This is a genomic window from Bradyrhizobium sp. Leo78, assembly GCF_059512425.1.
Map to the genome: position 1 here is coordinate 1 of NZ_JCAMOT010000014.1, position 56,665 is coordinate 56,665.

General features: G+C 63.2%; 50 protein-coding genes (1 of these 50 cut by a window edge). 18 read left to right on the forward strand and 32 right to left on the reverse strand.

The genetic code is table 11. The features are described 5' to 3' along the window. The first annotated feature begins 417 nt into the window (after window positions 1–417). The 5 genes from AC5ZG1_RS18995 (at window position 418) to AC5ZG1_RS19015 (ending at window position 4,252) form a co-directional block, all read left to right on the forward strand. The gene (locus AC5ZG1_RS18995; protein ID WP_456642377.1) at window positions 418–1,047 is read left to right on the forward strand and encodes an HAD-IA family hydrolase; all 630 of its coding nucleotides are present in this window, start codon (window positions 418–420) and stop codon (window positions 1,045–1,047) included. A gap of 9 nt (window positions 1,048–1,056) precedes the next feature. Next, window positions 1,057–2,268, forward strand: coding sequence for a molybdopterin molybdotransferase MoeA (locus AC5ZG1_RS19000; protein ID WP_456642376.1), 1,212 nt, complete (start codon window positions 1,057–1,059; stop codon window positions 2,266–2,268). A gap of 201 nt (window positions 2,269–2,469) precedes the next feature. Then, window positions 2,470–3,171 (forward strand): transcriptional repressor LexA, encoded by a 702-nt coding sequence (lexA, locus tag AC5ZG1_RS19005; RefSeq protein WP_028162734.1) that lies wholly within the window; start codon window positions 2,470–2,472, stop codon window positions 3,169–3,171. Window positions 3,172–3,464: 293 nt separating this feature from the next. Next, window positions 3,465–3,890, forward strand: coding sequence for a hypothetical protein (locus AC5ZG1_RS19010; protein WP_456642375.1), 426 nt, complete (start codon window positions 3,465–3,467; stop codon window positions 3,888–3,890). Window positions 3,891–4,030: 140 nt separating this feature from the next. Then, complete coding sequence (locus AC5ZG1_RS19015; protein ID WP_496133742.1) at window positions 4,031–4,252, forward strand: hypothetical protein; 222 nt, start codon at window positions 4,031–4,033, stop codon at window positions 4,250–4,252. A 9-nt stretch (window positions 4,253–4,261) separates the two neighbouring features. On the opposite strand, the gene AC5ZG1_RS19020 is transcribed toward AC5ZG1_RS19015, so the two are convergent. Further along, complete coding sequence (locus AC5ZG1_RS19020) at window positions 4,262–6,550, reverse strand: ComEC/Rec2 family competence protein (protein ID WP_496133743.1); 2,289 nt, start codon at window positions 6,548–6,550, stop codon at window positions 4,262–4,264. 400 nt (window positions 6,551–6,950) lie between these two features. Between AC5ZG1_RS19020 and AC5ZG1_RS19025 the strand changes: the two genes are divergently transcribed. Continuing rightward, window positions 6,951–8,279: an MFS transporter gene (locus AC5ZG1_RS19025; protein WP_496133744.1), complete on the forward strand. Its 1,329-nt coding sequence runs from the start codon at window positions 6,951–6,953 to the stop codon at window positions 8,277–8,279. A 154-nt stretch (window positions 8,280–8,433) separates the two neighbouring features. Here AC5ZG1_RS19025 and AC5ZG1_RS19030 read toward each other — a convergent pair whose 3' ends face one another. Then, window positions 8,434–8,796 (reverse strand): SPW repeat domain-containing protein, encoded by a 363-nt coding sequence (locus AC5ZG1_RS19030; RefSeq protein WP_063623362.1) that lies wholly within the window; start codon window positions 8,794–8,796, stop codon window positions 8,434–8,436. Window positions 8,797–9,047: 251 nt separating this feature from the next. On the opposite strand from AC5ZG1_RS19030, the gene AC5ZG1_RS19035 reads away from it, so the two are divergent. Then, window positions 9,048–9,230, forward strand: a complete 183-nt coding sequence (locus AC5ZG1_RS19035; RefSeq protein WP_028162740.1) for a hypothetical protein — start codon at window positions 9,048–9,050, stop codon at window positions 9,228–9,230. A 115-nt stretch (window positions 9,231–9,345) separates the two neighbouring features. Then, a complete protein-coding gene (gene glnA, locus AC5ZG1_RS19040) occupies window positions 9,346–10,776 on the forward strand; it encodes a type I glutamate--ammonia ligase (RefSeq protein ID WP_028162741.1) in 1,431 nt (476 codons plus the stop codon). A 23-nt stretch (window positions 10,777–10,799) separates the two neighbouring features. Here the strand turns inward: glnA and AC5ZG1_RS19045 are convergent, their stop codons facing one another. Further along, window positions 10,800–11,192 carry a YybH family protein gene (locus AC5ZG1_RS19045; protein ID WP_496133745.1) on the reverse strand — a complete coding sequence of 131 codons (393 nt, stop codon included), beginning with the start codon at window positions 11,190–11,192 and terminating at the stop codon, window positions 10,800–10,802. Window positions 11,193–11,203: 11 nt separating this feature from the next. Further along, complete coding sequence (locus AC5ZG1_RS19050; RefSeq protein ID WP_496133746.1) at window positions 11,204–12,901, reverse strand: glutamine--tRNA ligase/YqeY domain fusion protein; 1,698 nt, start codon at window positions 12,899–12,901, stop codon at window positions 11,204–11,206. Between the two features lie 264 nt (window positions 12,902–13,165). Between AC5ZG1_RS19050 and gltX the strand changes: the two genes are divergently transcribed. Further along, the gene (gene gltX, locus AC5ZG1_RS19055) at window positions 13,166–14,590 is read left to right on the forward strand and encodes a glutamate--tRNA ligase (protein ID WP_496133747.1); all 1,425 of its coding nucleotides are present in this window, start codon (window positions 13,166–13,168) and stop codon (window positions 14,588–14,590) included. Window positions 14,591–14,753: 163 nt separating this feature from the next. Then, window positions 14,754–16,058: a citrate synthase gene (gene gltA / locus AC5ZG1_RS19060; RefSeq protein WP_496133748.1), complete on the forward strand. Its 1,305-nt coding sequence runs from the start codon at window positions 14,754–14,756 to the stop codon at window positions 16,056–16,058. A gap of 95 nt (window positions 16,059–16,153) precedes the next feature. On the opposite strand, the gene AC5ZG1_RS19065 is transcribed toward gltA, so the two are convergent. The 16 genes from AC5ZG1_RS19065 to dnaE all read right to left on the reverse strand — a co-directional run bounded on the left by AC5ZG1_RS19065 (window position 16,154) and on the right by dnaE (window position 36,522). Next, complete coding sequence (locus AC5ZG1_RS19065) at window positions 16,154–17,488, reverse strand: carbohydrate porin (protein ID WP_496133749.1); 1,335 nt, start codon at window positions 17,486–17,488, stop codon at window positions 16,154–16,156. Between the two features lie 335 nt (window positions 17,489–17,823). Next, the gene (gene lpxB / locus AC5ZG1_RS19070) at window positions 17,824–19,011 is read right to left on the reverse strand and encodes a lipid-A-disaccharide synthase (protein ID WP_496133750.1); all 1,188 of its coding nucleotides are present in this window, start codon (window positions 19,009–19,011) and stop codon (window positions 17,824–17,826) included. Next, the gene (locus tag AC5ZG1_RS19075) at window positions 19,011–19,868 is read right to left on the reverse strand and encodes an LpxI family protein (RefSeq protein WP_208822698.1); all 858 of its coding nucleotides are present in this window, start codon (window positions 19,866–19,868) and stop codon (window positions 19,011–19,013) included. Before AC5ZG1_RS19075 ends, lpxB begins: the two co-directional genes overlap by 1 nt. 19 nt (window positions 19,869–19,887) lie before the next feature. Beyond that, window positions 19,888–20,685, reverse strand: a complete 798-nt coding sequence (lpxA, locus tag AC5ZG1_RS19080; protein ID WP_208822696.1) for an acyl-ACP--UDP-N-acetylglucosamine O-acyltransferase — start codon at window positions 20,683–20,685, stop codon at window positions 19,888–19,890. Window positions 20,686–20,841: 156 nt separating this feature from the next. Next, on the reverse strand, window positions 20,842–21,300 hold the full coding sequence (gene fabZ / locus AC5ZG1_RS19085; RefSeq protein ID WP_028162751.1) for a 3-hydroxyacyl-ACP dehydratase FabZ: 459 nt from the start codon (window positions 21,298–21,300) through the stop codon (window positions 20,842–20,844). Beyond that, complete coding sequence (gene lpxD / locus AC5ZG1_RS19090; protein WP_028162752.1) at window positions 21,300–22,367, reverse strand: UDP-3-O-(3-hydroxymyristoyl)glucosamine N-acyltransferase; 1,068 nt, start codon at window positions 22,365–22,367, stop codon at window positions 21,300–21,302. Before lpxD ends, fabZ begins: the two co-directional genes overlap by 1 nt. Before the next feature lie 32 nt (window positions 22,368–22,399). Next, window positions 22,400–24,979, reverse strand: a complete 2,580-nt coding sequence (bamA, locus tag AC5ZG1_RS19095; RefSeq protein ID WP_130229731.1) for an outer membrane protein assembly factor BamA — start codon at window positions 24,977–24,979, stop codon at window positions 22,400–22,402. 175 nt (window positions 24,980–25,154) lie between these two features. Beyond that, window positions 25,155–26,306, reverse strand: coding sequence for an RIP metalloprotease RseP (rseP, locus tag AC5ZG1_RS19100; RefSeq protein ID WP_130229730.1), 1,152 nt, complete (start codon window positions 26,304–26,306; stop codon window positions 25,155–25,157). 42 nt (window positions 26,307–26,348) lie between these two features. Further along, window positions 26,349–27,572, reverse strand: coding sequence for a 1-deoxy-D-xylulose-5-phosphate reductoisomerase (dxr, locus tag AC5ZG1_RS19105; RefSeq protein WP_028162755.1), 1,224 nt, complete (start codon window positions 27,570–27,572; stop codon window positions 26,349–26,351). 4 nt (window positions 27,573–27,576) lie between these two features. After that, window positions 27,577–28,425: a phosphatidate cytidylyltransferase gene (locus AC5ZG1_RS19110; protein ID WP_496133751.1), complete on the reverse strand. Its 849-nt coding sequence runs from the start codon at window positions 28,423–28,425 to the stop codon at window positions 27,577–27,579. Then, complete coding sequence (locus AC5ZG1_RS19115) at window positions 28,422–29,180, reverse strand: isoprenyl transferase (RefSeq protein ID WP_028162757.1); 759 nt, start codon at window positions 29,178–29,180, stop codon at window positions 28,422–28,424. The genes AC5ZG1_RS19110 and AC5ZG1_RS19115 overlap by 4 nt, the downstream gene beginning before the upstream one ends. Before the next feature lie 14 nt (window positions 29,181–29,194). Beyond that, the gene (frr, locus tag AC5ZG1_RS19120) at window positions 29,195–29,758 is read right to left on the reverse strand and encodes a ribosome recycling factor (protein WP_130229726.1); all 564 of its coding nucleotides are present in this window, start codon (window positions 29,756–29,758) and stop codon (window positions 29,195–29,197) included. A gap of 152 nt (window positions 29,759–29,910) precedes the next feature. Next, window positions 29,911–30,627, reverse strand: a complete 717-nt coding sequence (gene pyrH, locus AC5ZG1_RS19125) for a UMP kinase (RefSeq protein WP_028162759.1) — start codon at window positions 30,625–30,627, stop codon at window positions 29,911–29,913. 66 nt (window positions 30,628–30,693) lie between these two features. After that, entirely contained in the window at window positions 30,694–31,617 is a 924-nt protein-coding gene (gene tsf / locus AC5ZG1_RS19130) for a translation elongation factor Ts (protein ID WP_456642364.1), read from the reverse strand. A 126-nt stretch (window positions 31,618–31,743) separates the two neighbouring features. Continuing rightward, window positions 31,744–32,742, reverse strand: a complete 999-nt coding sequence (locus tag AC5ZG1_RS19135; protein ID WP_028162761.1) for a 30S ribosomal protein S2 — start codon at window positions 32,740–32,742, stop codon at window positions 31,744–31,746. Between the two features lie 333 nt (window positions 32,743–33,075). Further along, window positions 33,076–36,522 carry a DNA polymerase III subunit alpha gene (dnaE, locus tag AC5ZG1_RS19140; RefSeq protein ID WP_028162762.1) on the reverse strand — a complete coding sequence of 1,149 codons (3,447 nt, stop codon included), beginning with the start codon at window positions 36,520–36,522 and terminating at the stop codon, window positions 33,076–33,078. A gap of 403 nt (window positions 36,523–36,925) precedes the next feature. Here dnaE and AC5ZG1_RS19145 point away from each other — a divergent pair, with 403 nt between their 5' ends. Further along, the gene (locus tag AC5ZG1_RS19145; protein WP_496133752.1) at window positions 36,926–37,261 is read left to right on the forward strand and encodes a hypothetical protein; all 336 of its coding nucleotides are present in this window, start codon (window positions 36,926–36,928) and stop codon (window positions 37,259–37,261) included. 25 nt (window positions 37,262–37,286) lie between these two features. On the opposite strand, the gene AC5ZG1_RS19150 is transcribed toward AC5ZG1_RS19145, so the two are convergent. Next, window positions 37,287–38,033, reverse strand: coding sequence for an outer membrane protein (locus AC5ZG1_RS19150; protein ID WP_496133753.1), 747 nt, complete (start codon window positions 38,031–38,033; stop codon window positions 37,287–37,289). Between the two features lie 305 nt (window positions 38,034–38,338). Between AC5ZG1_RS19150 and AC5ZG1_RS19155 the strand changes: the two genes are divergently transcribed. Next, the gene (locus AC5ZG1_RS19155) at window positions 38,339–38,635 is read left to right on the forward strand and encodes a DUF3551 domain-containing protein (protein ID WP_130226896.1); all 297 of its coding nucleotides are present in this window, start codon (window positions 38,339–38,341) and stop codon (window positions 38,633–38,635) included. Window positions 38,636–38,774: 139 nt separating this feature from the next. Beyond that, the gene (locus AC5ZG1_RS19160; RefSeq protein ID WP_496133754.1) at window positions 38,775–39,068 is read left to right on the forward strand and encodes a DUF3551 domain-containing protein; all 294 of its coding nucleotides are present in this window, start codon (window positions 38,775–38,777) and stop codon (window positions 39,066–39,068) included. Window positions 39,069–39,133: 65 nt separating this feature from the next. On the opposite strand, the gene AC5ZG1_RS19165 is transcribed toward AC5ZG1_RS19160, so the two are convergent. The 8 genes from AC5ZG1_RS19165 to AC5ZG1_RS19200 form a co-directional block, all read right to left on the reverse strand. Beyond that, entirely contained in the window at window positions 39,134–39,832 is a 699-nt protein-coding gene (locus AC5ZG1_RS19165) for an ABC transporter ATP-binding protein (protein ID WP_028162765.1), read from the reverse strand. An 8-nt stretch (window positions 39,833–39,840) separates the two neighbouring features. Further along, complete coding sequence (locus tag AC5ZG1_RS19170) at window positions 39,841–41,121, reverse strand: lipoprotein-releasing ABC transporter permease subunit (protein ID WP_130226894.1); 1,281 nt, start codon at window positions 41,119–41,121, stop codon at window positions 39,841–39,843. A 74-nt stretch (window positions 41,122–41,195) separates the two neighbouring features. Further along, the gene (proS, locus tag AC5ZG1_RS19175; RefSeq protein ID WP_208822672.1) at window positions 41,196–42,515 is read right to left on the reverse strand and encodes a proline--tRNA ligase; all 1,320 of its coding nucleotides are present in this window, start codon (window positions 42,513–42,515) and stop codon (window positions 41,196–41,198) included. A 210-nt stretch (window positions 42,516–42,725) separates the two neighbouring features. Further along, on the reverse strand, window positions 42,726–43,253 hold the full coding sequence (locus AC5ZG1_RS19180; protein WP_456642359.1) for a copper chaperone PCu(A)C: 528 nt from the start codon (window positions 43,251–43,253) through the stop codon (window positions 42,726–42,728). Window positions 43,254–43,284: 31 nt separating this feature from the next. Continuing rightward, window positions 43,285–43,788, reverse strand: coding sequence for a TlpA family protein disulfide reductase (locus AC5ZG1_RS19185; protein WP_028162769.1), 504 nt, complete (start codon window positions 43,786–43,788; stop codon window positions 43,285–43,287). Further along, window positions 43,785–44,975, reverse strand: a complete 1,191-nt coding sequence (locus tag AC5ZG1_RS19190) for a sialidase family protein (RefSeq protein ID WP_496133821.1) — start codon at window positions 44,973–44,975, stop codon at window positions 43,785–43,787. Before AC5ZG1_RS19190 ends, AC5ZG1_RS19185 begins: the two co-directional genes overlap by 4 nt. 47 nt (window positions 44,976–45,022) lie before the next feature. Beyond that, window positions 45,023–47,416 (reverse strand): TonB-dependent receptor family protein, encoded by a 2,394-nt coding sequence (locus AC5ZG1_RS19195; protein WP_496133755.1) that lies wholly within the window; start codon window positions 47,414–47,416, stop codon window positions 45,023–45,025. An 87-nt stretch (window positions 47,417–47,503) separates the two neighbouring features. Then, window positions 47,504–47,872, reverse strand: a complete 369-nt coding sequence (locus AC5ZG1_RS19200; protein ID WP_496133756.1) for a DUF2946 domain-containing protein — start codon at window positions 47,870–47,872, stop codon at window positions 47,504–47,506. A 451-nt stretch (window positions 47,873–48,323) separates the two neighbouring features. Here AC5ZG1_RS19200 and AC5ZG1_RS19205 point away from each other — a divergent pair, with 451 nt between their 5' ends. From AC5ZG1_RS19205 to AC5ZG1_RS19220, 4 genes are all read left to right on the forward strand, one after another. Further along, window positions 48,324–48,734 (forward strand): globin, encoded by a 411-nt coding sequence (locus AC5ZG1_RS19205; RefSeq protein ID WP_496133757.1) that lies wholly within the window; start codon window positions 48,324–48,326, stop codon window positions 48,732–48,734. A 210-nt stretch (window positions 48,735–48,944) separates the two neighbouring features. Beyond that, a complete protein-coding gene (locus AC5ZG1_RS19210; RefSeq protein WP_028162774.1) occupies window positions 48,945–49,967 on the forward strand; it encodes a sugar ABC transporter substrate-binding protein in 1,023 nt (340 codons plus the stop codon). Window positions 49,968–49,976: 9 nt separating this feature from the next. Then, on the forward strand, window positions 49,977–51,479 hold the full coding sequence (locus tag AC5ZG1_RS19215; protein ID WP_130226887.1) for a sugar ABC transporter ATP-binding protein: 1,503 nt from the start codon (window positions 49,977–49,979) through the stop codon (window positions 51,477–51,479). A gap of 11 nt (window positions 51,480–51,490) precedes the next feature. Further along, the gene (locus tag AC5ZG1_RS19220; protein ID WP_496133758.1) at window positions 51,491–52,525 is read left to right on the forward strand and encodes an ABC transporter permease; all 1,035 of its coding nucleotides are present in this window, start codon (window positions 51,491–51,493) and stop codon (window positions 52,523–52,525) included. An 8-nt stretch (window positions 52,526–52,533) separates the two neighbouring features. Here the strand turns inward: AC5ZG1_RS19220 and AC5ZG1_RS19225 are convergent, their stop codons facing one another. The 3 genes from AC5ZG1_RS19225 to AC5ZG1_RS19235 form a co-directional block, all read right to left on the reverse strand. Further along, window positions 52,534–53,496 carry a GntR family transcriptional regulator gene (locus AC5ZG1_RS19225; protein ID WP_496133759.1) on the reverse strand — a complete coding sequence of 321 codons (963 nt, stop codon included), beginning with the start codon at window positions 53,494–53,496 and terminating at the stop codon, window positions 52,534–52,536. Window positions 53,497–53,619: 123 nt separating this feature from the next. Beyond that, window positions 53,620–54,645 (reverse strand): alpha/beta fold hydrolase, encoded by a 1,026-nt coding sequence (locus AC5ZG1_RS19230; RefSeq protein WP_456642353.1) that lies wholly within the window; start codon window positions 54,643–54,645, stop codon window positions 53,620–53,622. Between the two features lie 17 nt (window positions 54,646–54,662). Continuing rightward, window positions 54,663–55,487: a phytanoyl-CoA dioxygenase family protein gene (locus tag AC5ZG1_RS19235; protein WP_028162779.1), complete on the reverse strand. Its 825-nt coding sequence runs from the start codon at window positions 55,485–55,487 to the stop codon at window positions 54,663–54,665. 178 nt (window positions 55,488–55,665) lie between these two features. Here AC5ZG1_RS19235 and AC5ZG1_RS19240 point away from each other — a divergent pair, with 178 nt between their 5' ends. After that, window positions 55,666–56,665, forward strand: partial view of an ABC transporter substrate-binding protein gene (locus AC5ZG1_RS19240; RefSeq protein ID WP_496133760.1) — the 5' portion only. It continues 239 nt past the right edge of the window; only the first 1,000 of its 1,239 coding nucleotides appear in the window; its start codon is at window positions 55,666–55,668; the stop codon falls past the right edge of the window.

Below are 56,665 nucleotides of genomic sequence, written 5' to 3' on the forward strand. Positions count from 1 at the left end.
CGTGCTTTTTGTTGCACGGGACCCATGGGTGCAACCGGCACCCGGCTTTCCCTGCGCCCTCTGTTCGATGAGAGGGCCGAGAGTAACGCAAAGCTCGGGCGAACAACGCCGCGAGAATGCGGACTCACATCCTCATGCTGTTTGAAAGTTGAATCAGAACCCATCCCCGTCATTGCGAGCGCAGCGAAGCAATCCATCGCGCCACTTGCGGAGAAATGGATTGCTTCGCTGCGCTCGCAATGACGGTGGAGAGAGCGTTTCCCAGGACTACGGTCGTAGGATGGGTAGAGCGAAGCGAAACCCATCATTCGCGCCGCTTGCTCCATCGGGATGGGTTTCGCTTCGCTCTACCCATCCTGCAGGCCCGCGAACGAAGACATTGCCGCCCCCTTGGGATTTTCGTACACAACCGTCGCCATGACCCAACCGTCCCTTTCCCCCGGCTCCGCCGATGTCCTGTTGTTCGACCTCGGCCGCGTCGTGCTCGATATCGATTTCGGCAAGGTGATGACCACCTGGGCCGGCCATGCCGGCTGCGAGCCCGGCGAGCTCGCCACCCGCTTTGTCATGGACGAGAGTTACAGACATCACGAGGTTGGCAAGATCGATGACGCCGCCTTCTTCGCAGGCCTGCGGCAGTCGCTCGGCATCAGCATCTCCGACGCCCAGTTCCTGGAAGGCTGGAACGCGATCTTCGCCGGCGAGATGCCGGGAATCGCCGAGCACCTGGCGCGCGCCAAGACGCGCCTGCCGCTTTATGCGTTCTCGAACACCAATCCGCCTCATATCGAGCATTTCTCGACAGCCTATTCGGACGTGCTCGGCCACTTCCGTCAGATCTTCTTCTCCTCGACGATCGGGCTACGGAAACCTGACGCGGACGCCTATGATTACGTGATAAAGGCGATCGGCGTGCCGGCTTCGCGCATCGTGTTCTTCGACGATTCCGCCGAGAACATTCGCGGCGCACGGGCGATAGGTCTCACGGCCATTCACGTCACATCGCCGGATGATGTGACGAACGCGCTTGTCGCGCTCGGAATTTAGGAGTTGCCCGTGGCACTGATGCCGGTCGCCGATGCGCTTGCCGCGGTCCTCGCCGGCGCGGAACCATTGCCGGAAGAGATGGTCGCGCTCGATGCCGCCTATCACCGCACGCTTGCCCGTGACGTCGCGGCAAAACGTACTCAGCCGCCACTCGCGATGTCGGCGATGGATGGCTATGCGGTGCGATCCGCCGACGCCGCCGACTTGAGCGCGCGGCTGAAGGTGATCGGCGAAGTCGCCGCGGGCCGGCCGTTCGGTCGGGAACTTGGTCCGCGGGAAGCGGCACGGATCTTCACCGGAGGCGTCATTCCCGCCGGCGCCGATGCGGTCGTGATCCAGGAGGACGCCCAGGTCGATGGCGATCACATCACCATCACCGAGGCCGCTGTCGCCGGGCGGCATATCCGGCCCGCCGGCGTCGATTTCCGCGAGGGTGACGTGCTGCTCAGGCGCGGAAGCCGGCTGACCGACCGCGCGCTGTCGCTGGCGGCGTCGATGAACTATCCGGAACTCCCCGTGCGGCGCCGACCCAAGGTCGCCGTGCTCGCGACCGGCGACGAACTCGTGATGCCGGGCACCTCTCCGGGTCCAGGCCAGATCGTCTATTCCAACGGCTATGCGCTGCGGGCGATGGCGCGTGCGGAAGGCGCTGAAGCGATCGATCTGGGGGTCGCCGCCGACACGGTTGCCGCCACCACTGACGGCATCCGCCGCGCGCATGCCGCGGGCGCCGACATCCTCATCACCACCGGCGGCGCCTCGGTCGGCGACCATGACCTCGTGAAGCCGTCGCTTGAGGCCGAGGGCGTGACCATGGCGTTCTGGAAGATCGCGATGCGGCCGGGCAAGCCGATGATGCATGGCCGGCTCGGCGCGATGCGAGTGATCGGCCTGCCCGGCAATCCGGTGTCGTCCTATGTCTGCGCCTATCTGTTCCTGGTGCCGTTGATTCGGGCCCTGCTCGGCCGCTCGGCGATTCATCACGTGACGGAAAGCGCCCTGCTCGGCCGCGATCTCGCCGCCAACGATCAGCGCGAAGATTATCTTCGTGCGCTACTCGAAGAGCGCGACGACGGCACGCTGATCGCAACGCCGGTCACCAAGCAAGACAGTTCGCTGCTTGGGAATCTCACTGCGGCGCAGGCACTTGTGATCCGTCCGCCATTCGCGCCAGCCGCAGCAAAAGGCGCGCCTTGCGACATCCTCCGATTGCCTGAATGACGCGGCGACCAGCATCTACCGGAGCATCTCTGATCGCGTTCACCAGAAATTAAGTGGTTGCGGAACACATATCGAACATATAGTGTCCGTTCATGATTTGTTTCGAAACTCGCTGTCTACGAATGGGAGTGCGTGACTCCCGAGATCAGCTCTTCTCAAGTCTCGGATCGAACGACGCTACCAACCGGGGGAATGCTCGCGATGCTTACGCGCAAACAGTATGAACTTCTGCGTTTCATCAACGAACGGCTGAAAGAGGCCGGCGTGCCTCCTTCCTTCGACGAGATGAAGGACGCGCTCGACCTGCGCTCGAAGTCCGGCATCCACCGCCTGATCACGGCGCTGGAGGAACGGGGCTTCATCCGCCGCCTGCCGAACCGCGCCCGCGCGATCGAGGTGATCAAACTGCCTGAGCTCTCCGCTGCCGGCAACGGCCGCCGCGGCTTCACGCCGAGCGTCATCGAGGGCACGCTCGGCAAGCGCACGACCAGCGCGGCCGTGGCCGAAGACGATGGCAACCGTCCCGTCGCCGTTCCCGTGATGGGCCGGATCGCGGCGGGTACGCCGATCGAGGCGCTGCAGACCCGCAGCCACACCATCAGCGTGCCGCCCGACATGCTCGGCTCCGGCGAGCATTATGCGCTCGAGGTGCGCGGCGATTCCATGGTCGAGGCCGGCATCCTCGACGGCGACATGGCGCTGATCCAGCGTAACGACACCGCCAACACCGGCGACATCGTGGTGGCGCTGATCGATGAGGAGGAAGCGACGCTGAAGCGCTTCCGTCGCCGCGGCGCGTCAATCGCGCTTGAGCCTGCCAATGCGGCCTACGAAGTCCGCATCCTGCCGCCGAACCGGGTGCGGATCCAGGGCAAGCTGATCGGGCTTTATCGCAAGTACTGAGCCGACGAGGACGCAGCAGCTCGTCTGGTACTTTGGTGGGTGATCTGCCCTCAAGGACACTGACAAGAACGATTTAGAGTGATTAGAATAAGAGCCCCGGTAAGTTCGCCGGGGCACTCTCGATGCAAGGAGATGTGCGGCAGCGCCTCCTATCGTGTTTGTGAACGGCTAGAGGGCGCGGGCCGTACAAATGCCAAGAACGGAGCAGAGGCTTATAAGTTATCGTCCACTCTGATAGAGGCCTGCGCCTCTTCCCAGGCACGGGTCGGCTATCTCGAATGAGGAGCAATCCGATGTGTGACTATAGCCTGCATGCCGTGGCGACGCGTCCCGCCCAAGTTGGAGAGACGCTTATCACCACCACCTTCCGCGGCACTTCGACCCGCGGCTTCGCTTCGGAAAGCGATCCGACGGTCGCAGTCTGCATGCTTCCCGGAACCGAACTCGCGTTCGCCGATAACGTCCGCTACGACAATCGCTGGATCTGGACCAAGACGACCGGCTTCCGTGTCGGCAAGTTCAACCAGATCGATGCGCATATTCGGGATCGTCATCACGACGCGATCGAATTCCCCGATGGCAGCCATGTGCTGGTGACCCAGCTCTGCGAAGGGCAGCGGGCGACCGTGCTGCAATTGCCAGTGACGCATCATGTTGCAGAGCCGGCACCGAAGGCGGTCGACCAGCGCCCCGCGCCGAACCCGCTGTTCATCGGCTGAGAGCTTCGGGCAGCGTGCGCCGCCGGTCTCGGCCGGCGGGACGTTGCCGCGGGTGAAAAACAAAGTATTTCGAGCGGCCCCGGAGGCCATCCGGGGGCGCATGCGGTTTTTTGTTGAACTACTCGCAAGGGGCATGATCGGTGGTCACCAAGATCACATGGCAAAAAGCCGGACGGGTGGCCCAGCCCGGCCGATACATGTTCAGGTTCGGCTGGCTCACCGTCGCAGCGGAAGATCTCGCGATCTGGGAGCGATTTCCGGATGCGAGCTTCACGCTCGTGCAAGTGCCGTCGCATTCGGGCGGTCCGGACGAATTTCGGCTCGGCGCCTTCGAGCTGCCGGCCAGCGCCGGTGGAGATTGACGGGGGCGCTCAGTCTTCCGGCTGCAGGTCGGACTCGGACGGGGTCGCATCGATGGCGCGCGGCGCGGGTGCCCCTTGGATCCGGATCGTGGTCTCGGGTTCGCCTTCGCCTGACACCGCAGGCGACCACGGCCGGTCGAGGCCGGCGGGCTTGACCGCATCGATGACGAAGTCGTTCCGGTTCCGCCGCAGCGCCAGCCCGCCCTGCCGCCGCAGCCGCTCGGCATCGATGACCGCCGCCGCACAGCCTTGTGGCACCGGCCGTGCGGTCACGATCAGCACCGCCCGTTCGCAATCGTCCGCGAGCGCCTCGGATCGCCGCGTGAGCGCAACGAACGCGCCACCGGCCACAGAGGTCACGCAGCCGCTCTCATCGCAGGACACGCCCTCCGTGAGCGACGGGTCGCTTGCAGTGCGGGCATCGGCATCCGCGGCAAGCCACTCCTTGGCGAGAAACGCGTCCTTCGCGGTCCGCATCAGGTGCAACCGCCCGTCACCGCCGCGGACGGCGACATTGCGGCCGTCGCCGGAAATCAGGATGTCGGGTTGCGGCGCCCTCACCGCCCAGACCACCGCAATGAGAAGCACCGCCGCGCCGGCGAAGCGCAGCGGCGTGCGCAACAGCCCGAGCAGGATGACGCCCAGGCTCGCGGCGATCAGCGGGCCGATCCCGAACGCACTGACGTGGCCGACTGCGCCCGGCAGCGCGGCGACCCATTGCGCAACCACGATCATCCAGTCGATGCCGCTGCCCATGATCGCCCAGAACACGCCGTCGAAACCGAACGGCATCGCCAGCAAGCCGAGGAGCCCGGCCGGCATCACCAGCGCCGACACCACCGGCATCGCCGCCAGATTGGCAAGCACGCCGAAGGGCGCCACCCGATGGAAGTGAAAGGCGGCATAGGGCGTGGTCGCCAGCCCCGCTACCAGCGAGGCCAGCAGCAGCATCGCAATCTCGCGCCCGCCCCACAGCGCGATCCGCGCGGTCGCGGAATGATCGGGCGCGGCAAACAGATGCGGCATGCCAATCTGCACCAGCGCCACCAGCCCGAGGGTGGCCGCAAACGACATTTGAAAGCTCGGATGAACCAGCGCTTCCGGTGCGATCGCGAGCACGATCATGGCCGCGACGGCGAGCGTCCGGAACGTCACCGCGCGGCGGTCGACCATGACGGCGATCAGCACCACTGCCGTCATGAAGAACGATCTCTGGGTCGCGACCTCCGCTCCCGACAGCAGCAGATAGAAGGCGGCAGCGACCAGCGCCGCGGCGGCGGACCATTTCTTGATCGGAAAGCCTACAGTGAGCACCGGGAACAGTGCGAGCAAGGCGCGGACTGCGAAGAAGACCACGCCCGCGACCACCGCCATGTGATAGCCCGAGATCGAGAGCACGTGGCCGAGCCCCGAGATGAACATCGCATCATTCACCGGCTCGGAGATCGCATCGCGCCGGCCGGTCAGGAGTGCGGTCGCGATCGCGCGATTGTCGCCTTCGAGCACGTTGCGGATCCGCGCATCGATCGCATCGCGCATGCCTTGCATGAACGCCGCATAGCGCAGCGCAAATCCGCGGCCTTCCGGCGACGCCGTCGTCTTGATCGCGCCGAGTACGAAACCGGAGGCGCCGATGCCCTGGAAATAGAGATCGCGGCTGAAATCGTAGCTGCCGGGCCGTAAGGGAGCGAGCGGCGGCTGCAGCCGTGCCTTCAATTCGACGAAGCTGCCGACGTCAGGGGCAGTGCCCTTCTTCACCGACAGCCTGACACGCTCGAGCTTCGGCGCGCCGCGCTGGCTTTCGATGCTCGCGACGCGCAGCACGAAACGGTCGGTACGCTCGCGGATGTCACGTGTCTCGACAAATCCGGTGAGCGACACCGAAAACATCGGCCGCGCCAGCACGCCATGTGCGACCCGCGCGGTGCGCCAGGTGGCAACCGCAAAACCCGCCGCAACGGCGGCAATGATGACGGCGGCAGCGAACGCCTGCCGCCGCCTGAGCAGGAACGCGACAGCGCATAGCGCGATGGCGACGATGGCCGCGACCGACAGCACTGGCTCATGGTCGGCGGCGAAGTAAAGCGCGATGCCGCAGCCGAACGCGACCGGCACCCAGGGCAGAAGCCGTCCGGCGCCCGCTTCCGCCCGGACCCACTGGCGCAACGTCTCGACGATTGGCGGCCAGGCGCCGACGCCGATCGGGGCATAACCACCCGCCGGCGCCACCGCCTCGCGGGGCGGCCAGGTGCCGGCATAGCCGCGCCTGCCGCCCGGCGTCCTGCCCTCGTCCGACATCCTGCGCCCTGGAGTATTCCTGCTTCAACAAAGCTACCGGAACCGGGTATCCGCGGGATAGCGGAACAGATGCGGAATACGGAGGAAAGAACGCCCTGCCGGCGCGTTTCCGATCTTAGCGCTCCAAGCCCGATTGAGCCGAAAGTCTCATAAGGCCACAGTCCCATTGAGGATTAGACTACTCTCACGCCTCCACCCGGACAGATGGGAAAGAGGCAGTGGTGGCTCGCGGTTCGAAGACCGCTGGAGCCCTTCTCAGGTGGTTCAAGGCTTCCCTGAGACCGGCGTTGCGGACGCAACTCGCAAATCAGGCCTGTAGCGTCACGCATCACGCGCACTCCGCGAGCGAACAGAGCGCTGAAAAACGCGAGGAGAAGCCTTTGAACCGAAGGAGCAGCACATGGCAATTCAAGTACCGAGCGATTTTCGCCGGGTGATCGTTGCCGCGTCGGTCGGAAACATCATCGAATGGTATGACTTCTATATCTTTGGCAGCCTGGCCGCCGTTCTGTCGGTCAAGTTCTTCGAACAATCCCACCCCGTCGCAGCCCTGCTGAGCACGATCGCCCTGTTCACTGCAGGATTCCTGATCCGTCCGCTCGGAGCATTCCTCTTCGGATGGATGGGCGACCGGGTCGGCCGCAAGTACACGTTCCTCATCACGCTCACCGGAATGGGACTGGGAACGGGCGCGATCGGCCTGATCCCGACTTACCAGTCGATCGGTCTCACCGCCGCGTTCGTGCTGTTCGGGCTGCGCATGATCCAGGGCCTGTGCCTGGGTGGCGAGTATGGCGGCGCCATCACCTATGTGGCCGAGCATGTGCCCGACGACAGACGCGGCTACTACACAGGCTGGCTCCAGACCTCGCCGACGCTCGGGATCGTGGTGTCGCTGGCCGTGATCATTCTGACCCGGATCTATTTTGGCGATCAGGCCTTCAACGAATGGGGATGGCGCGTTCCGTTCCTGCTGTCATTCCTGCTGGTGGCCATCGCCATCTACATCCGCCTCCAGCTCCAGGAGACGCCGATCTTCCAGGAGATCAAGGCCCGCGGGCAGATGACCAGGAATCCCTGGAAGGAGGCGTTCCTTAGCTCGAACATCAAATACATCGGAATCGCCATCATCGTCCTGATCGGACAGGGCGTGGTGTGGTACAGCGGTCAGTTCTGGGCGCTGTACTTCCTGCAGCAGGTCTCCAAGGTGGACGCGCTGACCTCGTCGTACATCGTCGGGGCTGCGCTGCTACTTGCGACGCCGAGCCTGATCTTCTTTGGCTGGCTGTCGGACCTGATCGGCCGCAAACCGGTGATCCTGGGAGGCATGCTGCTTGCCGCGATCACCTATTATCCGCTGTATCTGTGGCTCGGAACGGTCACGCACCCCGGAAACATCAACTATCCGATCGCAATCTTCATCATCTTCATCCTCGTCTGTTACGTCGGGATGGTGTACGGGCCGGTCGGCGCGTTCCTTGCGGAGTTCTTCCCCAGCAGAATCCGGTACACGTCGGTGTCGGTGCCGTATCACATCGGCAATGGCTGGGGCGGCGGCTTGGTGCCGTTCATCACCTCGGCGGCTTTCGCCGCCACTGGCAGCGTCGGCTACGCGCTGATCTATCCGATCCTAGTTCCTGCGATCTGCTTCGTGCTCGCCGTTTTCCTGATGCCGGAAACGAACAAGACCAGCATCTGGGAGCAGGTCGAACCGAGAACCGCATCGTGACGCCCAATAGCCCTTGCCCCGGGGGCTACCAAGCCCTGTGGCGGGGGAATCCAACATCCGGCAGGAGCGGGTCGACACCTCTGCCGCAACAATCCCCTCGCGCCGGCCGCTACCGCGTAGCGGTCGGACCGATGGCTCGGCCAAACCCGCCTTCTCAGCCGGCGCGGTGATGCCAGCGATCGTGCCACCAGGCGGTGAAATCACGATCCGTCAGCAGCTCCCAGCCGGCCAAGAGGATCACCAGCATGCCCGACAGCACGCTGCTTACCGTCGCCGAGACCTGCTCGTAGCCGACCGTCCACGGTGCCAAGAGCAGAGCCAGTCCGAGCAGCATCTCTCCCCATTCCTCCAGATAGGACGGAATGACAAATGCCTCGACGGCAAACAGGATGACAGCCAACCCAAGCGCGATGGTGATCCAGACGGCCGCTCCGCCGAAGCCCAGGGCAAACGGCGACCCGACCAGCCACACACCCACCAACAAGCTGGCAACGTCCTGCCAGTGTTGAATGCGCATGACGCTCACCTCCCCTCTCCCATGCATATGGTCACGCGGCGCGGCGCCGGAAAGACATCCCGCCTGACCTGCGTTGTGTTGCGGCTCTCCGTGTTCCGGAGCCGCTTCCCGCCGCCCATCACCCGGAAAGCACGCTTGCAAGTGCGCCGCAGCAGGATGCAAACTGCTGCGCTCAATCAGGTGTCAACGTCTACGGCTCTCGGCCCGACCGGAATTCAAGGTTGCGTCCAGAACGAGAGGAGCATGACGCCATGCGAGAAATCGAAATCCACGATTATGCGCGGCAGCTCTTGGAAGCACATGGTGCCAAGGCCATTGCGGAAGCTGCGCAGAATGCCATCGAGCTCGAGGCAAAGGGCGAGGTCGAACTCGCCAAGACCTGGCGGCATATCGAAGACGCCATGAAGCTGATGCGCGGGCCGCACCAAAGCTGACGCTCCGGTGCGGCAACCGCGAACGTGGCGCAGGATTCGTCGCAAGCCGCTTTAACGCGCGGCGGAGCGACAACATGACCTCTAGTGACCGGCTCTCCATGACAGGAGCGAAGCCATGTTTCCCAGATGTACGACAGCCGAAGATCTCGTGAAGGCGATCACCGATGAGAAGGTGCAGATGATCGACCTGCGCTTCACCGACCTGCCGGGGGTGTGGCAGCATTTTTCCGTCCCGCCGAGCGCGGCGAGTATCGATGCTCTCAGCGAGGGCATTGGCTTCGACGGCTCATCGATCCGCGGCTTTCAGGAAATCCAGGAAAGCGACATGCTTGTCGTCGCAGATCCGACCACGGCTTTCCTCGACCCGTATTCGCTGGCATCGACCCTGGTCCTGATCTGCAACATCCGCGACCCCGTGACCGGTCAATCCTATAGCCGCGATGCTCGCTACATCGCGCAGAAGGCCGAGACCCATCTGAAGGGCACCGGGCGCGCCGATACGAGCTACTTCGGTCCGGAGGCGGAGTTCTTCGTGTTCGACGACGTCCGCTACGGACAGGGCATCAATTACGCCTTCCACGAAATCGATTCCGGTGAAGGCAGTTGGAACACGGGCAAGGAGGAAGTGCCGAATCTGGGCCACAAGCCGCGCCCGAAAGAAGGATACTTTCCCGTTCCCCCCACCGACAGCATGCAGGATCTCCGCGCCGAAATGGTGCTGACGATGGAAGAACTCGGCATCCAGATCGAAGCCCATCACCATGAAGTCGCGACCGGCGGCCAGAACGAGATCGACATGCGCTTCACCACGCTCACGCGCATGGCGGACAATCTGATGATCTACAAATACGTGGTGAAGAACACCGCGAAGCAGCATGGCATGACCGCGACGTTCATGCCCAAACCGCTGTTCGAGGACAACGCTTCAGGGATGCACGTTCACCAGTCGCTATGGAAGGGCGAGACCAATCTGTTCTACGACAGGGGCGACTATGCCGAGCTGAGCCAGCTTGCCCGCTACTATATCGGCGGTCTCCTGACCCACGCCTGGGCGCTGTGCGGGCTTTGCGCGCCCACCACGAACTCCTATCGGCGCCTGGTGCCGGGCTATGAGGCCCCGATCAACCTGGTCTACTCCCAGCGCAACCGCTCGGCCTGCTGCCGCATTCCGATGTATTCGCCGAACCCGAAGGCCAAGCGCGTCGAGTTCCGCTCGCCGGATCCTTCGTGCAATCCCTATCTGGCTTTCTCCGCGATGCTGATGGCCGGCCTCGACGGCATCAACAACCGGATCGACCCGGGCAGCCCGATCGACAAGAATCTTTACGACCTGCCGCCCGCCGAGGCGAAGGATGTGAAGTCGACGCCCGGATCGCTGGACCAGGCACTCGACGCGCTCGAGCGCGATCACGCCTTCCTGCTCCGTGGCGACGTCTTTACCGCCGACGTGATCGAAACCTGGCTCGACTACAAGCGGAAGAAAGAGGTCGATCCAATCCGGCTACGCCCGCATCCGTACGAGTTCCACCTCTATTACGACATCTAGCGACGACCGCCCGGGTGACCCGCCTATTGGTCAATCAGCGGCGTCTTCGATGAAACGTGATGGCTGGCGATTTTCCAGTCGCCGTCTTCACGAACGATGACCCAGGTGATCTTGACTGAGAACGTCGGATCACTCTCGCCCAGAAAGAATGACGCGGTGCCAGCCATGTTGATGAGATCAGGGCTGACCTGCGCGGCGCGCACATCGGAAAACTGAACGGTCGGCGAGCGCCATTGCGGCAGGCCGTTGAAGTAGGCCGCAACCCCTTCCCTGCCGCGATAGAGCGTCGGATTGGAGCCGAAGAAGAACGCGCGCTCCGAATAGAGCGAAGCGAGTGCTGCGGCATCCAGCCTGCTGAAGCCGGCGGACCATTTTGCCATGATGGCGGAGACGATCTCCTCGGCTTCGCCCTGCATCTCGCCCGCCCCTAGCTTTTGCCGCCGACTTCCTTGGCGAAGGTATCGCGGAGTCCAATGGTGCGGTTGAACACCATCTTGTCCGACGTCGAGTCGGCATCGCGCACGAAATAGCCCTGGCGCTCGAACTGCATTACCTCGTTCGAATTGCTCTCGGCGATCGCCGGCTCGATGCGCGCGTCCGTCAGCACTTCCAGCGACTGCGGATTGAGGTCGGCGGCGAAGTTGCCGGCGTCCGGACTGGGCGTCGCGAAGAGCTGGTTGTAGATGCGGATCTCGGCCGGTTTCGACTGCGCCGCCGGCAGCCAGTGCATGGTCGCCTTCACCTTGCGGCCGTCGGGCGCATTGCCGCCCTTGGTCGCGGGATCATAGGTGCAGCGCAGCTCGACGACCTCGCCGGCGTCGTTCTTGATGACGCCGGTGCACTTGATGAAATAGGCGTAGCGTAGCCGCACTTCGGTGCCCGGCGAGAGGCGGAAGAATTTCTTCGGCGGGTTCTCCATGAAGTCGTCGCGCTCGATATAGAGCTCGCGGCCGAAGGCGATCTTGCGGGTGCCGGCCGTGGGATCGTCGGGGTGGTTGATCGCCTCGATCTCCTCGACCTGCCCTTCCGGATAGTTCTCGATCACCACCTTGAGCGGCCGCAGCACCGCCATGCGTCGGAGCGCGGTGCGGTTCAGCTCCTCGCGGATGCAGAACTCCAGCATGCCGACGTCGACGACGCTGTTGGACTTGGCCACGCCGATCCGCTTGATAAACTCGCGGATCGCCGCTGGCGGCACGCCGCGCCGCTTCAAGCCTGCAATCGTGGGCATGCGGGGATCGTCCCAGCCGGCGACATGTCCCTCGCGCACGAGCTGGGTCAGCACGCGCTTGGAGAGCAGCGTATAGGTCAGGTTCAGGCGCGCAAATTCGTACTGCCTGGGCTTGGACGGCACCGGCAGCTTGTCGAGCAGCCATTCATAGAGCGGGCGATGATCCTCGAATTCGAGCGTGCAGATCGAGTGCGTGACGCCCTCGATCGCGTCCGACTGCCCGTGGGCATAGTCATAGCTCGGATAGATCGACCATGTGTCGCCGGTGCGCGGATGGTGTGCGTGCAGAATCCGGTACAGCACCGGGTCGCGCATGTTGATGTTGCCCGAGGTCATGTCGATCTTGGCCCGCAGCACGCGCGCGCCGTTCGGGAACTCGCCGGCCTTCATGCGGCGGAACAGGTCGAGGTTCTCCTCTACCGAGCGGTCGCGATAGGGCGAGTTCTTGCCGGGCTCGGTCAGCGTTCCGCGCGCGAGGCGGATCTCCTCCTGGCTCTGGTCGTCGACATAGGCGTCGCCCTGCTTGATCAGGCTTTCGGCCCATTCGTAGAGGCGCTCGAAATAGTCGGAGGCAAAATAGAGATTGTCGCCCCAGTCGTAGCCGAGCCAGCGCACGTCGGCCTGGATCGAGTCGATATATTCCTGCTCTTCCTTGGTCGGATTGGTGTCGTCGAAGCGCAGGTTGCAGTGGCCGGGAAACTCCTGCGCGATGCCGAAGTTAAGCGCGATCGACTTGGCGTGGCCGATGTGCAGGTAGCCGTTCGGCTCCGGCGGGAAGCGCGTCACGACGTGGCTGTGCGTCTTTGACGCGAGGTCAGCCTGGACGATGTCGCGAATGAAATCGCGTCCGGTCTCCGCCGCCACCGCTTCTGCCGCCACTGGTTCTGTCGTCATCGAGGGTTCCTATGCATGGTCCAGAAAACCGGAAGCCGCTTTCCCGAAAGATCATGCTCAAAAAAGGGATCAGCCGCCCTTCTGCCAAATTCGCCCCGGCCCGCCAAGCCCGCTTTCGAGGCCGCCGCTTTCGAGGCTGCCGCTTTCGAGGCTGCCTTGGGACAGCCCAAGTGGACAGCCAAGGCTTTGGTAAGGCCAAGGCTTTAGTTATGCGTTGTTCCTGCTATACACCAGCGCCGTTCAAGCCCGAGTTCGCATCCGGTCATGTCTGATTCCGTCGTCACACGCTTCGCCCCCTCGCCGACCGGCTTCCTCCATATCGGGGGCGCCCGCACCGCGCTGTTCAACTGGCTCTATGCCAGGAAGCACGGCGGCAAGATGCTGCTCCGGATCGAGGACACCGACCGCGAGCGCTCCACCAAGGAGGCGATCGAGGCCATCCTGGATGGCCTGACCTGGCTCGAGCTGAATTGGGACGGCGAGGTCATCTACCAGTTCAGCCGCGCCGCCCGCCACCGCAAGGTCGCCGAGCAGTTGCTCGCCGCCGGGCGCGCCTATCGCTGCTACGCCACGGCAGAGGAACTTGCCGCCATGCGCGAGAAAGCGCGCGCCGAGGGCCGCACTCGCCTCTACGACGGAATGTGGCGCGACCGTGATCCGGCCGACGCGCCAGCCGGGATGAAACCCACGATCCGGCTGAAGGCGCCCCTGACCGGCGAGACCGTGATCGAGGATCAGGTCCAGGGCCGCGTGGTCTGGCAGAACGAGAACCTCGACGACCTCGTCCTGCTGCGCGGCGACGGCACGCCGACCTACATGCTCGCGGTGGTGGTCGACGACCACGACATGGGCGTGACACATGTCATCCGCGGCGACGATCACCTGATCAACGCCGCGCGCCAGAAGCAGATCTACGACGCACTGGAATGGAACATCCCGAGCATGTCCCATATCCCGCTGATCCATGGCCCCGACGGCTCAAAGCTCTCCAAGCGCCACGGCGCGCTCGGCGTCGATGCCTACCGGGCGATGGGCTACCTGCCGGCGGCGCTGCGCAACTACCTGGTCCGGCTCGGCTGGAGCCATGGCGACCAGGAGATATTCTCCACGCAGGAGATGATCGAGGCCTTCGACCTGCCGTCGATCGGCCGTTCAGCGGCGCGGTTCGACTTCGCCAAGCTGGAGAACCTCAACGGCCACTATATCCGGCACAGCGACGATCAATCTCTCGTGACGCAGTTCGAGAACGTGCTGGACTACGTTCCCGACGGCGCCGCCATCAAGGCCAAGCTCAACGACGGGACGCGCGCGCAATTGCTGCGGGCGATGCCGAGCCTGAAGGAGCGCGCCAAGACGCTGATCGAATTGATCGCGGGCGCCTCTTTCATCTTCGCCGACCGGCCGATCCAGATCGAGCCAAAGGCCGCCGCGCTGCTGACGCCGGAAACGCGCGCGCTGATCGGCAAGCTTCGCGCGGCGCTGGAGACGGTCACCGACTGGCGGCTGGAGACCACGGAAGCCGCCATGCGGAATTTCGCGGAGCAGAACAATCTCAAGCTCGGCGCCGTCGCCCAGCCGCTCCGGGTGGCATTGACGGGACGCACCACCTCGCCGGGTATTTTCGATGTCCTGGCGGTATTGGGGCGGGAGGAAAGTCTTGCCCGGCTGGGCGATCAGTCGGCTGCGTAAGCCCCCTGCCATGCCCCTCCGAGGGTCCACCTTGCAGCGCACAGGGCAATAAGCTACGCATTCCGCGAGGCCTTCTAGACAATCCGGCTTGTCCCGACATCCGCCGTAGAAACGGCAACTCGGGCAGGCTCGATTTTCGCAACAATTCATCGGGGACTACACGATGGACGCACAATCCAGCAGCAAAACAGCTACCCTCACGATCGGCAACAAGACCTACGATTTCCCGATCCTGAGTGGCACCGTCGGTCCTGATGTCATCGACATCGGCAAGCTGTACAATCAGGCCGGCGTGTTCACCTACGACCCGGGCTTCACCTCGACGGGGAGCTGCCAGTCCAAGATCACCTATATCGACGGCGACGCCGGTATCCTCGAATACCGCGGCTATCCGATCGAGCAACTCGCCGAGCACGGCGACTTCCTGGAGACCTGCTATCTCCTGCTCTACGGGGAGCTTCCGACTCCGGCGCAGAAGAAGGATTTCGACTACCGCGTCACCCATCATACGATGGTGCACGAACAGATGGCGCGCTTCTTCCAGGGCTTCCGCCGCGACGCCCATCCGATGGCGATCATGGTCGCTGCCGTCGGCGCACTCGCCGCGTTCTACCACGACTCCACCGACATCAATGATCCGCAGCAGCGCATGATCGCTTCCATGCGCATGATCGCGAAGATCCCGACGCTGGCGGCGATGGCCTACAAATACACCATCGGCCAGCCCTTCATGTATCCGAAGAACTCGCTGAAGTTCGCCGAGAACTTCCTCAATATGTGCTTCGGCGTGCCTTGCGAGGAATACAAGATCAACCCGGTGCTCGCCGACGCGCTGGAGAAGATCTTCATCCTGCACGCCGACCACGAGCAGAATGCGTCGACCTCCACGGTGCGCATCGCCGGCTCTTCGGGCGCCAACCCGTTCGCCTGCATCGCGGCCGGCATCGCCTGCCTGTGGGGCCCGGCGCATGGCGGCGCCAACGAAGCCGCGCTGAACATGCTGTACGGCATCGGTAAGGTCGAGAACATTCCAGACTTCATCGCCAAGGTGAAGGACAAGAACAGCGAAGTCCGCCTGATGGGCTTTGGCCACCGCGTCTACAAGAACTACGATCCGCGCGCCAAGATCATGCAGAAGATGTGTCATGCCGTGCTGAAGGAGACCGGCCACGGCGACGATCCGATGCTGAAGGTGGCGATGGAGCTGGAGAAGATCGCGCTCAGCGACCAGTACTTCATCGACCGCAAGCTCTATCCGAACGTGGACTTCTATTCGGGCATCACGCTGAAGGCGATGGGCTTCCCGGTCGACATGTTCACCGTGCTGTTCGCGGTCGCCCGCACCGTCGGCTGGATCAGCCAGTGGAGCGAGATGATCGAAGATCCGCAGCAGAAGATCGGCCGCCCGCGCCAGCTCTACACCGGCGTCGCCCGCCGCGAATACGTCCCGATCGACCAGCGGAAGTAAGCTTCAAGCTTTCTGCGAAGTTTCAGACGGCGCCATCGTTCTGATGGCGCCGTTTTCGTTTGCGGCGGGCTGCGATCTCCACCGATGACGGCTTGCTAATACGCGATCGTGCTGCGTACGCCGATCAGTGCCCCGCTCTTCACAGGCGAACCCGGCAAGCCCCGATCAGGGACGTGTCCACCGGGATGGACGATGTATTCAAAGACAGGCTGAAGCGTCCAGCCTGGCTTGATCTGAGCCTGGTAGGAGAGCTCAATCGTGAGCTCGAAATCTCTAAGCGGCTGATGGACTCCAGTTAGGTCGATGATGTCGCGATCGAGCGCGCGCGCCCGATCGGAGATATGCGCGCAGATGAACGACGCTCCGAACTTGTCGTCAGGTCTGCCGGGCAGCAGTCCTGAGAACACGATTCCGGTGTCGACGAAGAAGTCGATCAGGTTGCGATCCGATGGAGTGCCCGAGATCCGGCTGAACACGGCGATGCCGCTTGCGGCATCCCCGCCCTCGGGGCGCCAGATCTGCTGATCGATGATGCCGTAGATGCCGCTCGACCCGCGAAACAGACGAGCGTTCCCGCTGCTGAACGGGCTCGCCTGCGAAAGGCCGGCATCGTCGAACCTCATGTCCGCGAACATCCCGAAGTGGTGCCATCCGCCAAGCCGCAGCGTGCCGGCCAGCCCGCGCGAATCCTTGTCCTGATTGTAGCGATACTGCAATTCCCCCATCAGCAAGGGCGGATCGTTCACGCGGAAATTGGTGCCGGCGCGATTGACGGTCGCCTGCCCGCCTGGATCGCCGTTGAACAATCCGACCAGGGTCGTCCAGCTTGGGCTGGGATCGAATTTCAGCCGGATGCCCGGCGTTGCGAGAGGATAAGCGGGACCGCCACTTGGCAAATTGCCACCGGCAATTGTCGGCCAATCGCTGCTGATGAGCGTCTTGCTGTAGTCGCTGACGAAGAACTCGGTGTCCGCCGCAAGCTGGCCGAGGCGGATGCTGAAGCGATCGTCGAACAATTTCTGCTCCAGCCATAGCTCGGACAACCGTGTCGACGGCACAGCCTCGATGTTGCTGATCGTGATCAGGCTCTCGAAATGCTGGTCGCGCAGCCCCGCCGTATGATGAATCTGGAAGGCGTTGGCGAAGAAACCCAGCCCTGACCACCCCGCGAGCTTCTCCAGGTCGGCCGCGACGAAGGCCTCGAGCTTGCCCTCATAGAGCCCACCGCGCCGCACGCCTCCGGACAGGTTGCGCAACGCTTCGCCGGTGTAGATCAGCCCATAACTGATCCCGCCTTCCGCGAGCCATTTGCGCACGCCGGTGGGATCGCCCTCGTCCGGCAGGCTGGTCGCGATCGACGACGGGGGAATGCCGTTCAGCGAAGCGGCGTCGTCAGCGGCGGCAGGCGCGGAAACCAGAAACGCAGCCACCAAGCCCACCACCACTGACACCTGGGATCGTCGACTGGAACTAGAGAGATGCAATTGCGATGCATTCGCAATTTCGTTGCGGACCTCTCTTAAATCGTCGACCTGACGCCGCACTCCCACAGTCGCCCCACCCCAGTTGCGAGTTACTCGCAATCAGGATTGACACAAGCAGTTCCGCCAGGCAAGCTTCATGCAACTAAGTCGCAACTGCAATAAGCTGCGGAGCCCTGCTTGGGGCCAAGCACGGCTCGAGCGGGACCGACCGTAAAGCTCATAGGGATAGATGAAGACGAACCAGATGCGCCGGCGTGCTGGCCGGGTGTCTTGAACGACGGCTAGTTCGTCGGCGGACCGTTCCGCATTGTCGCCAGCACGATGTCGGCGGCGCGAACGCTTGGCGGCTGGTCGCCGGTCGACATGATCGCGTCCATCGTGGCGAAGGCCTCGATCTGGCTGCGGCGCCGCGCGGAATCCGCGAGCACCTCGCCGAGCGCCTGCGACAGCTTTTCGGGCGTCGCGTTCTCCTGCAGGAATTCCGGGATCACCTCCCGGCCGATCACGAGATTGGCCAGGATCACCGATGGCACGCGGATCGCGCGGCGCAGGATGAAGGCCTCGATGGCGCCGACGCGGTAGGCCGTCACCATCGGAACGCCTGACAGCGCCAGCTCCAGCGTCACGGTGCCCGATTTGGCGAACGCGGCATGTGCGATCCTGAACGCGGCGCGCTTCTCGCTCTCGCCGACCACGATCTGCGGCTTGACCTGCCAGCCCTGCACACCCTCGCGGATCACAGCTTCCAGATGCGGCATGGTCGGAAGGACCGGCTCGAACACAACGCCGCTTGCGCGCAATCGCGCCAGCGTTTCGCCGAACAGCGCGAGATGATGCCTGATCTCGCTGCGTCGGCTGCCCGGCAGCACCAGCAGGACCGGCGGCTGCGCATCGCGCCGCTTTGCTTCCTCGTCGTTCGGCCGCAGCGAGGCAAACTGCTCGGTCAGGGGATGGCCGACATAGCTGCAGGGCGGCCCGCGCAGCTTGCGATATTCTTCCGGCTCGAACGGCAACAGCGCCAGCACGTGATCGACATAGCCGAGCATCGCGCGCGCCCTGCCCGGTCGCCAGGCCCAGACCGACGGCGACACATAGTCGACGATCGGAATGGTAGGATTGCGCGCCCGGACGCGACGGGCGACGCGATGGGTGAAGTCGGGGCTGTCGATGATGACCAGCACGTCCGGCGCCGCATCGATCACGGCATCCGTAGCGTGCCGGATCAATCGCAGGATTTTCGGCAACTGCTGCACGACAGCGGCAAGGCCGACAATCGAAAGTTCTTCGATCGGAAACAGCGACGTGAGGCCCTCGCGCGCCATCATGCGGCCGCCGACGCCGGCAAACTGCACGGCATCGCCGAGCCGCTGGCGCAGCACCTTCATCAGCGCCGCCCCGAGGCGATCGCCGGATTCCTCCGTCGCGATCAGGAAGATCTTGCGCGTGACGTCTGGGGCGCGGCCGTGCATCAGCTTGGCACACCGATGACGAACAGCCGTCTTGCGTCCGCAGCCTCGATCATCGCCTGCGGTTCGGCGGCAAGCGTATTGCCGGCAATGACGGCAATCCCGGCAAGGCCCGCTTTCGCGGCGCCCTCGACCGTGCGCGGCCCGACTGTCGGCAGATCGTAGCGCAGATCCTGGCTGCTCTTGGGCGCCTTCACCAGCACGCCGCGACCGCTCGGGGCACGGATGCGGCCGTCGGCACGCAGCCGCGCCACACGCGCCAGAAGCCCGTCGGTGCCCTCGATGTCCTCGACGGCGACCACATGCCCGTCGATCACAACCGCAGCCTGGCCGATGTCGAACGGGCTGAGCGCGGCAAGCACCTCGCGCCCCCTTGCAATGTCGGCGCTGGCGTTGCCGGCCGGCGTCGTGCGCGTGATGCAGCCTTCGGGCATCAGCAGATCCGGGGCGACATCCTTGATCCCGACCATGCGAAATCCATCCTGCTCGAGAATGCGGCCCACCCCCGATAGCAGATGATCGTCACCGCCTCGAAACGCGCGGATGACGTTTGCGAGAACACGGAGCGTCTTCAGATCCAGCCGGATTTCCGACAGCGCCGGCCGCATCAAGGTGCCGATGAAGATCAGGTCGCGGCAGCCCTCCTCGCGAAACAATCTGGTCGCCCGCCCGAGCTGGCCGACCGAAATCCAGCGATGGCGGAACCCCTCGACACGGACCGGATCGCACGCGCCGCGCAATGCGAACAGCACCGGCGCGATACCGCGTTTGGCAAGCGACTCCGCGACCGCAAACGGCATGGCGCCGCCGCCTGCGATGACGCCAACCGGAGAGGAAATCGCTGGAGCCGCTGACGTCATGGCTCGGGCGCCCCTCGCATCAGTGCTTGCCGTCGACAGCCGGAAGACAGAGCGGCCGCTTGCCTTTGCCGATGAAGGCGAGGATTTCGGCGATCGCCGGATCCTCGGCCGCCAGCGGCTGCACCGCGGCCAATCGCTCGGCGAAGACGCCCTCGCCATGGAATAGCTTCTGGTAGAAGGCGCGGACGGTCACCAGCCGCTCCCTGGTGAACTTGCGGCGCTTCATGCCGATGATGTTGAGACCTTCGAGCACGGCATATTGGCCGTTGGCGAGGCCGAACGGGATGATGTCGTCGCGCACGCCGCAGACGCCGCCGACCATCACCTGTCGCCCGATCCGGGTGAACTGGTGCACGGCCGAGAGCCCGCCGATATAGACGAAGTCCCCGATCTCGCAGTGACCGCCAAGCGTGGCTGATGTCGCAAAGATCACATCATTGCCGACCATGCAGTCATGACCGACATGGCTGTTGTTCATGAAATAGCCGCGGTCGCCGACGCGCGTCAGCCCGCCGCCTTTCACCGTGCCGATGTTCATCGTCACACCTTCGCGGATGGTGCAGCCGGTGCCGATCTCAAGCCGCGTCGGCTCTCCGCGGTAGCTCAGATCCTGCGGCGGTCCGCCCAGCACCGCAAACGGCGAGATCACGCATTCCGCGCCGATCGACGTATGGCCGGAGACGGTCACATGCGCATCAAGCTTGCAGTTCGCGCCGATCGCGACGTTGGGGCCGATGATGCAATAGGGGCCGATCGAGGTGCCCTCGCCGATCACGGCGCCATCCGCAATCCGCGCGGTGGGATCGATCATGCTCATTACGACAGGCCCGCTACTGGTTGATGCGCAAGCGCGCTAAACAATCGAATTTTCCGGCTGTTAGCGCGACATTGCCCGGCATGTCCAGTGACGTATCATGACTGCATATTGCAGCGCGCGGTACACGGGACGAAGATTGAAGGCGCGCCGAGCCGATCAATCCGTCAGCATCGCGCCGACATCGGCTTCGGCGACGATCTGACCGTTGACCTTGGCGTCGCCGTGAAACCACCACATGGTCTTGCGGCGGCCGATCGAGCGCATGTGGTACTCGATGGTGTCGCCGGGCATCACGGGCTTACGGAATTTGCACTTGTCGATGGTGAGGAAGTAGACCGCGCGCGGCTTCTCGGTGCCCTCCACCGACTTGATGCCGATCACGCCGGCAGTCTGCGCCATGGCCTCGATCATCATCACGCCGGGATAGACGGGACGCTCGGGAAAATGCCCGAGGAACGATGGTTCGTTGTACGTGACGTTCTTGACGCCGATGCCGCTATAGTCGGCGCGGATGTTGATGACCCGGTCGATCAACAACATCGGATAGCGGTGCGGCAGCGTCTTGAGGATGTCGTTGATGTCCACAAGCTCGAACCTGACCGGTGACTCCTCCATCACTCCCTTTCCTCGCCTTTCGAATTCGGCGCACCGTCACGCACCAGGCGCTCCACCGCAAGGATCTCCCTAAACCACTGTTTGGTCGGTTTGGCAAAGTGACCGCCCCAGCGGCCGTTGGCTGGAATGTCGTCCTTCACGGCACTCATCGCGGTGACCTGGGCGCCGTCGCCGATCTTCAGATGGTTGTTGATGCCCACCTTGGCGCCCAGCGCGACATTGTCGCCAATGGTCAGGCTGCCCGCGAGCCCGATCTGGGCCGCCAGCAAGCAGTGCCTGCCGATGGTCACATTGTGGCCGATCTGGACCTGGTTGTCGACTTTAGTACCCTCGCCGATCACGGTGTCACGCAGGCTACCGCGGTCGATGGTGGAACCGGCGCCGATCTCGACATTGTTCTGGATCAGGACCCGACCGGTCTGCGGCACCTTAAGATGGCCGTCGGGCCCGAAGAAGATGAAGCCGTAGCCGTCCTGGCCGATGTTGCAGCCGGGATGAATCAGCACGTTGTTGCCGATCAGCGTGTTCTGGATCGTGGTCTTGGCGCCGACATTGCAGTCGCGTCCGATCTTGACATCGGCCCCGATCACGGCGCCCGCCCCGACGACAGTCCCCGAACCGATCTCGACCCTGGCCCCGATCACGGCCAACGGGTCGACGATCACGCCGTCCTCCAGATGCGCCGTGGGGTCGATAATCGCCGACGGCGCGATGCCTTCGACACCGAACCACGAGCCCGGCCTGAGCGCGTCGCTGTGCCATTGCCGGGCCAGTTGCACGAAGGCGTGGAACGGCTTTGCGGCCCGCAACACGGCCACATGGGCAGGCACGTCCGCCTCGAAGCGCGGGCTGACCAGACAAGCGCCGGCCTTGGTTGCGGCGAGCTGGTCGACATATTTGAGATTGTCGAAAAACGTCAGATGCATCGGGCCAGCCTCGTCGAGCGAGGCAAGCCCCTTGATCACATGATCGCCCCTGGCGGGATCGACCAAATGCGCCTTCGTCAACGCGGCGATGTCAGCCAGCGTCGACGAAGGGGGACTCTTGAAGAAGATCGGCAGCGCCATTCCATCCGTCGCAGTGCGGCCGACGATCGCGGTTAGAACGATGTTCCGCCGCCAAACTTGAATTGCTGCACGCGATCGAACTGACCCTTGGTAAGTGGGACCGCGTAGTCGAACCGCAGCGGACCGAACGGCGATTGCCAGATCAGGCCGACACCGACCGAGGTGCGGACGACGTTACCATTATCGTACTGCAGTCCAAGGCAGGTTCCAGGATTGGACGGGACCACCCCATTGCCGACAGTTGGCGGAATGCAGCCCGGCACGTTGACCTCGCCCGTCTGCGCCCACGACGTCGGTCCCTTGTAGTCATAGAGACCACCGGCGTCAGCATAGATCGACCCCTTGAGCCCGACTTCCTTCGGCAGGAACCAGAACGGCATCTGCAATTCCGCCGACACGCCCCAGTACTTGGTGCCGCCGAGCGCGTCCATCGTGCCGAACGGGTTGATGTCGCGCGGACCAATGCCGTTCGGAGCAAAACCGCGGACCAGGTTTGGACCCATCTGGAAGTGGTCGAGCATCCGGATCTGATCGTTGCCGACCTGGTTGAGAATACCACCCTGGGCATGGATCAGGCCGACGATATCGGCGACCAGCGGGGTGTAGTACTTCACGTCGATCGCGGACTTGATGTAGCTGACGTCGCCACCGACGCCGGCGAAGTCCTGCTTGAAGTCGACCAGCAGGCCGTCCGTCGGGTTTTTGTTGTTGTCGAGCGTGTTGTAGTTGAGCGAGTAGCCGAGCGCCGACGTGAGTGTCTTGCCGCCCTGCAACTCCTTGCGAACCGGCAGCGAAGCTTCGCCGTCGCTGTAGCACCACAGGCCGAGTCCGGAGCTGTCGGTGGCGCTCTGGCCCCCAGCCGTCGCAGTGCCTCCCGCGGGAATTCCGTTCAGTTGCGCGAAGGCCGGCGACGGGTTGAAGGCAAGCAGGCCGTTGTTGGGATTGTTGTTACAGTTCGCGAGCTGGTACGGCAGGCTGATCTTCTGCTGATAAATCGAGTAGCGGAGCTGCAACGCGAGGTCTTCACGCAGGCTGAAGCCTAGCCGCGGGCTGAAGCCGAGCGTTTCGGTACCGTACGAAATGTAGCTGTTTGCGAGTTGCTGGCGCTGGTACAGGTCGAGACCGAGCGCGACGCGATAGTCGAGCAAATACGGCTCGACGAACGACAGCGAGTAGCCGCGCGCATATTGTCCGTAGGTCACCGACGCCTTCGCAAACAGGCCTCGTCCCAGGAAGTTGCGTTCCGAGATACTGACTTCGGCGAGCGCACCGTCCGTGGTCGAATAGCCGCCCGAGACCGAGAAGTCGCCGGTCGACTTCTCCTCGAGATCGACGACCAGGACGACGCGATCGCTGGACGAGCCCGGCTCGGTGGTGATCTTCACGCTCTTGAAGAAGTCGAGGTTCTTCAGCCGCCGCTCGGCACGGTCGACCAGGGCGCGGTTGTAGGCGTCACCCTCGGAGAGATCGAACTCGCGGCGGATCACGTAGTCGCGGGTGCGGGTATTGCCGCGAATATTGATACGCTCGATATAGGTCCGCGGGCCCTCGTCCACGGCGAACACGATCGAGACCGTGTGATTCTCGAAATTGCGATCGCCGCGCGGCCGCACGACGGCGAAGGCGTAGCCGCGCCGCGAGGCTTCGATCTGCATTTCCTCAACCGATTTCTCCAGCGCCTCGGCGTTGTAGAGCGAGCCGACGGAAACACGCGAGAACGAGCTCAGCGAGTTCGGATCCAGCGTCGCGATCGAAGACTGGTAGCTGACGGACGCCACCCGATACTGCTGTCCCTCCTCGATCTTGAAGGTGACGAGGAAGCCCTTCTTTTCGGGATCGTATTCGGTCAGCGCGGCCACCACCTGCACGTCGGCGAAGCCGTGCTTGAGGTAGAAACGGCGAATCAGGTCGCGGTCGGCCTCGACCCGATCGGGATCGTAGGTGTCGGCGCCGCCGAGGAAGCTCAGCAGGTTTGATTCGCGGGTCTTGATGACGTCGCGCAGGCGATAAGAGGAATAGTAATTGTTGCCGATGAACTCGATCGACCGGACACCGGTCTTCTGGCCTTCGGTGATGGTGAAGATCAGGTCGACGCGGTTGTTCGGCTGCTCGATGATCTCCGGGTTGACGCGCACGTCATAGCGGCCAGAACGGCGGTAGATTTCGACGATACGCTGGGCATCGGACTGCACCATCGGGCGCGAGAAGGTACCGCGCGGCTTCGACTGGATTTCAGCCGAAAGCTGGTCGTCCTTGATCTTCTTGTTGCCCTCAAAGGCGATGCGGCCGATCACGGGGTTTTCGACCACGGTGACGACGATCCGGCCGCCGGCGGGCGTGATTCGAACGTCCTGGAACAGGCCGGTCTCGATCAGCGCCTTCAGGCCATCGTCGATGTCAGCCTGGCTCAGGCGCCCGCCCGGACCCGGCTTGAAGTAGGAGCGGATGGTCTCGACCTCGACACGGCGGTTCCCCTCCACCGTGATCGATTCCACCGTCTGCGCAACGGCAGGCGCAGACACAAACATTGCCGCCAGCGAGGCAGCTACCGGCACAGCGAACATGATCAGAGCGGCAAGCAAGCCCCCCCGCACTCGCATTCCAACAATCATGCGCACCGCGCCCTTATCATTCCACGGCCGGCCCGTTCCCCAACGGACCGGCAGATTCCCAACCTTGCTGCACAGCTTGTAGCCAATTTTGTTACGTCGGCAACCGACTGACGGCTGTGCAATTCCATTTTCATTCCAAGACGTTGCCGTTAGGCAACGCCACAAAAAAGCCGTTTCACGATGCCGCGAGATGGAGAATGTCGTTGTAGGTCGCGAACACCATCAGCATTAGCACCAGAGCGAGGCCGATTCGGAACCCCATTTCCTGAGCACGTTCAGATAACGGCCGGCCACGGATCGCCTCGACCGCATAGAACAGAAGGTGACCGCCATCGAGCAGCGGCACCGGGAACAGGTTGAGAAGCCCGATCGAGATCGAGAGCACGGCGGCAAGGTGAATCAGAGCGGCAATGCCGATGCTGGCGACCTGGCCCGAGATTCGCGCGATCCCAAGCGGCCCGCCGACCTGGTTTGCCGCCTCGCGCCCGGTGAACACACCGCCGATATAGGACAGTGTCCGATCGACCACGAACCAGGTCTCCTTCACCCCGAGCCAGAGCGCGGTGGCGGGATCGACCCGCTCGGTCACTTGCTCGCCCGGAGCGGTGGCGCGGGTGATTCCCAGGATGCCCTGCCGGTGGGTGTTCCCGAAGGGATCCTTGATGTCGCGAAGCTCAGGCGTCGCCTGCAACTGGATCGTGGAACCGCTGCGTTTGACGGTGAAAGTGAGCTGATCGCCGCCGTGGATGCTGACGACGCGCTGCATGTCCGAGAAGCTGCCGATCGTAGTACCGTCGATCGCGGTGATGACGTCACCGACCTGGAAACCGGCGACCGCCGCGGCACTTCCCGGCTCGACCTTATCGACCTGCGCCGTGGTGCTCGGCTTGCCGAAGAAGGTGAACAGGCAGGTGAAGATCACGATCGCCAGGATGAAATTGGCAATCGGGCCGGCGGCGACGATCGCCGCGCGCGGCGCAACCTTTTTGTGATGGAAGCTGCCCTTCCGCTCCTCCGCCGTCATGCCCGAGAGGGTCTCGGTCGAGGGCGTGGAAGCTTCACTGTCATCGCCGAAGAATTTGACATAGCCGCCGAGCGGAATCGCGGAGAGCTTCCAGCGCGTGCCATGCCGGTCGTTGAAGCCGAACAGCTCCGGCCCGAAGCCGAGCGAGAAGGTCAGCACCCTGACGCCGACCCAGCGGGCGACCAGGAAATGGCCGAGCTCGTGAAAGAAGACGACGATGGTCAGGACAAACAGGAAGGGAACCACATAACCGACGAGCCCGTGGCTCAACGTGTTGAAACCATGTACGAAAAACTCGGTCATTCAGTTCCCCTCAACCAGGGCAACAGGCCCGGTTCCAACCCTCTAAGATGCCTTTAAGGCAATTTGAGGCAATAGGGAGGCAGCCCTATTTCTCGCGTTATGGTCAACGGAAATCGCATCATCTGCCGATGTCAGAGGCGCCAGATTGCCGGACCTGATCCAGTCGTCCAAGGTCGCCTCCACCAGCCGCGCGATCGCGCCGAACTTGATCTTGCCGGCGATGAAGGCGGCAACCGCCACCTCATTGGCTGCATTATATACCGTGGTCGCGCCCCGACCGGTCCTTAACGATTCGTAAGCCAGCCGTAGCCCCGGGAACCGCTCGAAATCCGGCGCCTCGAATGTCAACTGGCCGATCTTGGCCAAATCGAGCTTGGCCGACGGCCCGACGATCCGGTCCGGCCAGCCGAGGCAATGCGCGATCGGGATGCGCATGTCGGGCGTCCCGAGCTGCGCGACCACCGAACGGTCCGAGAACTCCACCATGCCATGGATGATCGACTGCGGATGCACGAGCACGTCGATCTGATCCGGTGTCAGCGCGAACAGATAGGAGGCCTCGATCACCTCGAGCCCCTTGTTCATCATCGAGGCCGAGTCGATCGTGATCTTCTGGCCCATGCTCCAGTTCGGATGCTTCAGCGCCTGCTCGAGGGTGGCTTGCTCGATGTCGGCGGGAGCCCAGGTGCGGAACGGACCGCCGGAAGCGGTGATGATCACCCGCACCAGCTCCTCGCGATTGCCGGAGCTCAGCGCCTGAAACAGCGCGTTATGCTCGGAATCGGCCGGCAGGATGCAGGCGCCCGCCTTCAGCGCGCGCTGCATGAAGAAATCGCCGGCGCAGACCAGGCATTCCTTGTTGGCGAGCGCGACCGTCGCTCCGCGATCGACCGCCGCGAGCGCCGGCTTCAGGCCCGCTGCACCACTGACCGCCGCCATCACCCAATCCGCCGGCCGTGCGGCGGCCTCGATGATCGCGCTGTCGCCGGCGCCGCATTCGATCCGGGTGCCCGCCAGCGCATCCTTCAATTCGGACAGCTTGCTCGGATCGGCCACGGCCGCAAAACGCACGTTGAATTCCCGGGCGAGCTTGGCCAGGGCCTGCGCATTGCCATTGGCGGTCAGCGCCTCGACGCGGAAACGGTCGCGCGCACCGCGCAGCAAGTCCATGGTGCTGTCGCCGATCGAGCCGGTGGCGCCCAGCACGGTCACCGTGCGGACCGCGGAGGCCGCAGCCTTGTTGTTTCGCAATGGGACAGCACTCATTTTCTCACCAAACCATAAGACCGCGGCCGACGCCATCCGCGCCGCCCCGCAAGAAGCCGAAAATTGCGGCAACGGCAACCGCGGCGACGAAGCCGTCCAGCCGGTCCATCAGCCCGCCATGGCCGGGAATGAGATGGCTGGAATCCTTCACGCCGAACCGCCGCTTCACCGCGGACTCGAAGAGATCGCCGAACTGGGAAACCACCGAGAGCACCGCGCCCAAGACCAGCAGCGGCACAACCGCGCCGAGGCCGAACACCGCAAAACCCGCCGCGACGACGAGACTACCGACGAAGCTGCCGACCGCGCCCGCCCAGGTCTTCTTCGGGCTGACCCGTGGCCAGAGTTTTGGGCCCCCAATGCTGCGACCGGCGAAATAGCCGCCGATGTCGGTCGCCCAGACGACCAACAACACGAACAGCAGCGCCACAAAGCCTTCTTCCGGATCCTGCCGCAGCAGGACCGAGGCGACTTCCGCGACGGCGGCGTAACAAAATCCAGCGATCGTCCACCGACGTTGCTCGGATGAAATCACAGCGATCACGATCAGCCCGATCGCCAGCACCGATACCGCGGCGTCAAGCCGCCCTGCCCCGAGACAGAGCCCAGCAGCCGCCAGCGCAAGCGCACCGGCCATGGTCATGCGCAGCGTGTGTCCGGCGCCGATGACCATCAGCCATTCGACATAGAGGCCGATCGCGGCGAGCGTGACCAGAAGCGTCCAGAGAACACCGCCCGTATAGGCGATTGCAATCGCAACCGGCGCCAAGACCAGCGCCGCGATGATGCGCATCAAGAGATTGCGCGAGGACGGCTCGCTCCTTGCCGCGGGTGCGGCTTTATCTTGGGTCACGATGCGGTTTTCGCAGCCAGACCGCCGAAGCGGCGCTCGCGTCTGGCGTATTCGGCGATCGCACTTTCCAGCGCCGCCTTGTCGAAGTCCGGCCAATGGATCGGCACAAACACGAGCTCGCTATAGGCCGCCTGCCACATCAGGAAATTCGACAGCCGCTGTTCGCCGCTGGTGCGGATGATCAGATCGGGGTCGGGAATGTCGGGCGTGCCGAGATATTGCCCGAGTGTGTCGGCATCGATCGATGCGGGATCGCGCCTTCCTTCCGCCACCTCCCGCGCCAGCCGCCGCGCGGCGCCGGCGATCTCCTGGCGCGAGCCATAATTGAAGGCGACGACGAGATTGAGCTTGGTGTTTGCCCTGGTCAGCTCTTCTGCTTCGTTGAGCAGCGCGCAGATATCCGGATCGAGTCCCTCGCGCTCGCCGATGACGCGCACCCTCACCCCGTCCCGGTGCAACGTCGCCAGATCGTTGCGGATGAAGCGGCGCAACAGGCCGAAGAGATCGCCGATCTCGGTCGCCGGACGCGACCAGTTCTCCGACGAGAACGAGAAGATGGTGAGATAGAGGATGCCGAGTTCGTGCGAGGCCCGCACCACCCGGCGCAACGCCTCCACGCCGCGCCGATGTCCCTCCGCGCGCGGCAGGCCGCGTGCCGCCGCCCAGCGCCCGTTGCCGTCCATGATGATCGCCACATGCAACGGACTGCCGGTTCGATCCGGTCCGGCAGTTGCAGGTGCGGGGGCGTTCGACATTGGCGCTGTCCAAATCAAACGGTCAGGATTTCCTTTTCCTTGGCCGCCAGCAACTGATCGATCTCGGCGATCACGCCGTCGGTCGCCTTCTGCACCTCGGCGGCGAGCCGCTCCTGATCGTCCTCGGAGATCTCGTGATTCTTCTCGAGCTTCTTGACGACATCGAGCCCGTCGCGGCGGACATGGCGGACCGCCACCTTGGCCGCTTCCGCATATTTATGCGCGACCTTGACGAGTTCCTTGCGACGCTCGGCGTTGAGTTCGGGAATACGCAGCCGCAACACCTGGCCTTCGGTCGCGGGCGAGAGGCCGAGATTCGAATCGACGATCGCCTTCTCCACCGCCTTGACCATCGTCTTGTCCCAGACCTGCACCGAGAGCAGCCGCGGCTCGGGCACGCTGACGGTAGCGAGCTGGTTGAGCGGCATATGCGAGCCATAGGCCTCGACCTGGACCGGCTCCAGCATCGACGCCGCGGCACGGCCGGTACGCAGGCCGCCCAATTCGTGCTTGAGGGACTGGGTCGCACCTTGCATACGGCGCTTTACTTCGTTGATGTCAAAACCAGGCGTGGGCATGACGCTCTCCCTTCCTCTGCATCAGCGTCCGATCAGGTCGGATCGGATCACGATCTAATCACTTCGTTTGAGCATGATCTCTGCGGAAAACCGGTTTCCACTTTTCCGGATCATGCTCGAGAAACCAACCGCCTTGCCGCAACGCCCAAGCGTCAGCCGGCGACGACCGTACCGTGGCCCGTGCCGCGCAGGATGGCGCCGATCGAACCAGGCTCGGCGATCGAAAACACAATGATAGGCAGCGACGTCTCGCGGGCAAGCGCGAATGCGGTCGCGTCCATGACCTTGTAACCGCCGGCAATCGCCTGCGAATGCGTCAGGCGATCGAAACGTTTGGCCGACGGGTCCTTCTTGGGATCGGCGCTGTAGACGCCGTCGACATTGGTGGCCTTCAAGACCGCGTCCGCGCCGATCTCGGCCGCGCGCAGGACCGCGGTGGTATCGGTGGTGAAGAACGGATTGCCGGTTCCACCACCGAGCAGGATGATCTTGCCCTCGGCGAGGTATTTGTGCGCCGCACTGCGGGTGAACAATTCGGAGATTTCCGGCATCACGAAGGCTGACAGGGTGCGCGCCGGCGTGCCCTTGCGCTCGACCGCCGATTCCAGCGCGAGGCAGTTCATGACGGTCGCCAGCATGCCCATGGTGTCGCCGGTGGTGCGGGACACGCCATGGGACGACACCTGCACGCCGCGTACCATATTGCCGCCGCCGACCACGACCGCAATCTCAGTGCCGAGATGGCGCGCCGCGATCAGGTCGTCGGCGATGCGGTCGATGGTGGGCTGGTCGATGCCGAAGGATTGGCTGCCGGCGAGGTATTCGCCTGAAAGCTTGATCACCACGCGACGATAGACCGGCTCAGCCATGATGCTCCCTCATCCCGCGCAAGCAGGTTCCGGCACGATGGCGCCGGAACCGTTCGACCCACGCGGTTACTTCTTGCCGCTGGCCGCCGCGACTTCGGCTGCGAAATCGGATTCCTGCTTCTCGATTCCCTCACCAAGAGCATAGCGCACAAAACCGGCAATCTTCACCGGACCGCCGACCTTGCCCTCAGCTTCCTTGACCGCCTGCGCCACGGACTTTCCGCTATCGTGGATGAAAGCCTGCTCCAGCAGGCAGACTTCCTTGTAGAAGGTCTTCAGGCCGGACTCGACGATCTTCTCGATCACGTTCTCGGGCTTGCCCTGCTGACGGTACTTGTCGGCCAGCACATCTTTCTCGCGCCGGACGACGTCAGGATCGAGCCCGGCGGGATCGATCGCCTGCGGGTTGGCCGCGGCGACATGCATGGCGAGCTGGCGGCCGAGCACGGCAAGCTCATCGGTCTTGCCGGCCGATTCCAGCGCCACGATCACGCCCATCTTGCCGGCGCCCTCGATGACTGCGTTGTGGACGTAGCTCGACACCACGCCCTTGCCGACCTCGAGCGAAGCCGCGCGGCGCAGCGTCATGTTCTCGCCGATGGTCGCAATCGCATCGTTGATCGCAGCCTCAACAGTGACGTCGCCGACCTTGGCCGCCTTGATCTTCTCAACGTCGGCGCCAACCTCGAGCGCGACCTGTGCGACCATCTTGACCAGGCCTTGGAATTGATCGTTGCGCGCGACGAAGTCGGTCTCGGAATTGACCTCGACGACGACGCCCTTGGTGCCCTGGGTCAGGGCGCCGATCAGGCCCTCGGCCGCAACGCGACCGGCCTTCTTGGCGGCCTTCGACAGGCCCTTCTTGCGCAGCCAGTCCTGCGCGGCCTGCATGTCGCCGGCGGCCTCGGTCAGCGCCGCCTTGCAATCCATCATTCCCGCGCCGGTCGACTCGCGCAGGTCCTTGACCATCGCTGCTGTGATCGTTGCCATCATTGAATTCCTTCTTGCCTGTGAAGCGCGGCGGCGCCCTTAGGGCGCCGCCGTCAGCGACAGGGAATGCCTTGATCTGGGAATTGAAGCGCTGGCCGGAAAGGTCCGGCCACGCGGCCGTTCAGGTTATTCCGCTTCCGCGGTAAGCGCCTTGGCCTGGGCGACCCAAGCGTCGGCACGGCTCGGCAGACCGACCTGTTCGCCGATCTTGTGGGCGGTGTCGTGATCGAGCTCGGCGAGCTGCCAGTAGTGGAAGACGCCGAGGTCATTGAGCTTCTTCTCGATCGTGCCCGACACACCGGTGAGCTTCTTGAGGTTGTCGGCAGTGCCACGCGGCCCCGGCAGACCCTGGAAGCCGGTCGTCGCCGACGGCGCCGGGAGTTCTTCCTGTTGCGGCTGGACGGAGGCGCCGATATCGATGCCGGCATCGCCCTGCGCGCGCGAGATGCCGTCGATCGCGGCCCGCGCGACCAGGTCGCAATAGAGCGAAATCGCCCGGCCGGCGTCGTCATTGCCCGGCACCACATAGGTGATGCCCTTCGGGTCCGAATTGGTGTCGACGATCGCGGCGACAGGGATGTTGAGCCGCTGCGCTTCCTGGATCGCGATGTCTTCCTTGTTGGTGTCGATCACAAAGATCATGTCGGGCAGGCCGCCCATGTCCTTGATGCCGCCGAGCGAACGGTCAAGCTTGTCGCGCTCGCGCTGCAGCGTCAGCCGTTCCTTCTTGGTGTAGGAATTGGCTTCGCCGGACGAGAGCACCTCGTCCAGATGGCGCAGCCGCTTGATCGAGGCCGAGATCGTCTTCCAGTTGGTCAGCGTGCCGCCGAGCCAGCGCGAATTGACGAAATACTGCGCCGAGCGCTTGGCCGCATCCGCGACCCCGTCCTGCGCCTGCCGCTTGGTGCCGACGAACAGGATACGGCCGCCCTTGGCGACGGTATCGCTGACCGCCTGCAACGCACGGTGCAGCATCGGCACGGTCTGGGCGAGATCGATGATATGGATGTTGTTGCGGGCGCCGAAAATGTACTCCGCCATTTTCGGGTTCCAGCGGTGGGCCTGGTGGCCAAAGTGCACGCCAGCTTCCAAAAGCTGACGCATGGTGAAATCGGGTACCGACATCGTTTTGATTCTCCGGTTGGTTCCTCCGGAAACGTGTGAGCAAGCGAGCCTTGTCGGCCCGGCTGCCACCGGACGGCCTTCTAGAGCCATGTTTCCGTGTGAGATGGCGCGCTGTATAGCGCGATTTCCGCCAGAAGCAAGGAAATATGGGCGGATTTGGGGGCGCCTGGCGGCTTTAGGCGATTGGCGACGATTCGCACGCCCATTTCCTCGACATCTCGGCGGCGACACCATTTCCCAATGGCAGCAATCACTTATCTCGGTTCAACAACCGAATCTGTGAAGAATGCAATCCGCCGCGCCGTCGGTGGCGTTGGATCCGCAATCCGGCGCTCACAGCGTTTCGACCATCTCGACGCCGGTCACCGCCTTGATTGCGCCGGCGATCTGCGGGGATACCTGGAAGCGGCCTTCGAGCTTGAATTCGACCTCGGTCTCCAGATCGAGCCGCAGCACCAGCGCGACGTCGCCACCGGTGCCGTTGCCCGGCTGAAGCCGCTTGGCGATCGAGTCCAGCGGCTTGGTGTCGCGCAGGAAGATGCGCAGGCCCTTTTGCGTCTTGGCGGCTGCGGCATCGAGCGGCTCGGCATGCAGCACGCGGGCACGGACATCCTCGCCCTGCAGCTCGGCGCCGAGCTGCAGCAGCACGGCTGCGCCCGGCTCCAGCACGTCGCGGTATTGCGCCAATCCTTCGGAAAACAGCACCGCCTCGAAATGGCCGGTGGGATCAGACAGGCCCATGATGCCCATCTTGTTGCCGGTCTTGGTGCGCCGCTCCATGCGCGACACCACCGTTGCCGCGACCTTGCCGGCGGTCGCACCGGTTTTGACCGCGCGCGAGAACTCGGCCCAGGATTGCACGCGCAATCGCTTCAAAGCTGTGGCGTAGTCATCGAGCGGGTGACCCGAGAGGAAGAATCCGATGGCGTCGTATTCGCGTCGCAGCCGATCCGCCGGCAGCCACGGCTCGACCTGCGGCAGCACGATGCTCGGCGCGTCCGAAAGCCCGCCAAACATATCGTTCTGGCCCGATGTCGCGGCCTCATGGCTCCGCTGGCAGGCGGCGAGGATCGCATCGGCGCCGGCGAAGACGCGGGCCCGGTTCGGGTCGAGCGAATCGAAGGCGCCGGCGGCGGCGAGGCTTTCGATGATGCGCTTATTGATCGCGCGCGGGCTCACGCGCGCCGCGAAATCGGCCAGCGATGTGAAGGCCCCCTTGCGCCGCTCCTCCACGATCTGCTCGACCGCCTGCAGACCGACGCCTTTCAGCGCGGCCAATGCGTAGTAGATCGTCTTGTCGCCGACATCGAACGTTGCGCCGGAACGATTGACGTCGGGCGGCTCGACCTTGATCCCCAGCCGCTGTGCCTCGGCACGGAATTCGGAGAGCTTGTCCGTATTGTTGAGTTCGAGCGTCATCGACGCTGCCAGGAACTCCACAGGATAATGCGCCTTCATATAGGCGGTCTGATAGGAGACCAGCGCATAGGCCGCGGCGTGGCTCTTGTTGAAGCCGTAGTCGGCGAACTTGGCGAGCAGTTCGAAGATCGTCTCCGCCTGCCCTTTCGGCACGCCATTCTTGACTGCGCCGGCGACGAAGATCTCGCGCTGCTTCTCCATCTCGGCGCGGATCTTCTTGCCCATGGCGCGGCGCAACAGGTCGGCTTGGCCGAGCGTGTAGCCCGCCATCTGCTGCGCGATCTGCATCACCTGCTCCTGGTAGATGATGACGCCGAACGTCTCTTTCAGGATCGGCTCCAGGATCGGATGCAGATATTCCGGCTCTTCGTCGCCGTGCTTGCGCGCGCAATAGGTCGGGATGTTGGCCATCGGGCCGGGGCGATACAGCGCCACCAGCGCGATGATGTCCTCGAAACGGTCCGGCCGCATGTCGATCAGCGCGCGCCGCATGCCCTGGCTTTCAACCTGGAACACGCCGACCACATCGCCCCGCGCCAGCATCTGATAGCTTTTGGCATCGTCGATCGGCAGCGTCGCCAGATCGACATGCACATCGCGCTGCTTGAGCAGCCTCACGGCGACATCAAGCACCGTCAGCGTCTTCAGGCCAAGGAAGTCGAACTTCACAAGCCCCGCCGGCTCGACCCATTTCATGTTGAACTGGGTCACCGGCATGTCGGATTTGGGATCGCGGTAGAGCGGCACGAGCTCGCTCAAGGGGCGGTCGCCGATCACGATACCGGCGGCGTGGGTCGACGCGTGCCGCGTCAGACCTTCCAGGCGCTGCGCGATATCGAAGGCGCGCGCGACCACCGGATCCTCGTCGCGGAAAGCCTGCAGCTTGGGTTCGCCCTCGATCGCCTGCGCCAGCGTCACGGGCGCGGCGGGATTTTGCGGCACCAGCTTGGTTAGCTTGTCGACTTGGCCATAGGGCATCTGCAGCACACGGCCGACGTCGCGCAGCACGCCGCGCGCCTGCAGCGTACCGAAGGTGATGATCTGCGCCACCTGGTCGCGGCCGTAGCGCTCCTGCACATAGGAGATCACCTCGCCGCGACGATCCTGGCAGAAGTCGATGTCGAAGTCCGGCATCGACACGCGTTCCGGATTGAGGAAGCGCTCGAACAGCAGCCCGAATCGGATCGGATCAAGATCGGTGATCGTCAGCGCCCAGGCAACCAGCGAGCCTGCGCCGGAGCCACGGCCCGGCCCGACCGGGATGTCGTGGGCCTTGGCCCATTTGATGAAGTCGGAGACGATCAGGAAGTAGCCCGCATAGTTCATGCGGTTGATGACGTCGATCTCGAAGGCGAGACGCTTCTGATAGTCCTCTTCCGTGATGCCCGGCGACAAGCCGTGGATCCGCAGACGCCTCGCGAGCCCCTCCTCGGCCTGGCGCATCAGCTCCGCCGCCTCCTCGCTTGCCGCATCGGAGGCCGATCCCGCGCCGACTGTGAAGCGCGGCAAGATCGGCTTGCGTGTCCTCGGCCGGAACGAGCAGCGCTCGGCGATCTCGACCGTCGACGCCAGGGCTTCAGGAATATCCGCAAACAGCACCGCCATCTCGGCGCGCGTCTTGAAGCGGTGGTCGGGCGTGAGCTGCTCGCGATCGGTCTCTGCGATCAGCCGGCCGCCGGCAATGCACAGCAGCGCATCGTGGGCCTCATAGTCGTCGGTGCTCGCGAAATAGGGCTCGTTGGTCGCAACCAGCGGCAGCCCCTTCGTATAGGCAAGATCGATCAGGCCGGCCTCGGTGCGGCGCTCTTTGTCGATGCCGTGGCGCTGCAGCTCGATATAAAGGCGGTCGCCGAACAGGCTTGCCAGCCGGTCGCAACGCGTGGCGGCAAGGCTCGCTTGATCGGCCGCGAACGCAAGCGTGATCGGCCCGTCCGGACCGCCGGTCAGCGCGATCAGGTCCTCGGCATCGTCCGTCAGCCAGTCGAACTTGATATGCGGCAACTGGTGGACGGGCGTCTCCAGGAACGCCCGCGAGTTCAGCCGCATCAGGCTGCGATAGCCGCGTTCGCGCGCGGCGAGCAGCACGATTCGGGCCGGAGCGCCGGCCAGCACACTGCGCGAATTCGGATCGACGTCGCCGAAATCGATCGCGAGCTCACAGCCGACAATAGGCTGGATGCCATAGCCGGCCATCTTGTCGGAGAATTCCAGCGCCCCGAACATGTTGTCGGTGTCGGTCAGCGCCAGCGCCGGCTGGCGGTCCGCCTTGGCGAGCTCGCCGAGCTTGGCGATCTTGATCGAACCCTTCAGCAGCGAATAGGCCGAATGAACGTGAAGATGGACGAATCCGGCACTGGGCATGGGTGATTCGAACGGCCTTGGTTTGGTGGAGGAACGCAACCGCCGGGCCTGGGCACATGGCCGCCGATCCCGACTCGCCGTTCAATGGTGATGCGTCCGATCCCCGGAGTCCACGCCGAACGCGCCATCATGATGCGGCGTCCCGCTTTTCCCCAAGGGATGGCAACCGATGGCGGCCGACGAAATCGATGCGCCCTCCTCCCACTCAGAACTGCGGAATCAACTGCGCCCAGACCGCGATCATCCCAATGAACAGCGTGATCGATGCCAGCGCCGCCGCCTCTTCGACGAAAATCTTCAACATCGGCCGTCTCCTTGATGAGAACATAGAGCGAACATTGTTCTTTATTTGTTCATGGAGTCAAGGCCGAGCCGTCGGGCTGCCGCGGAGAATCGAACGCGAATGAAGCGGGTGGTTAATGCGCGGCCGCAACCGGCAAGGTCATCCGAACACTTTTTCCGGTTGGACCGTCAGCCTGTGAGCGACGTAGGGCTCATCGCTGTAGCGCTCGAGGATTTCATTGCAGACGAGGCAACGGAATTCCCCCGGCTGACCGGGAAGCGAATCGACCTCGATGCGGCGGTAACCGGCTTCGCATCTCGGACATTGCACGTCGGATTTCAGCATGGCGCTGGGGATGCGCCGCGATCGCGGCATTTTCGCGCCGCGCCGAGAATGATCAGGAGCCGATCGCAGGCAAACCAAGAAAAAAGCCCCGGGCAGATTGCCCGGGGCTGATTGTGCCGCGTTGATTTCGCGAGGATCAGTACTTGCCGATGAGCGGAGCGCCACCGAAGCCGAACTTGTAGTTCAGGCGGACGGTGACGAGGTCGGCGTCCTGCTTGATGTCGTCGATACGCGTGATGCCGAAGCCCGGGTTGACGAAGGTGTTGCGCTCGGTGTCGAGGAACAAGTGGTTGTACTCGACGCCAGCCGACCAGCCCGGAGCGAACGCGAATTCGAGGCCTGCACCAATGCTGCCACCCCAACGGGTCTTTTCCACGCTGTCGCCGACCACACCGAGGAACAAGCCCTCATGCTTGCTGTTGACGACCGCTCCACCGCCCTTCACGTAGAGCAGGACGTTGTTCCAGGCGTAACCGACCTGGCCGGTGAACAGGCCGAAGGCGTCGATCTTGGTGCGGTTGGTGACCAACAGGGCATTGCTGGCGTTGGAGCCGCTGAAATCGGCCCAGTTGCCCTGCGCTTCCACGCCGAACACCCAGTTGCCAGTCTGCCAGCGATAGCCGACCTGACCACCGACCGTGCCGCCGGTCGAATCATGGGAACCCTCGCCGACGGGGAAACCGAAGTCCGACACGTTGGTCCAGGTGTTGTGGCTCGAGCCCCAGCCGCCGTTGACGCCGATGTAGAAGCCGCTCCAGTCATAGATGGCGGCAACCACCGGCGGAGCCTTCGTATAAGGACGCGCAGCCAGATCCGCAGCGACCGCGGGCGCAGCGGCGCCAAGGGCGACCAAGCTCGCCGTTACAAGCAAAACCTTTTTCATTTTATTTCCCGTTCCAGATGTGACGACCCCACGGCCTTCACGCGCCTCAATAAACAGGGTTCCTCAAAATTGCTGTAACTTGGCTGCAACAGATACGGCGAAACGATTCTGACGAAAACGTGAGTTAACGTTGTATTACTTACACTTAGCCCCCGAAGATCGTAGCCGCGTCCCCGCCACAAAAAATTCACAGTTCGGCCTTCGCCACACTCCTTGTGTTGCATATTTGTTTGACGTCCTCTCGGTTGTACGGCTTGGATCGGGTGACGAGCGAACGAGCGACGAGCTGCGATCAAGGAGAAGAGATGCGCAACGTAATCCTGGTTTTGTCCGCGGCCGCCGCGATCGGCGCCCTTGGAACCGCGCCGGCCGCAGCGGTCGGCACGCGCTATCCATTCTGTATCCAGGGGAACGAACAGCCCGGGCTCAGCAACTGCACCTTCACCAGCTATGAGCAGTGCCAGGCAACGGCGTCCGGGCGCTTCCTGTGGTGCGTACCCAATCCCTTCTATGCCGGCGGCGGCAACGGTCCGCGGGCTTCGCGCCGGCCTCTGCCGCCGCCCCCGCCCGCAATCCCCTTCTTCGAGCCTTTCAACGATTGAGTCGGGGTGCACGTCCGCTCCGCGAAGACCATATGATCGGCGCGGGAACGTGACTTGACGGTCCCGCCCGCGAATACTCTGTTCCGAGCGGGGTTAGCGATGGGAGGACGGAATAGTCGTCCTGACGCGGGAGGAACCGATGCGCATTTCGATGTTGGCGATCCTGACGCTTGGCGCGGTCGCGGCGGCGTCATCCGCCCGCGCGCAGACTTATGACCCGAATTATCCGGTCTGCCTGCATGTCTACGGCCCCGTCACCTATTACGACTGCAGCTACACCTCGCTGCCCCAATGCGCGATGTCCGCGTCGGGCCGGGCGGCCCAGTGCGTGATCAATCCTTACGCGGCCAACGCCTACCCTCATCCTTACGCGGCCAAGGCGTATGTCGACTCGTCACCGCGGCGTCACAAACGATATCGCCGGGTCTACTGAGAGACCTTTGTTTGAGCATGATCTCCGCGCAAACGCTTCGCGTTTGTCGCGAGGAAAAACGTGCTCTAATCAAGCTCGACCACCTGCCCGTTCGCCAGCGACACGCGGCGGTCCATCCGGGCGGCAAGGTCCATGTTGTGGGTCGCGATCAGCATCGCAACCCGCGTCGCCTTCACCAGTTGCATCAGCGCATTGAAGACGTGGTCAGCAGTCTGCGGATCAAGGTTGCCGGTCGGCTCGTCGGCCAGCAGCGCCCGTGGCGCGTTCGCAACTGCGCGCGCAATCGCGACCCGCTGCTGCTCACCGCCGGAAAGCTCGGCCGGCCGATGCTTGATACGGTCGCCGAGGCCAAGATAGGACAAGATCTCGGTCGAGCGTTTCACGGTCTCGGAGCGTTTGAGGCCGCGGATCATTTGCGGCAGCATCACGTTCTCCAGCGCGGAGAATTCCGGCAACAGCCGGTGCGACTGGTAGACGAAGCCGATATCGGTGCGGCGAATCTGGGTGCGGTCGATATCCGACATTTGCGACGTCGGCGTGCCTCCGACGTAGACTTCGCCGTCGTCGGGGGTCTCGAGCAGACCCGCGATGTGCAGGAGCGTCGATTTGCCCGAGCCGGACGGCGCCACCAGCGCCACGGACTGTCCCGGCCACAGCGCGAGCTTGGCGCCGTCGAGAATCGTAAGCGTCGCCTCACCCTGCCGGTACTGGCGCTTGATGTCGTGGAGATAGATGACCGGCACATCTTGCGCCCCCTCCGCCATCTCAGCCCTCATTCGTAGCGCAGTGCTTCGACGGGATCGAGCCGCGCGGCCCGCCACGACGGATAAAGCGTCGCCAGGAACGACAGCGTCAGCGCCATGATGACGACGGCCGTGGTTTCGCCGAAATCGATCTCGGCCGGCAGCTTCGACAGGAAATAGAGCGTCGGGTCGAACAATTCGGTGCTGGTGAGCCAGGACAGGAATTGCCGGATCGATTCGATGTTCATGCAGATCAGCATGCCCACGAGGAAGCCGACGATGGTGCCCACGACACCGATCGAGGCGCCCGTGATCAGGAAGATGCGCATGATCGATCCTTGCGAGGCGCCCATCGTGCGCAGGATCGCAATGTCCTGTCCCTTGTCCTTTACCAGCATGATCAGGCCGGAGACGATGTTGAGCGCCGCGACCAATACGATCATGGTCAGGATCAGGAACATCACGTTGCGCTCGACCTGCAGCGCGTTGAAGAAGGTCGAGTTGCGCTGCCGCCAGTCGACCAGGAACACTGGCCGTCCCGCGGCTTCCGTCACAGTCTTGCGAAATGTGTCGATGCGATCGGGATTGGTGGTGAATATCTCGATCGCGGTGACGTCGTTGTTGCGGTTGAAATAGGCCTGCGATTCCGCAAGCGGCATGAACACGAAACCCGAGTCATATTCGGACATGCCGATCTCGAACACCGCCGCGATCTTGTAAGGCTTGATGCGCGGCGTCGTCCCCATCGGCGTCACCGCACCGCGCGGGGCCACCAGGGTGATGCTGTCGCCAGCATGCAGCGATAGTTGATCGGCCAGGCGGCGGCCGATCGCGACCCCCTGCGCTTCGTCGAAATTCTCGAGGCTGCCCTGCTTGATGTTCTTCGCGATCGAGAACAGGTTGTTCAGATCTTCCGCCCGCATGCCGCGCACGAGCACGCCGGAGGCATTGAAGGCGGAGGACGCCAGCGCCTGGCCGTCCACCACCGGCGCCGCAAGCCGGACGCCCTGCACCTGACTGATGCGCTCGGCGACATCCTTCCAGTCGGTGAGTGGCGATTCCAGCGGCTGGACCAGGAGATGGCCATTGAGGCCGAGGATCTTGTCGAGCAATTCCTTGCGGAAACCGTTCATCACGGCCATCACCACGATCAGCGTGGCGACGCCGAGCATGATGCCGAGAAACGAAAAGCCGGCAATGACGGAAATGAAACCCTCCCTGCGACGCGCCCGCAGGTAACGTCCGGACAGCAGCCATTCGAAGGGCGCAAAAGGCGGGGTACGGACTTTTTCGGTCATGGCCTCATCCATGTGTCGATAATCCCATGATTCGGGGCCAAATGTGGCCAGACTGGCCAACCGCACGCGGGTGCGGTGGATAAACGCTATCCCGCGATCTTCACAAGCGCGTCGTCGAGCGTGAGGTTTTCGCGCGTGCCGTCGCTGCGCCGCTTGATCTCGACCTTGCCTTCGGCCAGGCCTTTCGGGCCGACCAGGACCTGCCAGGGGATGCCGATCAGGTCGGCGGCGGCGAATTTCGCGCCGGCGCGCTGGTCGGTATCGTCATAGAGCACGTCGACGCCCTTGGCCTTCAAATCCGCGTAGAGCTTTTCGCAGGCCGCATCAACGGCGGCATCGCCCTGCTTCAGGTTCAGGATCGCCGCCTTGAACGGCGCAACCGCCTCCGGCCATTTGATGCCGGCATCATCGTGGCAAGCCTCGATAATGGCGCCGACCAACCGCGAGACCCCGACGCCATAGGAGCCGCCGTGGATTGGCACCTCCGCGCCGTCGGGCCCCGCAACCAGCGCCTTCATGGTGTCGGAATATTTGGTGCCGAAATAGAAGATCTGGCCGACCTCGATGCCGCGGGTGTTGACCCGCTTCTCCGCCGGCACCTCACTCTCGAAGCGCGCAGCATCATGGACGTCCTCCGTCGCGGCATAGACCGAGGTCCATTGCTTGATGATGTCAGTGAGATCGCCGTCGTAGTCGACGTCATCGGGCGGAATCGGCAAATCGAGCACGTCGCGGTTGCAGAACACGCCGGACTCGCCGGTCTCCGCCAGCACGATGAATTCGTGGCTCAAGTCGCCGCCGATCGGCCCGGTCTCGGCGCGCATCGGGATCGCCTTCAGCCCCATTCGCGCGAACGTGCGCAGGTAAGCCACGAACATCTTGTTGTAGGCGCGCCGCGCACCGGCCTCGTCGAGGTCGAAGGAATAGGCATCCTTCATCAGGAACTCGCGGCCGCGCATCACGCCGAAGCGCGGGCGCTGCTCGTCACGGAACTTCCACTGGATGTGGTAGAGATTGAGCGGCAGGCTCTTGTACGACTTCACGTAGGCACGGAAGATTTCCGTGATCATTTCCTCGTTGGTCGGCCCGTAAAGCAGCTCGCGCTTGTGGCGGTCGGTGATGCGCAGCATTTCCGGGCCGTAGGCGTCGTAGCGACCGCTCTCGCGCCAGAGGTCGGCGAGCTGCAGGGTCGGCATCATCAGTTCCAGCGCGCCGGCGCGGTCCTGCTCCTCGCGCACGATCTGCTCGATCTTCTGCAGGACCTTGAAGCCGAGCGGCAGCCAGGCATAGATGCCCGCGGCCTCCTGCCGGATCATGCCGGCGCGCAGCATCAGACGATGCGAGACGATCTCCGCCTCTTTCGGGTTTTCTTTCAGGATAGGCAGGAAAAACCGCGACAATCGCATGGGCGCACTCAGGAATCAGTTGAGGAGGCAAGAGAAACGCAGTGAAACCGGATCGGGTGCGAAAACACAAGGCCGGCAATTGCGAAAAAGCCGCCAAATAAGCCGATTTGCGGGCGTTGCGCCGATTTGTAATGAGATCGCCGGGGGTGGGTAAAGCGAACCTTACCAGCCGTTCACACTAAATCTGGCCCACCCCACGGCTCCATTGCCTCACTTGCTGCCGGAATGATCGTGCGACTTCTTCATTTCCATGTGGCCGCCCTGATCGCCGCCCGGCGCCTGTGCGCCGACGGCCTGCACATCGAGCGACAGCGTCACCTTGCCCGCCTTCTCGAATTCGAGCGTGACCGGCACCTTGTCGCCCTGCTTCAGCGGCTGCTTCAGGTCGAACATCATCAGATGATAGCCGCCGGGCGCGAGCTTCACGGTCTTGCCGGGCTCGATCGCGAGGCCCTTGTCCAGCGGCCGCATCTTCATCACGCCGTTCTCGGTCGCCATCTCGTGCACCTCGAGCTTGCCGGCGATGTCGCCGGAGGCCCCCACCAGCCGGTCCGGTGACGAGCCCTTGTTCTCGATCGTGAGATAGCCGCCAGCGACCTTCGCGCCGCTCGGCGTCGCCCGGCTCCAGGCCTGGCTGATGACGAGATCGCCGGCCTTGATGTCTTCGGCCTGCGCCGGGGCACCGAACAAGACGGCCAGCAGAGGAGCGAGCGTAATGATGGAAGAGAGTTTCTTCATGTTGTTCTATCCCGTATTTCAGATTGACTTGTTATCTTGATCCCGTCGTCGCGGCCTGTCCTTGTGCCCATTTGTCGAGCTCCGGCATCTCGGCCGCTCCCTCGATGGTGGTGACTGCGCCGCCGCGCGCGATCAGCATCGTGCGCGGAATATCGCCCTGCCAGGCCGGATCGATTTCAAATCGCAGCCGATCGGCAAAGCCATCGCTGAACATCCAGTTCTCGGCCGCGGAGAGCCCGGCTTTCTGCAGCATCGATTGCGTCGCCTCCGGGAGGTTGGGCACCAGGTCCGCACTGATCGTGACCACATCGATTCCAGGATGGTCCTTCATGAACTTGCCGAGCTGGGGCAACTCGACCTTGCACGGACCACAGGTCACGCCCCAGAAATGAACCAGGGTCGGACGACCGGCGTGTGAACGCAGAATTTGCTGCCAGCTTCCGCGTTCGAATGACTTGAGCTCGGCGTCATCCGCGGTTGCTGCGGCGGAAAGCGTCCCCAACAGAAATGCTGCGGCAAGCAGTTCGCGTTTCATGGCTGTCTCTCGATTGGTTGGAAACGATATCCATCGGCCTTCGTCATCCAGGAGAGATAGACTCTCCGGCTGTCCGAGACGAGCAGCGGATGGTCGGAATTGTCGGTCGTGCTGGCGATCACCCCGGATGTCGACCAGGTCGCTCCATCATCCTGTGATTTCATCAGCTTCACCTCGGTCTTCTCGCCGTCGAACTCCTTCCAGACCATCACAAGCCCTTCCGGTCCGGCGATGACCTGCGGCCGCGACGGGCTTCGGCTGGGCTCGCCGATCGGCAGCGGATTCGAGAAGGTTTTTCCGCCGTCGGTCGAGCGCGCATAGAACAGCCCCTTGCGCGCCTTGCCGTTCGTGTACCAGGCGACATGATAGGTTCCATTCGGCGAGATTGACAGGCTCGGTCCGTGGTGCGGACAAGCCGCGATCTGCCAGTCATCCCGGCTGACGCGGTGAACCTCGCCCGGCGGGGCCGAACCTGAGAAGGTGACGACGGCATGATCGCGGACACCGCCTTCAAAGATGTTCCTGAATACGATGACCGGGCGGCCGCTACCATCCAGGGCCAGGCCGAGGCGACAACATTCGCAGGTGTTGTCGGCGACGAGCTGCGCCTCGGAGTAAGTCGAACCGCGGTCCTTCGATGTCGCGAAGAACAGGCCCGCGCCATCGTAGGGCTTGCCGTTCTGCCGCGCCGGCACGCGGTTGCGCTTGTCGAGCCAGGCCGCGAACACGGTGCCGTCAGGCTCCAAGGCAATGGCCTCGAAGCGCTGGCTCTCGTTATCAGCGGTGATCGGGCGCAACGGAGCAAAGCTCTTGCCGCCATCGCTCGATTGTGTCGCGAGCACCTGACCGTTGAAGGCCTTGTCCCTGAAGATCGAGAACGCCAGCACAATCCGTCCCTTGCCATCGATGGCGATCTTCGGACGGGCGTCCGGCCCCCAATCCAGATTTAAGCTCTCGCGCGTGACCTGTACCGGCGAGGAGAAGGTCTTTCCGTCGTCCTTCGAACTTGCAACGGAGATCTGGCCGCCGGCCATCCACACCAGCCAAAGCGTGCCGTCGGCACCGAACGCGGGCGTGACCTTGCTTGCACAGCGCAGGACCGTCTCCTCGCACGCGGCTTCCGATGCGTGCTGATGGTTCATCTGCGCGAATGCACCGCCGTGCCAAAGCGTGAAGACGGCCGCCATGGCGGCAGCGCCAAGGATAGCTCTGAGGTCCCTCATGACAACGCACCTCATTTGAACGCCAGTTTCATGCCGGCCACAAACGTTCTTGGCGCTCCGGCATAGATCGAGCCGGTGGTGTTGGCCAGCACGCTCGCGGGGTTTTGAATGGCCGCCGCCGTTACCGTGTCACCAATGTTGTTGGCGGAAGCCACGTATGTGCGGTCAAAGACGTTCCGCACCTCGAGGTAGAAGTTGACCGCCTTGAAGTAGTCCGAGACCAGGTCGGTGCCATAGTGGACATTGAGGTTGACCAGCTCATAGCCGGGCGCCTTCAGGAGGTTGGCGTTGTCCATGTAGAAGGAGTCCTTCCACTGCACTTCCACGAACGCGCCGAGCCCTCGCAGCGGCCCAGACAACTGGTCGTAGGAAAGCCGTGCGGTCAACTCGTTCGGCGAGATGCCGGGGATCTTGTTGCCCGCGCGGTTGAAGCCGAACACCGCACCATTGGTGATGTTCTCGATGTACTCCGTGTAGATCTCATCGAGATAGGTGTAGGCTGCCGTCAGCCGCCAGCCCGAATAGAAACGCCAGTCGACGGCAAGCTCCACGCCGCGATGCTCGGATCGCGGTGCATTGAACGTATAGCTCGCATTGGGTGCTCCGACTGGCGTTGCCTGCGTCACCAGTTCGTCCTTGAAGAACTCGTAGAAACCGGTGGCGCTCAGCCTGAGCGCGCTGTTCGGCGTCCAGTCGAAGCCCAGATCATAGCCGAGATTTTTCTGGGCCTGCAGCCCTGTATTGTTGCCGTTCTGGCCGTTCGGCAGCACGAAGAGATTGCTGACCTGCGGCGTCCCGTAGCCGGTCGCCACCCTGCCGCGGAATTGCCACTCGCTGTTCAGCCTATAGAGTAGCCCAAGCTCCGGCGCGGTGTTCTGGAATTGCCGATCGGCGGTCGTCACCATCGTCGTCGTGATCGGTATCGGCCCCGTATAAGTGTACGCCGTGTTCCTTCCCTTGAGGTTGGTCGTTTCCCAGCCAATGCCCGCAATCGCGGTGAGCTGCGGGTTGAGCTTGAGTTCCTGTCGCGCGCGAACGCCGTAGTTGGATGTATCGCTGTAGAGATTGCTGGATAGCGCGCCGAGCGTGGCATTGCCGCCCGGCGCGACATTGCGCGTGTCGCTGGAGGCGACGAGCGTGTTGTACCAACCCCCGAAATAGGTGGTCGATTCCATGCCAAGGATCTCGCCGCGCCGCGTGACGTCGCTCATATAATTGTAGGACGGGAAGTCGCCGATCGCGCTGGTCGCCCCGGTGGGCTGGTTGATGTTGCGGTCGTCGAACACGAACTGGTTGCGCCAGGTGGTCTGGTTGTCGAAATCGTGCTCCCAGCGGCCGCCGACGATGGTGCGGCGATCGTTGCGACCGAGGCCTGCCTGCAGCGCAGTCTCCCTGTCGATTCCCGCCGCTGCGTTGAAGCCATTGTTGAACAGCGGCACCGTTGCGCAGCCAAGCGCGGCCGTAGCTCCGGTGACGCAGCCGCGCTGGAACGGGTTTTGGTCATATTGATTCAGCGACAGCCGGATCGGCAGCCGCGCGCTCAAGTCGTTGTTGATGAACTTGACGGTGAAGCGGTCATCGGGCGTGGCCTGCAGCGTGCCGAGGAAATTCACCGTCTGGGTGTTGAACCAGCTATTGGTGATGTAACCGTCGCCGCGCGCATCGCTCGCAAACAGCGAGCCCTCGAAATTGCCGACCTTCTTGCCCGCAGCCAGATAGTTGTTCAGGTAGCCGAAGCTGCCGCCGTCGACGCCGTATTCGACACCGTCGATCGTACCGCCCGGCCGCGTCCGGAAATTCAGCGCGCCGCCGGTTGCGTAGTTGCCGTAGAGCGCCGAGGACGGTCCACGGATCACGTCGATCGCGCTGTAGGCATGCGGATCGATCAGGTCGCTGCGCGATAGTCCGTCCGGCTGGGTGACCGGAAAGCCGTCCTCGAAGATGACGAGGTTGCGAATCCCGAAGCCGTTGCGGGCATTCGATCCGCGGATCGAAATGCCGACGTCGCGCGGCCCGTTGCCCTGCTTGATCGAGATGCCGGGGCTCTCTCGCAGCACGTCTCCGACCGAAAACGCCGGCCGATTGTCGAACTGACTGCGGTCGACGGTGGTTTGAGTTTGGCCACTGGGAGCCTGGTTCAGCCCGTCGCGCAGAACCGTGGGCGTGACGTCGCGCTGCACCACGACGGTCGGGATGGCGGTGGTCCTTGGCGGCGTCACCCGCGGCCGGGCGGCGAGCGTGCGTCCCGCCGGCTTCGGTTTCGCCGGCTTGGCGCGGGCTTCTCGGGGAGCCTCCACGTTGACCGGCGGCAAGGCGGTTTGCGCCGTAGCCGGTGATGGATCGGTGGCGAGCATGGCACCGAGCACCATTGTGCCGGCACCGCTCAGGTAAGCGAGGCGTAACATTGAGAAATTCCTGACACCGGCTCTGCGGCCGGCTCGATGGACGACGTCAACCGGCGCAGCGAAGGCCTAACCGGCAGCGAACGGCAGTCAGGAAATCGATGGTGGGGCGCGCGCCTGCGCGTGGGAGCGTGCCCGGACATCCGCCAGACGGGAGACGAAATCGAGCCATGCCACCTGTTCGGGCGACCGCTCGACAACGCCGGCGGTCATCTCGGGTGGATCGACCGGAGTGCCGGTCTGCAGCACATTACAGATCGAGCAGCAGCCGTCGCGGACGTGCGGCCCGCCAGGGTCGGTTTCGCCGGAACCGGCGCTGTTGTCATGGCAGATGATGGCGGCGGCCAGCGGGTCGGAGGCGGCGATTCCGGCCGCCCAACAGGCCGCGATCGGCGCAAAGATTTGCACCATCAGCGCAATCAGGAAAACGGGCAGAAAATTCTTCAGCCGCCGGCGCATCGCAAAACCCATCCGATGGCGGAAGTAATCACTGCGCCGGGCCGGAGTCGAGAGCCGAAACGCCGCCTTTTTGTCCCGGCACAAGGAATAATCGGGTCCGGATCGGCACCCTCTTACCCCCTACTTTCGTACCCCGTGACGGGTCTTAAACGCGGATTTACAACCGATAGTGGCGAAATCCCAATCATTTCGCAAATTGCTCGAATTTTGAACAATCGTTGCTGAAATTGATGACAAAACAAAAAAGATGGTCTACCAATTCAGGCTCAGGCCAGCCACAGGGCGGACGGTCTGGTGGTCCAAGTCTCGGGAGGAGCCCGGCGCGCAGAAGCAGCGTCACCCCATCAATCAAGATCAAATCCGAATTTTTGGGGAAATAGGGTCGACACAATTCCTCGAGCAGGGCTAGGAGCCCTGCTCTTTTTTCTTTGGGCCATCGCGATCGCTGATCATGTCATCGGCAAATCCGATCGAGCGCAGCTTCGAACTTGCGGCGGCGCGCTGCGATGATCTGACACCGCTGATCTATCGTCGCTTGTTCGAAGCGCACCCCGAAACCGTCGCAATGTTTCGCACCGAAGGCAGTGAGTTCGTCAAAGGCTCGATGCTGGCGCTGACGATCGAAGCGATTCTCGATTTCGCCGGCGAGCGGCGCGGCAACTTCCGGATGATCGAATGCGAGGTCGCCTCGCACGATGCTTACGGCACGCCCCGAGATTTATTCGTCGCGTTCTTCGCCGTGATCGCGGGCACGCTCCAGGAAATTCTTGGTGTGGAGTGGACAGCCGAGATCGATGCTGCGTGGCAAAAACTGCTGCGCGACATCGAAACGATCGTGATGCCGGATGTCGCTAAAGCATGATCCGGAAAAGTGGGTACCGGTTTTCCGAACAGATCATGCTCAAACAAAGAGCTAAAGCGGGACGACGATTCGAAGAAGCGTCGTCCCGCTTTAGCAGCCGCGGAATCGGAACCGTTGGCATGAACGCTCCGATTGTGACAGACTTTCCCTGATCCGCGGCGCGCGCAACAGACGCCGACGGCGCCAAGAACAGACATCAGGGAGCGTGCGATGCCAGGGAAGGACACATCTTCAAGGACTAGGCGCGATCTTCTTCAGACGGCGGCAGCCGGCGGCGCAGCAGCCGCGCTGCTCGGCGGGATTGGCGTGAGCCCCGCGCTCGCGGCGGAAGTGGGACGTTCCGAGAAACCGCTGAAGGCTGCATTCTCCAACGCCGGCCTGCAGGCCACCTGGTGCGCGCAAGGCAAACAGGCGGCCGAATATTGGGGCAAGCTCTTCAACGTCGAGGTCACATGGTTCGACGGCCAGCTCGATGCGGTCAAGCAGCGCGCCGCGATCGACAATATGGCGTCGCAAAAATGGGACTTCGTCGCCATCCAGGCGTTCGGCATCGGCACGCTGACCCAGCCGGTGCAGAAGATGATTGACGCCGGCATTCCCGTCATCGACATGGATACGCTGATCGCTCCGCTCGATCAGATCAACGTCCATTCCTTCCTCGCCCCGGACAATGAATTCATGGGGTCCTCGGTGACGCAGGCGCTCGTCAACGCCATCGGCGGCAAGGGCAAGATCATCATGACGCAAGGCGCACTCGGCCATACCGGCGCGCAGGGCCGCGCCAAGGGCTTCAACGCGGTCGTGAAGCAGTATCCGAACATCGAGGTGCTCGACACCCAGCCGGCCGATTGGGATGTCTCCAAGACCGCGCGTCTGTGGGAGACCTATCTCACCAAATACCCGCAGATCGACGCCGCCTTCTTCCACAATGACGACATGGCGCTCGCCGCCTACAACATCATGAAGGCGCGCAACCGCACCAACATCCTGATCGGCGGGGTCGACGCCATGCCGCCGGCGATCCAGGCGGTGAGCGAAGGCCGCATGTTCGCGACCGTCCGTAATCCATCCTGCCGCATCCACGGCGGCGCCATCATCGCGGGCGTCGCCGCGGTGACCGCGGGCGAGAAGAGCGGACAGGGCATTCCAAAGAGCGTGGTGACCGACGGCCCGGTGGTAACCAAAGCCAACGCCGCTGGCATGCAATGGATGGAGGATCATTTTCTGATCTGAGCCGCCCGCATGCCACAGGGACGCTCACCGATCCTCGAATTGAAGGAGATCACGAAGGCTTTCGGCGGTGTCGAAGCGCTTCGTGGGGTCGACTTCGCGCTTTACGCCGGCGAGATCCACGGTCTCGTCGGCGAAAACGGCGCGGGAAAGAGCACGCTGATGAAAATCATCGCCGGCGTGCATCCGGAATTCTCCGGCCGCTTCGTACTCGACGGACGCCAGACCCGTTTCCGCAGGGCGAGCGATGCCCATGCGGCCGGTGTCGCCATGGTGCATCAGGAACTCAGCGTCGCGCCCGATCTTTCCGTTGCCGAGAACGTCTTTCTCGGGGCGCAGCCGACCAACCGTTTCGGTATCGTTCAGTGGCGGAGGATGGCGCGCGAGGCGGGCGAGCAGCTTGCGCGCTTCGGCATCGACGTCGATCCGATGACGCGGCTGGGCGATCTGCCGATCGGCCTGCAGCAACTGATCGAGATCGCGCGCGTGCTGTTCTCCGGCGCCCGCATCGTCATCCTGGACGAGCCAACCTCGGCGCTCTCCCCGCCCGAGGTCGAGCGGTTGTTCGCGACTTTGCGACGGCTGCGCGACGAGGGCACCGGCATCGTCTTCATCTCCCATTTCATCGAGGACATCCTGCGCATTTCCGACACCGTGACGGTGTTCCGCAATGGGCGGAAGGTCCACGAAACCGAAGCCGCCGCGACCAGCAAGGCCGCACTGATCGAAGCGATGATCGGCAAGGGCCGCGAGGCGCTGGAAGAGACCTATGCGCATGACATCACGCTGCCGCCGCGCGGTGACCGTCCAGTGGTCTTGAAAGCCGACGCACTGTCGCTCGCCCGCAGCGTCCAGGACGTCTCGTTCGACGTGCGCGCCGGCGAAGTGCTCGGCATCTACGGCTTCATGGGATGCGGCCAGTTGGAATTGGCGCGCGTCCTGTTTGGCAAGATCAAGCCCGACAGCGGCACGGTGGTCATCGACGACAACCGCACAGCCTTCCGCAGCACGGCCGCGGCCCGGCGCGCCGGAATCGCCTTTGTCCCCGAGAGCCGACGCGCGATGCTGTTTCACCAGGAGCCGGTGTACAAGAACATCTCGATCAGCGTGCTCGACCGTATATCTGCACTTCTGCTCAAGCCGTCGCGCGAGCGCTCGATTGCCGCCCGGCAGGTCGAGCAATTGCAGATCCGCCCGGCGGCGGTTGAGCTCGACCTCGGGATGCTCTCGGGCGGCAATCAGCAGAAGGTGGCGCTGGCAAAGTGGCTGAGCTATCCGCCGCGGGTGCTGGTGCTGTGTGAGCCGACCCGCGGCATGGATGTCGGCGCCAAGAACGATGTCATCAACATCGTCCGCGAGCTCAGCGCCAAAGGGCTCGCCGTCATCGTGCTCTCGACCGAACCGGAGACGGTGTTGTCGCTTGCCGATCGCATCATCGTCATGAAACGCGGCGCGGTGGTGCGCGAATTTGCGGGTGAGGTGGTCAGCAAGGACCGCCTGCTCGAGGCGGCCTGACGGAGAACAGCATGGCAAGCAGCGAAGGGGTGACTGCAACGGTGCATCGCGGCGGACAGCGCAGCGCGGCTGCGATCCTGCGCTCGCAGATGCGCAACATCGCGCCGTTCCTGACACTGATCTGCCTGAGCGGGTTCTTCGCAATCGCGAGCCCCTCCTTCGCGACCCTCGACAATCTCGGCAACATCCTGATGCAAGTCTCCGTCACCGGCATCATCGCCGTCGGCCTGACCTTCGTGATCCTGTGCGCCGAGATCGATCTCTCGATCGCCGCCATCGCCAACGTCACCGGCATTGCCGTTGCCTATTTCACGCTGCAGGAATCCTATGTGAACATCGCCAATGTACCGTTGCCGGGCTGGGCGGCGATCATGCTGTCATTGGCGCTCTGCGCACTGCTCGGCCTCGTCAATGCCCTGGGGCTGACCGTGATCGGCATCCCCTCCTTCATCATGACGCTGGCGATGATGCAGATCGCGGCCGGCATCTCGGCGCTGCTGGTGCGCGGCCAGATCGCCTACAAGGTGCCCGACCTGGTCGCGACGCTCGGATCCGGATCCATCGGCGGCATTCCATGGATCGTGATCGTCGCGGCGGTGATGCTGCTCGCCGGCCACCTGGTGCTCACCTACACCCGCTTCGGCCGCTACGTCTACATGGTCGGCGGCAATCGCGAAGCGGCGGAATATTCCGGGCTCAACGTCAAGCTGATCCTGGGCAGCGTGATGGTGATCTCAGCAGTCTGCTCCGGCATCGCCGGCATGCTCGGCGTCGCGCATTTCGGCAGCGCGCAGCAGAACGAATTCGACACCTATCTGCTCGATTCGATCGCCGCTGTGGTGGTCGGCGGCACCAGCCTGTTCGGCGGCCGCGGCGGCATCGGCAACACCATTGTCGGCCTGTTCGTGCTTGGCGTGCTCAACAACGGCCTCGACCACGTCAATATCGACAGCTTCCTGAAAATCCTGATCCGCGGCCTGATCCTGCTCGCCGCGCTCGTCATCAATGTCTACGCGCAGCGGCTGCGAGCACGGACGGCGGAATAGTGTGCGGATCAGCTCGAACCCGTATCCTTGAACGGAGACAGATAAGGCGGCAGCGGCGACCGGTCCGCCTTCAAAAAAATCTCGAAACGCTCGAGCCAGCGTGTTGCTGCGGAGCCCAGATGCTCGCGCAACAATCTGGCGGCCTTGCTGACATTGTCGCGACGGAGCTGCTCGACGATCGCGAGATGCTCCTCCAGGGCATCGTGCATGGTCCCCTGCGGAACGCTCAGGCTGGAGTCGAGCAGATAAAGGCTCGGCACAAACAGGATATGCGTTCTCTGCAGCGCCTTGACGATCTCGCGGTTGGGACAATGGTCCAGCAGATTGATGTGGAGGTCAGTTTCGAGTTGCCCGACTGGTCCGATTTCGACCGGACCGTTTGATATCGCACGCCGCAGGTCCGCATGCATGCGTCCGAGTTCCGCAGCTGGCGCCAGCGGCGCGGCGCGCATCAGCGCCTCCGGCTCGAGGATCGCACGCATCTCGAACAGTTCGCGGATCTTGTCCGACGACACATGCGGCGCAATCCAATGGCCGAGCCCGTCCTTTCCGACCATCCCCACGCTGTGCATGCGGGCAAGGACATCGCGGGCGACGGTGCGGCTGACATTGAAGAAGTCAGCTAACGCCGCTTCGGTAATCCTGAGCGATCCGAACAGCACGCGAATCCAGAGTTCCTGCTCGACCTTCTTGTAAACCCGTTCCCATTGCGGCAACGGAGCGATCCGCGATTCGCCAAGCGAGGCGATCTGCCCGACATGCTCAGCCTTCGGACGGCCGGCGACCTGGTAACCCCGCCCCTCCAATGGATGGACGATCTTCGCCTCGCACAGCGCCCGCAACGCATGTCTGGCGGGTGAACGGCTGATGCCGAATGCTTTGGCGACCTGCACTTCCAGCAATTTCTCACCGGGCCGAATCCGCCCCTGCTCGATCATGTCCTTGAGCAACAGAAATGCATCCCGTTGCATCGACGTCTTCTCGAATGCTTCGGCAGTAGCGGCGGCTTGCGGTGACGCTTTCATGTTCCCAACGTCTGGTTGCAGACTTCGCCGGAACTTAACCGGCGAACAGCGCTTCGCGAAGATATACCTTCATCGCAGGAAGGCAGCTATCCGCCGGTTCAGCTCGGAGGCGGCGGCTGGATCGGTTGCACTGGCAACCTGGTGGCCGGAATCCGACATCACCTCCACCAATTCGCAATCGGCGATGTGCTGCGCCGCCCAGCGGCCGGCTTCCGTCGGATTGTAGAGGTCCAGCGGCGGGATCGCGATCAGCGTCCGCGCCCGGATCGATCGCAGCGCGGCGATCGTATCTCCCCGAAAGCCTGGCGTATCACCGACATCATGGCCGTCATACGCGAACGACTGATAGATCCAATCGAGCGGATCGAAACCCTGCTCCAGCCAGAGCCGCGTACGATCTAACAACCAGCGCCTGATCTCATCAGGACCGCTGAACTGCCTGTCAATATGCTGCGGCGTCCGCGCGCCGAGAAGCTGCATGACCGCGCTCCAGCTTTCCCAGCGGTTCGGAAGCTGGTCCGGACATGTATTCGGGTCCGCCGCATGGCTTTGCAGGGCAAGCCGCGCGGCATGGTTGACGGCGCCCGACCAGGCGGTCGTCTTCGCCATCGGCGTCATGGCCACGACCTGCCGCACAATATCGGGATAGGAAACCGCCCATTGCAGCGCCTGCATCCCGCCCATCGAGGCGCCGATCACGAGATCGACGGTTTCGATGCCGAGATGCTGCATCAGCAGCTTCTGGCTGTTCACCATGTCGCGGATGGTGAAGCGGGGGAAGTTCAGCCGCGGCTGCCTGCGCGACAGTGACGGTGAGCTGCTCAGGCCGTTGCCGATTGCATCGATCGCGAAGATCCTGGCCCGGCCGGGATCGAGCGCCCGGCCCTCCCCGATCAGGAAATCAAGCCGGTGGTGGCTGCTTCCGATGGCGCAGAGGGCGACGATGACCGGAAGCGAACGATCATCGATGTCGCCATGGACGGCATAGGACAGCTCGAAGTCCTCGATCGCTTCACCGCTCTCCAATACAAGGCGCGGCAGGCTTAGCCGTCTGTGCGGTGCATCGATCCAGCCGGGCTGCACGGGTGGGTGCATGGGGTCTTTCAGTGCCTCTATGCCGGGACCTTCACGCCCTTATAGAGGATCTTCACTGAACGTTCGTGCTGCTTGCGATGAAACTCGACCGCCACCGGGTCCATGTCGCGGCTTGGAATCGGTTCGTGCTCGAAGGTCCGGTAAGTATCGACGCCACGCACCAGCGAGGCGCTGTCTTCCCCTTCGAGCTGCCGCACCGACGTCGGCATGTAGCGGATCGCAAAGCCGATGCGGCGACGCTTCGACGGATTGGGCGCCGAGCCGTGGATCAGGCGCACATGGTGCAACGACATTTCGCCCGGCTCGAGTTCGAGCATGACCGCCATTTTCGGATCGACCTCTACCGCAACCTCCTGTCCGCGCGTCAGCATGTTGTTTTTGGAGAACGTATCGCGATGCGGGATCTGATCCTGCAGATGCGTGCCGGGCACGACTTCCAGGGCGCCGTTCGCTTTGTTGCTCTCCGACAGCGCAACCCACGCGGTGACGACATCCGGGCTCGACAGGCCCCAATAGGTGGAGTCCTGGTGCCATGACACGAATGACGGGTCCTCCGCTTCCTTGATGAAGAAACTGCTCGCCCAACACAGGATATTCTCGCCGTAGAGATCCTCGATCGCATCGACGATCCGCTCTTCGCGGATCAAGTCGTTCAGCCAGGTGAACAATAGATGGCTCCGTCCGCGCAGCGACCCGCTGAGCGGACCGCCGATGGTTCGCTCGAACGCCTCAAGCTTCGCGCGGATCGAAGCCGCTTGCTCGGTCGATATCGCGCGGATGGGAGCGACATATCCATCTTTCCAAAAGCCTTCGATTTGCGCAGGCGACAACACCTTCGGCATTTCCTTCTCCCCTTGTTCTTCCCTACCCTCTTATGATGTACATTGCATTCAATGTACATTGATGGCAGGATATCGCGTCAAGTTCGGACCGGTCAACCCTCCAGCATGACGGTCCGGCCGGACCGATCCAATGAGGCCGCGCGAAGAAAGCGGCCCGCGCAAGCTAGGGAGAGTTGGAATGTCATTGAGCCATACCGTCCGGCGGGTGTTTTTCGCGGCCGTCGCTGTGCTTGCCGCAACCAGCACGGCCTCGGCGCAGAAGAAATATGACGTCGGCGCCACCGATACCGAGATCAAGATTGGCAACATCATGCCCTATAGCGGGCCGCTGTCCGCCTATGGCGTCATCGGCGAGACCGAAGCGGCCTACTTCAGGATGATCAACGAACAGGGCGGCATCAACGGCCGCAAGATCAACTTCATCTCATATGACGACGCCTACTCACCGCCGAAGACGGTCGAGCAGGCCCGCAAGCTGGTCGAAAGCGATGAAGTGCTCCTGATTTTCCATGCATTGGGAACGCCGACCAACAGCGCCATCCACAAATACATGAACACGAAAAAAGTGCCGCATCTCTTCGTCTCCAGCGGCGCCACCAAGTGGAACGACCCGAAGCACTTCCCCTGGACCACGGGCTGGCAGCCGAACTACCAGAGCGAAGCCCGCATCTTCGCGAAATACGTTCTCAAGGAGGAGCCCGACGCCAGGATCGGCGTATTCTTCCAGAATGACGATTCCGGCGTCGACTTCATGAAAGGCTTCAGGGACGGGCTGGGCGACAAGGCTCGCTCGATGATTGTCGCCGAGGAGAGCTATGAGACCTCGGAGCCGACGATCGACTCGCACATCGTGAAGATGAAGTCAGCCAATGTCGACGTCATCGTCAACTTCGCGACTCCCAAGTTTGCAGCGCAAGCCATCAAGAAGATCGCGGAAATCGGCTGGAAGCCCATGCACGTCATGACCAGCGTCTCGATTTCGGTCGCGAGCGTGATGAAACCGGCCGGCCTGGAGAACGGCCAGGGCATCGTATCCGCCACCTATCTGAAGGATGCGACCGACGCCCAGTGGAAGGACGATCCCGGCATCCGCCGTTTCGACCAGTTTCTGGTGAAGTATTATCCGAGGGGAAATCGGGCCGACGTGCTGGTGCTGACGGGATATTCAGCCGCCCAAT

What these genes read in the sequence shown, in the direction of transcription:
- AC5ZG1_RS19205 (WP_496133757.1), top strand. Translation starts at nt 48,324, where the DNA reads ATGTCATCGGCAAATCCGATCGAGCGCAGCTTCGAACTTGCGGCGGCG.
- AC5ZG1_RS19230 (WP_456642353.1), bottom strand. Translation starts at nt 54,645, where the DNA reads ATGCACCCACCCGTGCAGCCCGGCTGGATCGATGCACCGCACAGACGG.
- lpxB (WP_496133750.1), bottom strand. Translation starts at nt 19,011, where the DNA reads ATGCACGGCCGCGCCCCAGACGTCACGCGCAAGATCTTCCTGATCGCG.
- lexA (WP_028162734.1), top strand. Translation starts at nt 2,470, where the DNA reads ATGCTTACGCGCAAACAGTATGAACTTCTGCGTTTCATCAACGAACGG.
- AC5ZG1_RS19180 (WP_456642359.1), bottom strand. Translation starts at nt 43,253, where the DNA reads ATGAAGAAACTCTCTTCCATCATTACGCTCGCTCCTCTGCTGGCCGTC.
- dnaE (WP_028162762.1), bottom strand. Translation starts at nt 36,522, where the DNA reads ATGCCCAGTGCCGGATTCGTCCATCTTCACGTTCATTCGGCCTATTCG.
- glnA (WP_028162741.1), top strand. Translation starts at nt 9,346, where the DNA reads ATGTTTCCCAGATGTACGACAGCCGAAGATCTCGTGAAGGCGATCACC.
- frr (WP_130229726.1), bottom strand. Translation starts at nt 29,758, where the DNA reads ATGCCCACGCCTGGTTTTGACATCAACGAAGTAAAGCGCCGTATGCAA.
- proS (WP_208822672.1), bottom strand. Translation starts at nt 42,515, where the DNA reads ATGCGATTGTCGCGGTTTTTCCTGCCTATCCTGAAAGAAAACCCGAAA.
- bamA (WP_130229731.1), bottom strand. Translation starts at nt 24,979, where the DNA reads ATGATTGTTGGAATGCGAGTGCGGGGGGGCTTGCTTGCCGCTCTGATC.
- AC5ZG1_RS19030 (WP_063623362.1), bottom strand. Translation starts at nt 8,796, where the DNA reads ATGCGCATTCAACACTGGCAGGACGTTGCCAGCTTGTTGGTGGGTGTG.
- AC5ZG1_RS19150 (WP_496133753.1), bottom strand. Translation starts at nt 38,033, where the DNA reads ATGAAAAAGGTTTTGCTTGTAACGGCGAGCTTGGTCGCCCTTGGCGCC.
- AC5ZG1_RS19035 (WP_028162740.1), top strand. Translation starts at nt 9,048, where the DNA reads ATGCGAGAAATCGAAATCCACGATTATGCGCGGCAGCTCTTGGAAGCA.
- tsf (WP_456642364.1), bottom strand. Translation starts at nt 31,617, where the DNA reads ATGGCAACGATCACAGCAGCGATGGTCAAGGACCTGCGCGAGTCGACC.
- AC5ZG1_RS19145 (WP_496133752.1), top strand. Translation starts at nt 36,926, where the DNA reads ATGAAGCGGGTGGTTAATGCGCGGCCGCAACCGGCAAGGTCATCCGAA.
- AC5ZG1_RS19235 (WP_028162779.1), bottom strand. Translation starts at nt 55,487, where the DNA reads ATGCCGAAGGTGTTGTCGCCTGCGCAAATCGAAGGCTTTTGGAAAGAT.
- lpxA (WP_208822696.1), bottom strand. Translation starts at nt 20,685, where the DNA reads ATGAGCATGATCGATCCCACCGCGCGGATTGCGGATGGCGCCGTGATC.
- rseP (WP_130229730.1), bottom strand. Translation starts at nt 26,306, where the DNA reads ATGACCGAGTTTTTCGTACATGGTTTCAACACGTTGAGCCACGGGCTC.
- gltA (WP_496133748.1), top strand. Translation starts at nt 14,754, where the DNA reads ATGGACGCACAATCCAGCAGCAAAACAGCTACCCTCACGATCGGCAAC.
- AC5ZG1_RS19170 (WP_130226894.1), bottom strand. Translation starts at nt 41,121, where the DNA reads ATGGATGAGGCCATGACCGAAAAAGTCCGTACCCCGCCTTTTGCGCCC.
- AC5ZG1_RS19050 (WP_496133746.1), bottom strand. Translation starts at nt 12,901, where the DNA reads ATGACGACAGAACCAGTGGCGGCAGAAGCGGTGGCGGCGGAGACCGGA.
- AC5ZG1_RS19160 (WP_496133754.1), top strand. Translation starts at nt 38,775, where the DNA reads ATGCGCATTTCGATGTTGGCGATCCTGACGCTTGGCGCGGTCGCGGCG.
- AC5ZG1_RS19185 (WP_028162769.1), bottom strand. Translation starts at nt 43,788, where the DNA reads ATGAAACGCGAACTGCTTGCCGCAGCATTTCTGTTGGGGACGCTTTCC.
- AC5ZG1_RS19210 (WP_028162774.1), top strand. Translation starts at nt 48,945, where the DNA reads ATGCCAGGGAAGGACACATCTTCAAGGACTAGGCGCGATCTTCTTCAG.
- AC5ZG1_RS19115 (WP_028162757.1), bottom strand. Translation starts at nt 29,180, where the DNA reads ATGTCGAACGCCCCCGCACCTGCAACTGCCGGACCGGATCGAACCGGC.
- AC5ZG1_RS19135 (WP_028162761.1), bottom strand. Translation starts at nt 32,742, where the DNA reads ATGTCGGTACCCGATTTCACCATGCGTCAGCTTTTGGAAGCTGGCGTG.
- gltX (WP_496133747.1), top strand. Translation starts at nt 13,166, where the DNA reads ATGTCTGATTCCGTCGTCACACGCTTCGCCCCCTCGCCGACCGGCTTC.
- fabZ (WP_028162751.1), bottom strand. Translation starts at nt 21,300, where the DNA reads ATGGAGGAGTCACCGGTCAGGTTCGAGCTTGTGGACATCAACGACATC.
- AC5ZG1_RS19020 (WP_496133743.1), bottom strand. Translation starts at nt 6,550, where the DNA reads ATGTCGGACGAGGGCAGGACGCCGGGCGGCAGGCGCGGCTATGCCGGC.
- dxr (WP_028162755.1), bottom strand. Translation starts at nt 27,572, where the DNA reads ATGAGTGCTGTCCCATTGCGAAACAACAAGGCTGCGGCCTCCGCGGTC.
- AC5ZG1_RS19215 (WP_130226887.1), top strand. Translation starts at nt 49,977, where the DNA reads ATGCCACAGGGACGCTCACCGATCCTCGAATTGAAGGAGATCACGAAG.
- AC5ZG1_RS19195 (WP_496133755.1), bottom strand. Translation starts at nt 47,416, where the DNA reads ATGTTACGCCTCGCTTACCTGAGCGGTGCCGGCACAATGGTGCTCGGT.
- AC5ZG1_RS19025 (WP_496133744.1), top strand. Translation starts at nt 6,951, where the DNA reads ATGGCAATTCAAGTACCGAGCGATTTTCGCCGGGTGATCGTTGCCGCG.
- AC5ZG1_RS19190 (WP_496133821.1), bottom strand. Translation starts at nt 44,975, where the DNA reads ATGGCGGCCGTCTTCACGCTTTGGCACGGCGGTGCATTCGCGCAGATG.
- AC5ZG1_RS19075 (WP_208822698.1), bottom strand. Translation starts at nt 19,868, where the DNA reads ATGACGTCAGCGGCTCCAGCGATTTCCTCTCCGGTTGGCGTCATCGCA.
- AC5ZG1_RS19220 (WP_496133758.1), top strand. Translation starts at nt 51,491, where the DNA reads ATGGCAAGCAGCGAAGGGGTGACTGCAACGGTGCATCGCGGCGGACAG.
- AC5ZG1_RS19200 (WP_496133756.1), bottom strand. Translation starts at nt 47,872, where the DNA reads ATGCGCCGGCGGCTGAAGAATTTTCTGCCCGTTTTCCTGATTGCGCTG.
- AC5ZG1_RS19045 (WP_496133745.1), bottom strand. Translation starts at nt 11,192, where the DNA reads ATGCAGGGCGAAGCCGAGGAGATCGTCTCCGCCATCATGGCAAAATGG.
- AC5ZG1_RS19155 (WP_130226896.1), top strand. Translation starts at nt 38,339, where the DNA reads ATGCGCAACGTAATCCTGGTTTTGTCCGCGGCCGCCGCGATCGGCGCC.
- AC5ZG1_RS19165 (WP_028162765.1), bottom strand. Translation starts at nt 39,832, where the DNA reads ATGGCGGAGGGGGCGCAAGATGTGCCGGTCATCTATCTCCACGACATC.
- lpxD (WP_028162752.1), bottom strand. Translation starts at nt 22,367, where the DNA reads ATGGCGCTGCCGATCTTCTTCAAGAGTCCCCCTTCGTCGACGCTGGCT.
- pyrH (WP_028162759.1), bottom strand. Translation starts at nt 30,627, where the DNA reads ATGGCTGAGCCGGTCTATCGTCGCGTGGTGATCAAGCTTTCAGGCGAA.
- AC5ZG1_RS19010 (WP_456642375.1), top strand. Translation starts at nt 3,465, where the DNA reads ATGTGTGACTATAGCCTGCATGCCGTGGCGACGCGTCCCGCCCAAGTT.
- AC5ZG1_RS18995 (WP_456642377.1), top strand. Translation starts at nt 418, where the DNA reads ATGACCCAACCGTCCCTTTCCCCCGGCTCCGCCGATGTCCTGTTGTTC.
- AC5ZG1_RS19225 (WP_496133759.1), bottom strand. Translation starts at nt 53,496, where the DNA reads ATGCAACGGGATGCATTTCTGTTGCTCAAGGACATGATCGAGCAGGGG.